This is a genomic window from Ornithinimicrobium cerasi (assembly GCF_003702705.1).
In the GTDB taxonomy this organism is placed as follows: Bacteria; Actinomycetota; Actinomycetes; order Actinomycetales; family Dermatophilaceae; genus Ornithinicoccus; species Ornithinicoccus cerasi.
The window spans coordinates 1-42601 of the sequence record NZ_QZMN01000016.1 but is presented as its reverse complement, the minus strand read 5'-3'; the positions used below and the strand labels follow the sequence as shown (position 1 = coordinate 42601).

The window sequence follows — 42601 nt, the reverse complement described above, 5'->3', positions numbered from 1 at the left end:
AGGGCAGCCGCCAGGCGAGGTCGGCCCTTGTCAGACCGGCGCCGTGAAGGGGTGTTCTGCGCGGGACACCCGGCGAGGGCAAACTCGCGGCTCGCGGCAGTTGCGTGCGTCCTTTGGGCGAGCACCTGGGGCAAATCGGGCGAAAGCCGCCGCTACCTCGGACTCAGGGACCCTGGCCCGCTGCCCGACTCAACATCGTGCCCACCACCAAACCCCGACATTGGAGTTGATGCCAGACCGCGCTAACGGGCTCAAAACCCCATTTCGATGGAGCGCGGCGCTCCACTGCTCCCCGCAACTTGACCGGGCTCGTCGCCAGTTGCAGATCACGCGCAGGGGTTATCAAGGCGCGCTCACCGCTTTTATTCTCGCGGGCTCTCGTTGGAGCCGGCAGCCTTTATCTGCAGCTCACGCCTAGAACTACCCGCGTGATTTTGCCATTACTCACGCTCACGCTCGCGCTTGGTCGACACGACGCCCCGGCCACGCCGAAGGTAACGGCGTCGACGACCGCTTTTGCCGCAGCTTTGATGCCATCCCAAAGCCGTCCCCAAAACCCGCTGGACTTGCTTATCGCTTCGGCCGAAGTCAAGCCCCGGATGGTTATGGAACCGAGATCAGTGCCCGTCCCGTTCGTCGGACGTATAGTTGTCTGGCCGGTGCGACCTATAGAGATGACAAGCGCATCTCCGCGTGGTGAAGTCGCCGGGACTCGACGGGTCCTTGTGGGCGATGTGGTGGGTGGAAGGTGCTGGGAATTCGTTGACATGGTTCGCCTCCAAGTCGAACATCAAGCGCTTCATGAAGCGGGGCAAGCGCGTTTGCCAAAGGCTCAAGTTCTAGCGGATCCCGATCACGTCATCGTGTGCCTCCGAATCTCAGTGGCAAATTGCAGCGCCCAAGCCGCTGCTCCTTCGTCGTTCGGGTGCATCGTTCCGTCGAAGTCGCCTTGGGTGAGGCAGCTGGACGTTGCCCCTTGCCATAGCGGCCGCTTCGAGGAGTAACCGCGCCTGCGGAACTCCGTGCTAGGCGGAACATAGTGCCAATTGAACTGCCCTGCCTTCCGCTTGATGAGATCGTTCAGTGCGCTGCCCGCGGCCAAGATCTCCCTGTAGTCGGCTGGGGTGATGCTCATGTCAGGTCCGGAGAAAATCCCATCGGCCTTGAATGAACCGTCGGAGTCCTCGAACAGCCAGACTGGGTAACCGGTGATGTAGACGGCTCGGGGGGCCAGGGCGTCAATCTTGGACTTGAGCAGGTCGAAGTCGTCCTCGATTTGCCCTCCGACCGCTAGCAGCGCCGTCAGACGCTTCTTCATGTCCCTTCTGGCGGCTGCGTCGTCACCGGCGTTTCCAATGCCGGTGACGGCTTGGAATAGCGCCTTGGACAAGCCAAGGGAAAAATAGCTGTCGCCCTTGACAAGGTCTTCGAGCACACCGGAGAAGCCAGCGTCGTTGCCCCCTATATTGATCATCAAGACGTCGATGGTACGTCCGTTCGCGGTTTCGACGAGCTCGTCAACCTGGCCATGGCCAACGAAGTCTGACGACGGTGGCTGAATCTGGGAGTGCAGCAACCCATCGATGATTTCTGCGCCGCTGCGCGCGACCGTCACGAACGTTACGGCGTCGACTCTGTGAATGCTGCCGCGTCGGCTTCTGGCATAGCGGCTGTCGAGCATCTGGGCTGCAATTGCGGGACCCGATGTGAGGGACCGGTGAGCCTCCTTCTCGAGCCATTCAACTCTATTGTTCATATTGACGCTCTTCTTGTCGATAATCTTTGAGATCGTGACTCCCTCGCAGAATGGGCGGCCTAAGATCGGGTGAGCAGTGCCGTCGCGCATCGGGTTACCCTCGCCAGAGGCGCTAGAATCGCCTATAGAGGCGATGAACCACTCCTTGATGGTCACCCTGTTGGTGCGTTCGAAGTACCGGTTATCAATAGTCACCGCTCGCAGCGAGATGTCGTACGTGCCTGGTCCGGGAATGGTAATGGCACCCAGTTCCATTGGCATTTTTCTGCGATCCACAATGTTGCGCGAATTGAAGCCAGAACCGCGGACCTCGTTGACCGTCCACACGAACGCGTGCAGCTCCGGAGGGTACAGCGGGGGACCGTCACCCGGCGGGGCGAGGTCACCGTTGCGCTCGTCCAGCCAACCCTCTACGTCACGGCCAAGGCGGGGCTTGGTGCGCCGTTTGACAGCTGCGATCCGTCGGTAGCGGTAGGCGATCAGCCCTTCACGCGCGTTCAGATGCAGTTCATAGCCTTTCGGATTAACGAACGAGTCTTTGTACTTGTGGGTTCTGGTTGAGTAGCCACCTCGCGTGCCGAGGTAGACGGGATCGCCAACTGTCACAAGAAAGTGCGTGAGACGCTCCAGGCCGGGGTCGTGAACCGGCGCTCCGCCTCCGCCGATCTGTCCGTCACCGCTATCGCGATGCCGGCGGCGCCCGACAGGTGGAGGAGGCGTTCGACGGGTGTTCTCACTCATGGTCCCTCCGATCGAAGATGCCCGCAGGGACGACGATCCTCCCACCCGGTGTGATCGTCAAGTAGTCCGTCAGCCCTCACGTTCGGTCCGTGAGGACGCTGCTCTGGTGCGCGAAACCGGAAGGCTACGCACGCTGGTTCCGGACACTGTTCCAAGTCTGACGCAGGCACGTGCACCGCATGGTCATTGCGGCTCAAACAGCCCCTGTCAAGGGACAGTGGGACTTCCCTGTAGGCGGACAGTAGATCTCCTCGGTGGCGGACAGCTCATCTCCCTGTCCGCGGTCAGCTGATCTCCCTCGGGCGGTCAGGTCAAGGGGATCACCCCGCGTCCGGTGGTGGCCTCGGCCAGGCGTAGCGAGGTGCCCTCGGTGATGATGACGTGGGCGTGGTGCAGGAGCCGGTCGACGGCGGCGGTGGCCAGCGTCTTGGGCATGATCGTGTCGTACCCCGAGGGGTGGATGTTGCTGGTGACCGCCAGGGAGCGGCGCTCGTAGGTGGCGTCGACGAGTCGGTAGAACGCCTCGGCAGCGGCCTGCCCCGAGGGCAGCATGCCGATGTCGTCAACCACGATCAGCTCGGCCCGGGTGATCCTGGCCAGGACCTTGCTGACCGTGCCGTCGACCGCCGCCCGCCCGATCGCGGCGGTGAGGGACTCCAGGGGTGAACCAGGACACCCGCATGCCCTCGTCGATGACCTTGTGCGCCAGGGCCTCCACGAAATGGTCTTGCCCGTGCCCGAGGGGCCGCTGATCGCGAGGTTCTCCGCGCGGTGGACCCACTCCAGGGCGGCGAGGGCGGACTGGGTCGGGGCCGGGATGGAGAAGTCCTGCTCACGCCAGGACGCGAACGTCTTCCCCGCGGGCAGCCCGGCGGCCTTGCGGCGCATGGCCCCGGTGGCCTCGTCACGGCCGCGGACCTCCTCATCGAGCAGCACGCGCAGCACCTCGGCCGGGTCCCACCGTTGCGCCTTCGCGGTGGCCAGGACATCGGGTGCGGCGGCGCGCAGGTAGGGCAGCCGCATCCGGCGCAGCACCTGCTCAAGGTCGGCCGGCAACGGTGGGGCCGTCCCCGGCCCGGTGGTGGTCGTCGTCCTCGTGCGCGTGCTCGTGCTGGTGGCGCTCATCGGGTGCTCCCGGTGGTGAACCCGGCCCAGCCGTTCGTGCCGGGCTGGGTGGTCGCGGTCTCGTCGGCGAGGACGAGGTCGGCGCCGCTGGTGCCGGTGGCGAGGTGGTCAACGATGCTGGCCAGGTCGGCCTCGGCGAACCTCCCGGCGGTCGCGGCGACGCCGAGCGCGGCGTCGACCCGCTCGGCCCCGACGAGGGCGGCGAGCTGGACCGCGTCGGCCATCCTGGCCCGGACCCGCACGGTCCCGGCGGCGGAGGCCTCGACCAGCCATGCCCTGGCGCCGTCCCCGAGGGCCAGGTCGGCCTCGGTCCGTGCCCGCGGCCGCAGTGGCCGTGGCGTCCCGTCGACCTCCTGCGGGTGGTGGGGGTAGTGGGACGGGTCGATCCGCGGCGTGCCCGGGGTCGAGGCCTGATGCCGGGCGGCCTCGACGAGGCCGACGACACCGCCGGCCCAGGCCGGCACGACCGGCAGGGTCGTGGTGTCGGCGACGATGATCACCTCGGACCCGACCACGCGGACCCGACCAGGCCGGGCGGGAGCGAGTAGCGCACCGAGCCGAACCGCACGGTCTGGTCGGTGGCCACGACCCGGGTCGTCCCGAGCGTCATCGTGTGCGGGCTCATCGGCAGGGTGTGCAACCGGGCCCGTTCGGTGGCCAGGGCCAGCTCGGGCACGCGGGCGGACTCGCGGTGCCTGCGCCCGTTGACCTTGGCCATGAACGCCTCGCACGCAACCCCGCAGCTGGTCGAAGGAGACGTACTCCTCGCCCAGGTTCGCCTGCGTCGGGACCAGGTCGGCCTTGGCGATCTTCACCGTAGCCTCGGTCCCGCCCTTGGACTGCGGGTCGTACGGCACGCACGTGTGGACCGTGGTGCCGTATTCACTGAACTGAAGGCGGGGGTCGGCCCGGCTCGTTTGCCGAGGGCCGGTCAGGGCCTCGGCGAAATGGTGGGGGTGGGTAGGTCAACGGTGCAACCGGGCCGCGCACATCGCCGTCGGCGTCGACATGGACGGCGTCAAGCACGTCCTGGGCATCTGGGTCCAGGCGGCCGAGGGCGCGAAGTTCTGGGCCGGCGTGTGCGCCGAGCTCGCCAACCGCGGCGTCAAGGACGTCCTCATCGTCTGCTGCGACGGGCTCACCGGTTTCCCCGAGGCGATCGAGGCGACGTGGTCCGGCGCGCTGGTCCAGACGTGCGTCGTGCACCTGATCCGGGCCTCGATGCGGTTCGTCTCCTACTCCGACCGCAAGGCCGTCGCCGCCATGCTGCGGCCGATCTACACCGCGGCGAACGAGGACGCCGCGCTGATGGCGCTGGCCACGTTCGCCGACTCCAACCTGGGCAAGAAGTACCCCGCGGCGGTCGCGTCCTGGGAGAACGCGTGGGACCGGTTCATCCCGTTCCTGGCGTTCGGGCCCGCGCTGCGCAAGGTCATCTACACGACCAACTCGATCGAGTCCCTGAACTACCAGCTGCGCAAGATCATCAAGAACCGCGGCCACTTCCCGAACGACGCCGCCGCGATCAAGCTGCTCTGGCTGGCCATCCGCAACATCGAGGACAAACGCGCCCGAGAACGCGCGAAAGAGGCCGGCCTGCCCAAGGGCACGCCCCGCAAGGCCCCCGGCAAGCTCGTCGAAGGCTCCGTCATCCAGGGCTGGAAAGCCGCCCTCGGCGAGCTCGCCCTCGTCTACCCTGACCGCATCAACGCCCACCTCTAAACCCATGTGACCCAATCACTTACACAGACATCTTGACAAGCTCGGGTCGGCAGCCCGCGCGGGACCGGGTTGGCCGGCACGTCACCGCGCACCGTCAAGAACGCGTACAGCCCGGTGATCGTGGACAGCCGGCGCCGGATCGTGCGCGTCGAGACCCCGGCCCAGTCCGCAGGCACGCCGGCGGTGACCAGGTGCGGGTCGGGCAGGCTGGCCAGTCCAGCCCGTTGCGCGGTGATGAAGCCCAGCACGTCGCACGGGGCGACCTCATCGACCGGCTTGGCGACCACCGTGGCGAAGACCTTCAGGTCGAACCACGTCGCCAGCACAGTGTTCGGGCGTGAACGCGCCGCCACGAACGCCACGTACGCATCCAACAAGGGGTCACCCAACGACCCCGGCGGTCCCGGCGTCCCCGCCTGGACCGATGGGATGACGCACGGCAACACAGCACTCATCGCAGGCTCCTCCTCGAGCGGATCGACGAGGCCAACGATGCCGCGCCGGTGACCCGGAAGATCACCTACATATCAAGCGCATGCGGTCGTGTGCGGGACCGGCTTGTCCGCCTCCGCGGCTCGATCTCAGCGCGGCGACGGCGGGAGTTCTGGCTACCGCTCGTGATGGGGCAACCCGGGCAGCCAGTAGGGCTGTCGAGCCGCAGCTCGGCGTCAAGAAGGCCTCCGCCAGCGGTGGTGCCCAACAGTTCGACAAGGGCGGGGCGATGGCCCTGGTTGCTAGAAGCGACCTGCGAGCGTTCGCGATAGTCCTGGGCACGCTGGTCGAAGTCCTCTCATGGGCTCTGCGCGCCATGACCGCCACAGAGCGCGTCCAGCCGCAAGCCTGCGACCAGCCCGCCGCAGGGCGCCTTCGGGCAGTCTGGGCGGCCTGCCCTCAGCCCCTATGGGAGCAACTAATCATATAGTCAGCGCATGCAGGAAGAACTGCGGCAACTCTGGGACTATGTGCTCACATGGAACACGCCTGGCACTCTAGGAGACGTCCTGCCCCTAGCGGTGGGGGCTTTAACTGGTGCGGTTGGAGTCCTGTACGGAGGCGCGAGGACCCGAGCAGCGCGCAAACGCGAACAGGCCCTCCAAGTCAGCGCCTGGATAGAGAGAACCGCCGACGGCACGTCCCTCATTCGTGTGCGCAACTCGTCCCGACAGCGGATTGACCAAGTACTCGTCGCCGTTTGCCCAACTCAACAAGAGCCCAAGCAGAGCAGCGCCGGGAACCGAGACGCTCAACTATTCACAGCGCAGACAGTGGGACCGGAGCGCAGTGTGGAATTTCCATTGCGGGCGACCTTCAAGAACCACATCGAGTACGAGCTCCAACTGCATTTCGTCGACCGTGACGGTCGAGGGTGGTTGATGGACGAGGCCGGCAAATTACGTCGTCAGCGTGAGCCCATCGGAATCGCGCCCTTCTCTGGCGTGACAACAGGTCAGCAGGGCGAAGTCATAGATCACAGCGCGGCAGTGTCGAGTAATGGCCAAGCCGTGGAATTGGCGGGTATGCCAATTGCTCGATTGGACTTCGATGCAGCCGACGGCAACAATGTCTCATCACTGTTTCTCCCCAAAGGGCAGACTATGCCCTCCGGCTCCATCGTTGAATTACGGCGCGATGATGGCTCAATGGCGGCGAGAGTTTTTCTTGACGAGCAGTTCAAGATTCTGAAAATAACGATATGCAATCTACCCAAAGACACCAGACACTTCGCGTTCCCGAGATACTATAGGACTGATGAGGCGTTCCATGTGTTGCTTGGGCGACAGGAGGATTCCCTGGATGAACTAGTCAATGGAAAGTATATCAAGGAGACCGAGATCTTAGGGGGAAAGCATGTCCCTGGGGGCGAACTGGCTCAGGTGGCGTACGACGACGTCGGGCATCTAGCTGCGATTTCTGTGAACAATAACAAGCTGGTGGCCGGGTTTCTGCAGGACTGATAAGTTGGGCAACCTCATGCGGCGGTGGCGGCGTCGACCGCGTTCGGCCTCGAACTGAGTGCAGCCGCCCGTCATCCCCACCCGATCGCGTCGTCCTAGGCACTCGGTTTCCAGTGTTTGAAGGACTCTCTCGTCTCGGGCAACGTCTTTCGCGTGACAGGCGAGGATCTGCTCAGCCAGTTCGGCGCATTTCTGTGGGTGCGGCGGCGTCGCCTGCGTACCCACCAACTCGTCTGCCTATCAGGCGTCTGGGCGTCCGACGCAACGCGCTGTACTCGGCGGTACAGCGATGTATCGACCGTGCGGTTCCGGGTTCTTGCGCTGGACTCTTTGGTCATCGCGACGGACCAGAGAGGTGGCGGGTGGCACCGTCATAGAGACGTTGACGGTCTGCCTGTCGTTGGCTGGCTCGGAGCCTGTCGCTGGCGGCGTCTGCGGTGGCCGTGGAGGAGACGGGTGACGGTACTGCCAGTCGGCGGATGAGCCGAGACTGGTGCCTGGCTGCCTGGGGTTCTTTGGTCGGCGGCCCCGTCGGGCTCGGCTCCGTGGGTGGGATGTCGTGGGCGGCGCGCCAGATGGCGAGGTCGCCCACGAGCTGGCCGTCGACGTGCGGGGGGAGTCTGCGTTGCCAGGGCACCCGGTCGGAGGTGCCCGCGCGCCGGGCTTCGTCGGCGACGCGGTCCTTGCGGTCGTCGATCCGCTGGGTGAGCCGGTCGAGGTAGTCGCTCGTGCCCGCGTCCTGCCGGAGCGCCGACGGGACGTCGGGCAGCCAGGGCAGGGGTGCGTCCCGGTGGGACGGCGGGGTGGTGCCCGCGACCCGCCAGGCGAGGGCGGCGGCGGGGTCGTCGGCCTCGGTGAGCGATTGGGTGCCGCGGTACCAGGTCGCCTCTTCGACCACCTGCTGCGGTGGTGTGCCGTCGACCCAGCGCAGCGCGAGCTGGCCCCGCAGGTGCGGGTAGGCCGGTTGCTCGGTGAGGCCGGGGATCCACCGCTCGAGGGCGTCGTCCAGCGCGGCCATGCGCTCGTGTCCGAGGTGCTGCTGGGCCAGGACCGGTAGGGCGTCCTGGTAGGCCAGCACCGCCTGCCGTAGCAGCTGAGCCGCGTCGCCACGCTCCACAGTCTGGCGGACAGGGCGCGGCCGTCGCGGGCGAGGATGTCGGTGAGCAGCTCCCGCGGCTCCACGACTGTGTCCTGTACCTCGGGCGCGACACCGTCCAACGAGGCAGTAGGCGCGGCGAGATAGAGATGGTTGGACTGACGCCCGCGGGAGAGCGCGACATAGAGGCCCTGCCGGGTCTCTACCCCGGTGAGGACGGTGTGGGTGGTGTCGACGGTCGCGCCCTGCGCGCCGTGGATGGTGCTGGCGTACCCGAGCTGCACATTCTCGGTCACGTACGCCGTCGGCAGGGTGACGTGAGGCCGCTTCCTGTCGCCATCGCGGTGGCGCTCCACCAAGAGGCTTCCGTCAGGATGGGCTTCCAGGACGTGCCATCGGTCGCCGTTCTTGACCCAGGACCCGTCGCCGGCGCGCAGACTGCGGTCGTTACGGCGGGTGATCACGGTGTCCCCGGCGCTGGCTCGGGTGCCGTCGCACAGGGTCACCTCGCGCCCGGGCGGCTGCCCGGTGGACTCGAGGCGGTCGGCCCGGGCGCGCTGGTTCAGCTCGCGCACGGTGTCGCGGGTCGCGGCCAGCAGCAGGCTGGACAGCCCTTCGCGTTGGTCGGCCGCCCAGGCGGCGTACGCCGCCTCGATCACGTCGCCGGTGTCGCCGGCGTGGATGCGGCCGTGGTCCAGGTAGTGATCCAGCGCGGCGGGGTCACCATCGCGGACGCCGAGGGTAGCGGCGCCTTCAGCGGGGTCGGTGAACCGGTGCAGCTCGGTCAGGGTCGCGGTGGTGCCGTGGGCTTGGCCCTGCTCCGCCAGGTCACGGAAGATCCCGCCGGCGGCCACGGCGGACAGCTGCTGGTCGTCCCCGACCAGCCGCACACTGCCGCCGGCGTCCACGACCTGACGTGCCACGGCCGCCAAGTCACGGGTGCCGGCCATGCCGGCCTCGTCGATCAGCACCAACGTCCCCGGGCCGACCACTCCGCCCTCGGTGGTCTGGTGGAGGTACTTGGCGAGGGTGTCGGCACGAATACCGGTGACGCGGCCCAGCTCCTCGGCCGCGACCGCGGTGGGCGCCAGACCCAGGACGGTGCCACCGGAAGCCTCCCAGGCCCGGGCCAGCACCCGCAGAGCGGCAGTCTTGCCCGCGCCGGCCGGGGCGAGGCAGACCTGGAGGCGGCACCCGCTGCTCGCGAGGGTGCGGACCATCGCCGTCTGTGACCGGTCCAGGCTCGGAGCGTCCGCGCTCTGGGCGGTCAGGACGGTCTCGACCACGTGCTCGGTGGCTTGACGTCCGTCGCGGTGCAGCCCCAGGGCGAGGAGTTCGTCCTCGGCTGCCAGGATCGCCTTGGACGTGTAGGCCTGGCTGCCGTGCACGATGTGGGCGGACTGTCCGTCCGGGCGGCGCAGCACCGCCGGTTCGCCCAGCTGCGGTGGCACCCCGACGGGCACCGAGAAGCCCTGCAGGACCCACCGCTCGACCTCACGCGCGTGCTCCTCGAACCGGGCCGGGGGCACCTGGGCGGTGCGGAGCTGGCGCAGCGTCTCTGCGCGCACGTGCCACACCTGCCACGTCGCCCGCGACCCCTCCAGCACCTTCACGACGCGGGCGGCGAGGAGCTGGGGGCGCACGCCCCCACCCCTGAGAGCAGGTATGCGTCCCTGGAACGTCTCCACCTCCTGACCTGCGACGATGCCCACGTCTTTGCTGGGCTCCCGGGTGCGTCTCCACCCCGCCCCTACCGCACTGGCGACCATCTCCTCCGGGCTGCGTCCGTCGCGGGCGAGCACTGACGTGGCCTGCGCCCGCCAGGTCTGGCGTTGTTCGCCCTCCGAGCGGGGTTCGTGCTTGTCCGGGCGGGTCTCCAGGTTGGCCTGCTGCGCCAGGGCGAGGGACTCGATGGTGGTGGGGGTACGGCCGTGGTCGGCCCGGAAGGTGGCGGCGAGCTCGTCCTGCCGGGTCTCGATCGCCTGCCGCCGCGACGACCACGCGGCCAGCAGCGCCGGGTCGACCCCCTCGATCTCCCGCACCGCCCGCTTGCCCTCCGGTGAAGGACGCTCGCTGAACCGGACACCGAGCCGCTCGACGAGCCCGGCTTCGAGGTGGGTGTTGTAGTGCTCAGACGCCATCACCTTGGCCTTGAAGAGCATCCGCCCGTCCAGCGTCAGCCACCGTCCGCCCTCCTCGGGCAGGGACTGGACCTTGTTGGAGACGACAACATGGGTGTGCAGATCCGGGTCCCCGGTGCGCGAGTCACGGTGGTCGAATGCCGCCGCGATGAGCCCGGTGACGTGTACCTGGCGGATGCCTCCCTTGCCGACCCGGGTGAACGCGACCTCACGCTCGAGCATCGCCAGCGTCGCGCGGACCGCGTCCCGGTGGGCGGCCTCCACCTGCGCGGCGACCTCGGCCGGCGCCAGGGCCCACAGTGCCGAGACCGACTTCACAGGCGAGAACGTCAGGTCGAACCCCGCCACCGGCACCTGCGCCGGCCGCGACGCCTTCGCGACGAACCTCGTCAGCTCGGCCTCGTCCACCGGTGCGCGGCCGTGCCGCTGCTCGAACAACTCCCGGGCGACCTGGGTGCGGATCGCCGCCCGCTGCTCCGCCAGGATCGGTGCGTTCCACGCCAACCCGCGGGAGGTGTTGTGCTCGCTGAAGGCCCGCGCCGTCACCTGCCGCAGGGTCGTGGCGTCGAAGGTCGAGAACGCCCGTCCCAAGGCACCCCACCCGCGCGCGATGGCCTCCGGCTCGGCGGAGCGGGGGTGGCGGCCCTGCCCGAACAGCAGCCGCATCTGCTCCTCGGTGACGACCTCGCCCGCGGCCAGGTCGAGCCCGGCGAGGCCGGTGCCGAGCCACCGACCTGGTGCCTCGCCTTCTCCTCGTAGTAGCTGGCGAGGCCGGCCTGCCGGCTCTCGGTGGCGTCGTGGGCAGCGACCTGCTTCGTCAGGTACGTGTACCCGCTGCCGGCGGCGAGCTTGTGCAACGTCATCACGTATACCAAAGGCGGCCGAACGAGCCTCAGGGTTTCACGAGTTTCGCCGAGTGCACTAGGTGTGTCCTTCTCGAGCGCAGCGAGGGCCGTGGTGACCGTCGGTGAAGGGGGCGCGACAAGGGGGTGCGCGTGACGGGACGGTGGGGGCAAGGAGCGTGGATCGGGGATGCGCTCGAGCGGGGCGTCGTGGTCGACTGACGTGGTGAGGGTGCTGACGCTTCAGCGGTCTGCGCCGGTCGGGGCGCATCATGGGGGCTGGGCGCGCTGCGCCGTCGACGGCCGGGGCCTGCCGGGCGACGGCGCTCGGGCCAGACGCCGGCGCGCAGGCCACCGGGTCCGGGGGGCCTCAGAGCTGCCTGGAGGACGAAATCTCCAGGCACGTTCAAGGCACGACCGCAAAATCAGAAGGGCCGTTGACCCCGCGTTTCCGCAGGTCAACGGCCCTTTCGTGCCATGGTCGGGGTGACAGGATTTGAAAAGATCACTCCGCCACGGTCACCGACCGGCTGACCTGCACCGCAAGCACCTGACCTGCGATGACGGGTACAGTAGCGCGGGACAGCTTCGGGCACAAGAGGACACGAGGTGACACCAGTTATGCCCCAGTTATGCCCAAGATCGCCCTCGCGGGGTTCACGCCCGGTACCCGCGTCGGGTGGGCGACACTCTCCCGGCCGGGCGTGAGCGGGCGCCGTCAGGGTGGACACGAGCGGAAACGAGATGACTCCTGTTGAGCCCAGGCGTGGCCGGTTCCACGACTCAGCGCCGGGGGAGGGGCCATGACACGCACCAAGCGTGACTTCGGGACGATCCGGCGCCGCTCGGGCGGGCGGTACCAGGCGTTCTACATGGGCCCGGACCAGGACTTCCACCGGGCCCCCTCGACGTTCCAGACCCGGGCCGACGCCGAGGCGTGGCTGGCTCACGAGCGTCGCCTGATCCAGGACGACACCTGGTCCCCGACCCGTTCGCGGCGGGCCAAGGTGGCCCGCACCGCCGAGGCGTTCGGACCCTACGCGGCCGCCTGGTTGTCCCAGCGCGACCTCAAGCCGCGCACCCGCGCTCTCTACCAACGGCTGCTGGAGCGGTTCCTGCTTCCCGAGTTCGAGCACGTGGCGCTGCGGGACATCACCCCGGCCGTGGTGCGGGTCTGGCACGCCGGCCTCGACCCGCACCGGCCCACCCAACGCGCCCACGCCTACGCCCTGCTCCGCTCGATCCTGGCCACCGCCGTGGCCGATGAGATCCTGGCCGCCAACCCCTGCCGGGTCCGCGGCGCCGGGGCCACCACCCGGGCCCGCCGGGTCGAACCGGCCACCCTGGACCAGCTCACCGTCCTGGTGGCGCACATGCCGGCCCGGTACCAGGCCCTGGTGCTGCTCGGTGCCTGGTGCGGGCTGCGGTTCGGGGAGATGGCCGAGCTGCGCCGCGCCGACCTGGACCTGGCCACCGGCGTGGTGCACGTGCGCCGGGGGGTGGTCCGCACCAACGGGCAGGTCTCCGTGGGCACCCCCAAGTCGGCCGCCGGCGTGCGGGACGTGGCCATCCCTCCCCACCTGCTGCCCGCCCTGGCCGATCACCTGGTGGAGCACGTCGCACCCCACCCGCAGGCCCTGGTGTTCCCCTCCGTCACCGACCCCGACGTTCAGGTCCACCCCAACACCCTCTACCGGCACTGGCACAAGGCCCGACAGGCCGCCGGCCGGCCCGACCTGCGCATCCACGACCTGCGCCACACCGGCGCCGTCCTGGCCGCCCGCACCGGAGCCACCCTCGCCGAGCTCATGGCCCGCATCGGCCACTCCACCCCCCAAGCCGCCCTCCGCTACCAGCACGCCGCCCTCGGCCGCGACGCCCACATCGCCACCCAACTCTCCCAACTCGCCCAGAACCAGCCGCACCCCTGAGCGCCAGGCACATCAGGAGCTCTCAGACGCCGGCACCCTCCGGGGTATCCCTGGGCCCGTCCGGCGACGGTGTCAGGTGTACGTGGTCTGCCGAGATCCGATGCGTTCAGGGAGCACCCCCAGGAGGCCGTGCAGGACGTGGAGCGCATGGCTGCGGAAGAGGGTGCCGCCCCACATTGCCGGGACGGGGACCGCCACCAGCATCTGGACACCTATCTTGATCGGGCGCAGGCATTGTGCGAGTCGCTCGGCGCGACACCCCACCAAGCCTCGCAGACCCCGCCTGCGCCTCAAGTCGACGGCGCTCGAAGTGTGAGCAGTACGGCGGGGCCGCCGACAGCGTTATGCTCAAGCACAGGTGCGGTCCTCCCGTGCGACAGCGTTGATCATCGCGGGAGGACCGCAGGCAGGGCGGGGTCATCCACTGGTCGAGAGGTCAACCCCCTCACGGACGCGCATTGAACGTGGCCGGGCCCAAGTTGGCGCATGCTGTCACCGTGAAACGGCGGCGGGCGTATGTCTGGCGGCCCGCTCGGTGCGATCCCACGCAGACATCGCCAACGACCTCTCCCGCCTCGCTGAACCGGCGTAGCAGCCTTACGTCGGAGGCCCACCCAACCGCGCAAGCCAACTCTTGTCCATCGACCCGTGTACGGCTGCCCATGTGGTCTTATCGGTGACCCTCAACTCATACATCGCGCCAAGGGTGGGCAGACCTTCTCAGCGTGTGCCAAGTCGGCCGTACCAGATGCTGCCGTAGACAGGAGCCCCGTAGGTGACGCCCGATCCGGCGTTGAGCGCCTCGACGACCATGCCGTTCCCGGCATACAGGCCTACGTGGTAGAAGTCGTTGGTGAAGACGAGATCGCCAGGCTGAGGGTTGGAGACCGGGGTCACCGCCGCCTTCTGACCTGCCACGGTGCGGGGGATGTCGATCCCGGCCTGCTGGTAGACCCACCAGGTGAAGCTTGAGCAGTCGAAGGTGGCGGGCGGGGTGCCGCCCAGGACGTAGGGGTATCCGACGTACTGCCGGGCGATGTCAACGACGCCACCACTGACGGGCGCGGGCTGCTGCAGTGGTGCGGCCGCCGGGGCCGGCGCAGTCTGAGGGGCAGGTGCGGGCTGCGGGGCAGGGGCAGCCGTCTGGACCGGCGGGGCGGTGCGTGCGGTGGAACGGCTGGCGCTGTTGACGTCGCGTTCTTCGAGCGCGGACGCGGCCGCCTCGTGCACGTGCGGCGCTGCCTCGACCGTGGTTGCCGCCGCGAACCCCGAGGTGCCGAAGGTGACTGAGGCGTCGGTGGGAGCCTTCGCCGCAACCGCAGGACGCTCGGCGGCGGAGACCTTCTCAGCGACGCGCATGAGCGCCAACGGCGCGTTGGCAACGCCATGTGCCTGGTCCGTCGGTGCAGGGGCGGCGGGGGCGGCAACGGACGCGCCGACTATGAGCCCAGTGGAGGTAGCGGCGACAGCCGCGGTCCGGGTCAGGGTGGTGCTGGTCGTGCCCAGGCGGCTCACCTTGCGGTGCCGGGCAATGTGGCGATGCGTCATGGCATGGTCCTCCAAGATGCCTGCGGGGTGAGCTGTCGGGCTGGGATGGACGTTCCCCGATCCTGTGTCGGATCGTTAGCCCCAAGGGGCCGGCTGGCTCCGTAAACCTGGGTCCCCCGCTCCTGTCAAGCGGTGCTCGTACGACTTCCGCGCGCCGACAGGACTAGGCATGCGCTCGGGATGACTCCTCCAGGGGAGAGGAGCAGTCGCCACCGTACAGGCACCGACTCCCAACGTCACAGTTCTGTACGGTCAACGTTGTCGTCCACTCGAGACCTTGGCCGGCTCGGTCCGGTTCTCATCTGCTCCGCTCCCACCCATGAGGTTGAATCGCGCGCTGGCTGTGACCGACCTCGCTGACCGGCCACCGCGACCACTCGACCCATTCAGCCATGGTGACCAACGCTTCGGCGACGGCGTCGCGAGCTTGTGGACCGTCTCGGACTTGACCCCGTTCGCAGCGTCGCAGCCGGGTGTCGCGGCGACCCGCGGCGCTGAGGTCATCCCGCAGGCGCGCCGGATGGACCCGCGCACGCTGCAGGGTTGCGGATCCGGTGGCGCGCATGCCGGCCCCGGTGGGAGGCGCTCGTGCTGCTGGGTGCGTGATTCACTCTCCCGGCTCGGGCCAGATGACCGAGCTGCACCGGGGCGACCTATACCTGCGGGACGTGCCTACCTCCCTATCCCCCCTTGCAGGCCATTGCCGCTCATGTGGGTCCCCGGGGCGGGGGTTGGTGTTGCCCTCCGTCACCAACCCCGGTGTGGAGGTCCGTCCCAGCCCCTCGCCCGCGCTGGCGCTGGGCCTGTCGAGGGTGCAGGTTCGGCCAACACTTTCCGAGTCGCGACTTACGCCACAGCGGTGCCGTCCTGGGCACCCGGACCGTGAGCACCTACAACGCGCACTGGACCCGCATCGGTCATTCCACCCCATGTCGCACTGCGATACCGTCACGAGGCTGGGCCGCGACGCCCCCATGGCCAACGAAGCCTTTCCGCCTCGTCCGAGCCACAGCTGCAACCTTGGCCACGCGTCTCAGCCGGGGGATCAGGACTCAATCGGAGAGGTGGTCGGTGGCTCTTACGACGCCTCAGTCGGTGGCAGGTCGTGGATGGCGGTGATCGAGCGCGCCAAGCGTGACAGTGACCAGTCGTTGGACTGCCGCCTTGGACCTGAGGTTCTGGGCCGCTCCCAGGGCGTGCACGAGGTACAGGGCCAGTTCCTCCACCGGGTTGTCGGCCCTCACGACACCTTTGGCCACCGCGTCGGCGAGCGTCTCCTCCACGAGCGCGACGAGCTGCTTCTCGGCCTCACTGACCCTGTCGGCCTGGTGCACAAGCGCGACGAGGTCGACGTTGCCGTGCCCGGTGCGGTGATGGCAGATCTGCGCGTACCCGGCTGCCACAGCTTCCAACCGTCGCTTCGGTCCTACGGCTGCGTCACGCAGTTGGCTCAGACGGGCCAGGTGCTCAACGACGTGGCGCTCATGGTAGGCGTGCAGGATCGACTCGACGTCCGGGAAGTACTTGTACAGCGTCGCCCGACCGATGCCCGCCTCCGTCGCCACCTGCGACATGGTGACCGACATCGGTCCGTGACGGGTCGCCAGTGACCACGCGGCCTCCGTGATCGTCCGGCGGACCTCCTCGCGGTGGCTCGCGACGGTGTTGGTCCACAATGGGGGCACACGAGCACCATACATCGCGACCGGCTGTGGACGGGTCGTCGTGGAGGTGACACCATGTATCGATGCCGCGAGGGAGGTGCTGCACGATGACCGATCTCCAGAGGGAGAACTGGGACGGTGCGGATCCCCGCCCGTCGCCCGGTCCACCCGGTGTTCCGAGGTGGCTCAAGGCGTTGGTCGGGGTCTTCGCGATTCTGGCGATGCTGGTGCTTCTCCTGGCGATGCTCGGAGGGGGACAGCATGGTCCTGGCCGGCATCAGGGCAGCGGCATCCTGGAGCGCAGCTCGTATGTCGCCGCAGGCACCGCTGACGCCTCGTTCGAGGGGCTGACCCGGGGGTGATGTCGCCGACCGTCCGACGGCTCGCACTGTCGATACACCTGACGTGCTCGGTCGGCTGGATCGGTGCGGTCATGGCTTATCTCGCCCTCGGCCTGACCGCGACGTTCAGCGGTAGCTCCACCTCGGTGCGCGGGGCGTGGGCGGCGATGGAGATCATCGGCTGGTACGTGCTGGTGCCGCTTGCCCTCGGATCCTGGGTCACCGGCCTGGTCATGTCGCTGGGCACCAGGTGGGGGTTGTTGAGGTACTACTGGGTGCTGGTCAGCTTCGCCCTGACCAGCCTCGCCGTGATCGTCCTGCTCGTGCACATGCCCGATGTCAGCGTCGTGGTGCAGGCGATCGCCACGACTGCCGACGACGAGCTGGGCCAGTACGGGGGTGACCTGTTCCACGCAGCCGCAGCTCTCGTCCTGCTGCTCCTCATCCAGGTGCTCAACGTCTACAAGCCACCCGGCATGACTCCTTACGGGTGGCGCAAGAGCAAGCGCACGCACTCGCAGGGAGATGGCACAGTCCTGGACCAGGAGACAGGGTGACTCTCGCCGGACGCGGCGCTGTCTCGCGTTGGAGCTGGCCGCTGTCAGTGCGTTGGCGACCGGAGAATGCGGATGAGTGGTGCTTTACCGATGGCGGTGCGGGGAATTCTCTCGACCTCCCGGACCGTGACCACCCGGGGTGCGACGCGGATCCGGTCGAGCTCGCGATGCAGTCTGGCAGCCACGTCCTGAGGCGCGACGCCTTGGCGAAGACCGACGACCAGGACGGTCAGTCCGTCGGTGTCCTGGATGATCTGCCACGCGGACAGGGGGACCGTGTCCATGACCCTGTGGAAGACGACCGGCTGCACCACGATGTCGGTGCCGGACGTGCCGGTCAGGCGGAGCGCTTCCTGCTCGCGGCCCTGGATGCCGTCGAGCCGGAGGAACGGCATGCCGCACGGGCACGGTTCGGCGGTGGACAGACGGACGCTGTCGCTCATCTCGTACCGGATCAGCGGCATGGTGCGCGATCCGAGCACGGTGACCAGGACCTTGGCGCCGAACTCGCCGGCGGGCACCGGGTGGTGGTTCTCGTCGACGACCTCGGTCACGACGAGGTCCTCGAAGAGGTGCAGGCCCGCGTGGTGCTCGCACTCGGCAGCGATCCCGGCCGTCTCGGTGGCGGCGTACACGTTGAACGGCTGATGCCCCCACGCGTGGTCGGTGCGGCGTCGCGTGGCCTCCGTCAGCACTTCCGACGCGCTGAAGATCGCGGTCGGCGAGATGTGCAGCTGCCCCTCGGCCTGGGCATCGGCCAGCAGTCGGAGGATGGAGGCGTAGCCGACGAGTACCTCTGGTTGGAAGGCGTCCAGGCTGGCGGTCAGGTCCTCCAGCGGTGTGCCGGCGTCCAGGCGGAGGGTCGGGACGATGCGGCTGTCGACGGTGGAGGCGACGAGCGCCGACTGGTGCCACGGTGTCCTCGAGCTCACGACGGCCATCCGGGTGCGTCTGGTCAGGCTCAGCGGCGCTCGTCCCCAGGCGTAGGGCCGGCTGTAGGAGGCGAGCACACCGGCCCACTCGTCCGGCGTCCACGCGAAGACTCCGGGCCGGCCGGTGGTCCCCCCGGTGGCGGCCACGTAGTACCGGTCGCGGTACAGCTCGCCGGGGTGCATGCCGGTCAGGAATGCCTGGACCTGGGGCAGGTGGAGGTCGCGGCTGGTCACGATGGAGTCGAAGTGCTCCATCAGCATCGTCTTCGTGAGCACGGGCAGCTCGGAGAGAGGCGCATCGTCCAGGCCCTCATGGAACCGCTGGTAGAACGGTGAGGTGGTCCGCGCATGCTCCCGAAGGGCAGCGACCGATCGCGCCTGGTGAGCGGCGAGCTGGGCCGCGGTCCAGGTCTCTCGTCGCCTGAGAAGGCGCCTCGCCCGCAGCACCTTGACCAGCAGGGACGTGCGCATGACGGCTCCCGCCCTAGCCCGTTGGGTTGACGCGGTCGCCGGGTGGCCGGGAGGCGTGCCGTTGGGGCGACGTCTGAACCGGGTCGGGAACGGGTAGGGGTGGGGGGCTCATCCATGACCTGTGGTTCTGGGGCACCGGGTCCACCGGGAAGCCGGAGGCGTCCGCTGTGGTCGGCGCGGTGTGCTGGCCGGGTCCTGAGCGGGTCACGACCATCCGCACGACGACGGCGACCAGCACCCAGAAGCCGACCGTGGCCAGGGCCATCAGCGCCCACATCCACCACGTCGCTGTCGCGCTCATCCCGTGGGTCCACATGGCTGCCTCCTTCGCCCGAGGGCGCCGTCGCACCCCCTATGGTCACGGCTTCAGGGTGCGGATCTCGCTGAGGCCTTATGAAGATCTGACGAAGATCTGCACGGGTGCGTGCGCAGGTTCCCCGCCAGATGCTGCGTCGGGAGAGACTCAGCGCTATGGACTCGACGCCGCACGCCGATGCGCAGCTGTTACGCACGAAGGTCCTCGTCGTGGATGACGAGCGGGCGATCGCCCAGATGGTGGGCACCTACCTGACCCGGGCCGGGTACGAGGTCTCGGTCGCGCACACCGGCCCTGCGGCCGTGGCCACCGCCCGCGCGGAGGGTCCTGAAGTTCTCGTCCTGGACCTGGGTCTGCCGGGCCTGGACGGGATCGAGGTGTGCCGACAGGTGCGCACGTTCTCCGACTGCTACATCCTCATGCTGACCGCCCGTGGCGACGAGATGGACCGCGTCATCGGCCTGTCCGTCGGTGCTGACGACTACATCACCAAGCCGTTCAGCGCCCGGGAGCTCGTCGCGCGGGTGCAGGCGGTGCTGCGCAGACCGCGCGGGCCGGCGGCCGGCCGGGGGCGCTCTGGTGCGGGCGTCGACGAGGACCCGCCGCGGGTGTTCGGCGATCTGACCGTGCAGCCCGGTGCGCGTCAGGCCCTGCTGGGGGACCAGGTGGTGCCGTTGACCCGGACGGAGTTCGACATCCTCGACGTGATGTCGCGCAGACCCAGCTTCGCGTTCTCCCGACGGACGCTGGTCGACCAGGTCTGGGACCCGGCGTGGGTCGGTGACGAGCACATCGTCGACGTGCACATCGCCCACCTGCGTCGCAAGCTCGGCGACGACCCGGCGGAGCCGCGTTTCATCGAGACGGTACGGGGCGTGGGCTACCGGATGGGCTCGGGATGAGCACCGGTGCCCGCCGACGGTACGGGCTGGCCACCAGGCTGCTGCTGGCGCAGGTCGTCGTCCTGCTCGCCAGCCTGCTCACCGCCGGGCTGGTCGCGCTTCTCCTGGGGCCGAGCCTCTTCCACGCCCACGTGCTCCAGGTGCGGCCCGTGTGGGACCCCGCAGAGCTCGAGCACATCGAGCAGGGCTTCCGGGACGCCTCCTTCGTCGCCCTCAGCGCCGGTCTGCTGATCTCGCTCGCATGTGCCGTCGGGGTCACCTGGTGGCTGACCAGGGGTATGCAGCGCACGCTCGACGCGCTCACCACGGCCGCGGCCGAGGTGTCCCGCGGTCACCTCTCGGCGCGTGTGGCGAGCGCGGGCGGGGGGGCCGAGCTAGACACGCTGGCGGGAGCCTTCAACCTGATGGCCGGCCAGCTGGAGCAGACCGAGGCCACGCGCCGACGACTGCTGTCCGACCTGGCGCACGAGCTGCGGACCCCGATCTCGACGATCCAGCTGTGCTGCGAGGGTCTCAGCGACGGGGTCCTGCAGTGGGACGAGGGCACCGAACGGATCCTGACCGAGCACACCGCCCGGCTGGCCCGCCTGGCAGGGGACATCGACGAGGTCTCCCGCGCGGAGGAAGGGCGCCTGGAGCTGAACCTGGCACCCGTGCGGGCGAAGGACCTCGTCAGCTCCGCGGTCCAGCGGCAGGCGGACGCGTTCGCCCGAGCGGGGGTCCGCCTCACGGGCGAGTACGGGTCGGCAGGCGACGCGATCGTCCAGGTGGACGCCGACCGGCTGGGTCAGGTGATGGACAACGTGCTGCGCAACGCGGTGCGCCACACCCCGCCGGGAGGCACGGTGGTGGTCTCCGCCGCGCGGGCGGGCGAGGAGGTGCACCTCATCGTCACCGACTCCGGCGACGGCATACCCGCCGAGCATCTTGGCCATGTGTTTGAGCGGTTCTACCGCGGTGACACCGCACGGGACCGGGACCACGGGGGTTCCGGTATCGGCCTGACCATCAGCCGTGCCATCGCGGACGCGCACGGCGGCAGCCTCACCGCCTCCAGCGCCGGCCCCGGACATGGGTCCACGTTCACCCTCCGGCTGCCGCTGCTCACACGGCAGCACTCCCTCCGGGAGGAGGGCGCCAGTCCCTCGTAGGGCCATCTGGGGAGGCCGGAGGTGTATGCCGCCCCGCTCGTGCGGGGGGGGGCCGGTTCAGTGCCCGTGCCCACCGGCGTCGCTGTCGACGTGGGGCATCGTCAGCTCGACGTCCCCCCGGGCAGCGACGGTGACGGGGGAGAAGCTGATGCCGTTGGGCATGTCCCCGACCGGCACCCTGGCGACCACGGCCAACTGCCCCAGGTCGATGACGGCCACGTCGTCGTCGTAGAGGTTCGTCACGTAGGCGAAGCGGCCCGTGGGCTCCACGACCACCCCGTGCGCGCCGCGGCCGGTCTCGATCGTCGCGACGACCTCCATGGCCGCGGCGTCGACGACCGACACGGTGGTGCCCGGTGCGTCCTCGGTGCCCTGGTTCGCGACCAGTACGTGCTTGCCGTCCGGGGTCACGTACGTCTGGATCGGCACGTCCCCGACCTGCACGGTGGCCACCAGCTCGCGCGATGCGACGTCCACCTTCGCGAGCGCCCCCTCACCGCTGAGGGAGGCATACACGAACCCACCGTCAGGGGAGAACGCGACCTGCGCCGGCGCCTCGCCGACCTCGACCGTGGCCACCCTCTCGTGCTCGCTGGTGTCGATGACGCTGAGCGTGGTCGAGCCGACGTTCGCGACATACACGCTGGACCCGTCCGGGCTGGGGCGCAGCCCGTGCGCCCCGTCACCGACGGGGATCGTCGCGACGACCTCCATGGTCGAGGTGTCGATCGCCGAGACGGTCCCGTCAGCGGAGCTGGTCGCGTAGGCGGTCCGTCCGTCGGGGGAGACCACGACGTGGGCCGGCGACCCGCCGGTGGCCGTCACCCCGTGCGAGGCCAGCGTGGATGCGTCCACCATGAGGGCAGCACCGTCGTGGCCGCTGACGGCCCAGAGGGAGCGGCCGTCGGGGGAGACCTGCACGTTGTGGGGCCCCTCGATCCCCGTGGCGGTCGTGACCACGTCGTAGGTGGTGGCGTCGATCGCGGTCAGGCTGCCCTGCGCCTCGTTGGCGACCCAGATGGTGCCCTGCACCCCTCCCGGTGCTTCGGCGGGCGCGGCGCTCGCTTGGGCCCTCGGTGCCGCGGTCGTGGTCGTGTCCGGAGCCGGTGGGGTCCTCACCGCGGTCGTGGGCTCGGCGTCGTCCTGGCTCAGCACGACCGCCGTCCCCGTCCCGGCACCCGCGACGAGCAGGGCCAGCGCCCCGACGGCGAGCAGGCGACCCCTTCTCAGTGGCGACGTGCCGTTCGCGTCCGGTCCGGCCATGAGGAGCTCCTTCGTGTTCGCCGGCCCCTGCGGGGCCGGTCCCGGGAGCAACTCTGGGTGCCCGGGACTGAGCGACGACGCAGGAACGATGAAGTTTCGATGAAGTGCAGGAAAGACTCAGCTGCGGAGGAGGCGTGCGATCGCGTCCGAGGCATCGTCGACGGCCTCCGCTCGGGTCGCCGGGGCGACGTCGACGAGGCATCGGCGCAGGTGCTCGTCCAGGAGCGCGAGGGCTGCACCCCGGAGGGCACCGCGGGCGGCTGCGATCTGCGTCAGCATGTCCACGCACGGCTCGCCGTTCTCGACCATCGCGGTGATGCCGTGGACCTGCCCCTCGATCCTGTGCAGGCGGTTGATCAGCTCTGCGGTAGCGGCGGGGCGGACAGGTGTCGGGCTGGATGCTCCGTTCATGCCCGGGTCCTTCCTTGGTAGATGGCTGGGCCGGTGGTGCCCGCCCGCGAGGGTGGGCACCACCGGTTGGCTCAGGCTCCCGTGGGGGCGTAGCGCGTCGGGTCCTGGGCGAAGGTGGCCGCGCAGTGGGCCGAGCAGAAGTGGTAGGTCAGACCCTCGTGCTGGGTGTGGTCGGCGGCCGTGTCGGGGTCGATGCTCATCCCGCAGACGGGGTCGGTGACGCGGTTCGGGGTCTGGGACATTGAGGTCTCCTTGCTCTTGTCCTGCTCAGGTCCATGCCCGACCTCGACCACCGGTTCGGTGGCGAGGGTCTGTGTGACCTCCGGGACGCCCCGCGGGGTGAACGTCCGCAGGCGGTTGGCGTTCGCCACCACCGACAGCGAGGACAACGCCATCGCGGCGGCGGCGATGATGGGGCTGAGCATCCAGCCCAGGGCCGGGTACAGCACGCCGGCGGCGACGGGGATGCCCAGGCCGTTGTAGAGGAACGCGAAGACCAGGTTTTGGCGGATGTTGCGCATCGTGGCCCGTGACAGGTCGACAGCGGTGACCAGCCCGGACAGGGACCCGGAGACCAGCGTGATGTCGGAGGACTCGATGGCGACGTCGGTGCCGGTGCCGATGGCCGAGCCGACGTCGGCCTGCGCCAGGGCGGGGGCGTCGTTGATGCCGTCGCCGACCATCCCCACGACACGGCCCTCGGCCTGCAGGCGCTGGACCTCGGCGGCCTTGTGCTCGGGCATGACCTCGGCCACGACCCGGCCGATGCCGACCTGGCGGGCGATCGCAGCCGCGGTGGCGGCGTTGTCTCCTGTCATCATGACGACGTCGATGCCCCGGGCCCGCAGCGCGGCGACCGCGGCCGCGGAACCGTCCTTGAGGGTGTCCGCGACACCGATGACGCCGGCGAAGCGGCCGTCGACGACGGCCAGCATGGGGGTCTTGCCGTCCGCGGCGAGCCGGTCGACGTCGGCGGGTGCGGCGTGGATGCCGGCTGTGGCGAGGAGGCGGTGGTTGCCGACGAGCACCTCGCGGCCCTCGACCAGCGCGCGCACGCCCTGCCCGGTCACCGAGTCGAACGCGGTGGCCTCCGGCAGCTCCAGCCCTTCCTCCTGGGCGCCGGCCACGATCGCGGTGGCCAGCGGGTGCTCCGAGGAGCGTTCGACGGCCGCGACGAGGCGCAGCAGTTCGTCTCTGCCCATGCCTTCGGCCGGGAGCACGTCGGTCAGGGCGGGGGCGCCCTTGGTGATGGTGCCGGTCTTGTCCAGGACGACGGTGTCGAGCTTGTGCGCGGTCTCCAGCGCCTCGGCGGAGCGGATGAGGATGCCGTGGGTGGCGCCCTTGCCGGTGCCGACGGTGATGGACATGGGTGTGGCCAGGCCGAGGGCGCACGGGCAGGCGATGATGAGCACCGACACGGCAGCCACGAGCGCGAGGACCGCTGCCGGTTGGGGGCCGAACAGGGCCCAGGCGACGAAGGTCCAGATTGCCACGCCGATCACGGCGGGGACGAAGTAGCTGGAGACCTTGTCCACCAGGCGTTGGATCGGTGCCCTGGACCCTTGGGCCTCCCGCACGAGCTTGATGATCTGGGCCAGCAGGGTCTCGGCGCCGACCCGGGTGGCGGTGTACCGGAAGGAGCCGGTCTGGTTGATGGTGGCCCCGATCACGCTGTCCCCTGAACTCTTGGTGACCGGGATCGGCTCGCCGGTGACCATGGACTCGTCCACGGCGGAGGTGCCGTCCTGCACCTGCCCGTCGACGGGCAGCTTCTCACCGGGGCGGACCACCAGGACGTCGCCGAGGACGACCGCCTCGACGGGGACCTCGAGCTCGGTCCCCTCGCGCACGACCCGGGCGGTGCGGGGTTGCAGCCCGATCAGCGCGCGGATCGCCTCACCGGTGCCGGCCTTCGCCTTCGTCTCCAGCAGCCGGCCGAGCAGGATCAGGGTGATGATCACCCCGACCGCCTCGTAGTAGACGGACCGCGCCTGCTCAGGCAGCAGCTGCGGCGTGAGCGTGACGAGCAGGCTGTACCCGAACGCGGCGATCGTGCCCAGCGTGATCAGGGAGTTCATGTCGGCGGTGCGGTGGGACAGCGCCAGCCATCCGGTCTTGTGGATGGGCCACCCGGTGAGGAGGAACACCGGGGTGATGAGCGCCAGCTGGACCCACGGGTTCATCAGGGCGTCCGGCATCCAGTGCAGGCCGAACACCTCCTCGAGCATGACCGCTGCGACGACCGGCAGCGACAGGACCGTGCCGAGCACCACGCGGCCGGTGAGGTCCTTGAGCTCCGCCGCCCGCTCGCGCGCCTCGGCATCGTCGCCCAGGCCGTTCACCGACGACGCAGTCTGCCAGGACCGGCCCCGGTCGGCCCGGTCGGTGTCGCTGCCGGGGAGGGGAGGGTCCGACTGCCCGTGACGGTGGCCTGCGGGTGGTTCGGCCGTCAGGGTGGCGGCCGGTACGGCGGCGGGGGGGGCCTCGGTGCGGCCGCCGACGACCCTGACCGTGCCGTTGACCATGTTCATGCCGCAGGCGAAGCGGTAGTCGCCCTCGGCCTCCGGGAGGAACTCCACGGCGGTCGTCTCGTGGGCGGGCAGCAGCTGGTTGATACGGAAGCCCGGGATCACCACCCGGGAGGTGCACTCCCCGGTCTCCTGACGGTCGAAGAGCATCCGGACCGGGACCCCGGCCCGGACCTCGACGAGGTCCGGGCTGTAGCCCCCCCTGACCCCCACCCGCACGACCTGCACCCCGTCCTCCAGGTCGGCCTGCCGGGACTTCTTCGGCCCGAAGAAGTACCAGCCGAGCAAAGCGGTCAGCACAGCAGCGACCAGGACGATCAGTCCATCGTTGACGGTCATGTGACCCCACCTCCATCGGTGCGCGGCCCGGCAGTTCCGGGTCGCCGCCATACCCTCGTGGGGTATGGCCTCTCGTGGTAGACAACACCGGCGATGTCCCGAACCAGGCCGGCACGGCGATGAAGATCTGACGGGATCGGTGAAGTTTCGATGAAGGTCGGGAGGTTTCCTCGTGACTAGGTGCCCGACCCCCTGGACAGGGGCGGCCGCTCTGCCCTCACCCACGCCTCGGGTCTAGTGATGCACCTCGTGGTCCTGCGTCACGGCAGGCTCGGCGGGTGGCGGGGTGTCGGCCTCGCCGCTGATCGCGGGCCCGACGACGAATGCCGACAGGGCGAACAAGGCGGTGAAGACCGCTACGCCGACCGCTGGGGCCCACCGCGAGCCGAACCTGGCCCGCAGCCTGCGCAGCAGAGGGATGCTGAACACCAGCCCCACGACGTAGAAGACCCCGTTCCCGACGGCGCCCGTCAGGACCGCGGCACCGGCCACCAGGCCCACGTGGTGCAGCAGGTGCGGCACCAGCCCGAGCGCGGCACCCAACCCGGCGCGGACACCGGCCCACACACCCGCGACGCGGCGAGGTAGCGGGACGCCGGGCGGGGCTGCTCCCACGGTCGGGGCTGGGATGTGGTCATGCAGGTGGTGTGACATGTCGGCCCCCGGTTCTGGTCGGCCTGAGGGTCGTCAACCAGGACTATCGCCGACCAGCCCGCTGGGTCCACCGAAGAAGGCATGAAGGTTTGATGCAGGTTGGGAACGGGTCACAGGACGGGTACCCCGTGGGCATCGGCTGCCGGAGGCGGGGGCCCAGGACGCGATGAGCCGGGCGCCGACGTGCGGCAGGCGTCGCTCCTGCCGGACGACGGCTGGTACCGCCGACATCGGGTGATCACGGGCGCCCGTCATCTGCCGGGGTGCGGGCGCCTGGTGATGTCGATGTCAGCGGCAGCCTGCTCGTCGAGGCACTCCTGCTCGACCTGCAGGGTGGAGAAGTACACGTCGAAGCCGGTGCGCAGCGCCTCCGTAGCCTCCTTAAGCACCCGGTCGCTCCCGGTTGTGTCGGCCACCCGCAGGTGCGCGGAGAAGACCGTCCGGCCGGATGTCAGGCTCCACGCGTGCACGTGGTGCAGGTCCTCCACCGCCTTGATGCTGGCCAGCGCCTCGACCGCGCCCTCGAGGTCGAACCCCTCCGGGGTGGCCTGTAGCAGGACCCGAAGAGAGGAGCGCAGGATGCTCCATGAGGCCCAGAGCAGCACGACGCCGAACGCCATCCCGAGCAGGGGGTCGATGGCCAGGAACCCGGTGAACCGGATGACGAGGGCGGAGACGACGATGATCAGGCTTCCGACGAACGTCTGCAGGATGTGCCAGAAGGCGCCCTTCATGTTCAGGTTGGTCTTCTGCCGCTGGTACATCAGCCAGAACGCCACGACCTCGGTCGCGATCCCACCGGCGGCGACCCACAGCATCACGGTGGTCGGCAGCTCGACCGGCTCGGACAGCCGCATCGCACCCATCCAGAAGACGTAGCCCGCCATCAGGACCAGGAACACCCCGTTGAACAGCGCGCCGAGGATCTCGGCCCGGCCCCACCCGAACGTCTCCCTCGCCGTCGCCGGCCGCTGACTGAGCCGCTGCGCGGCCAGGGCGATCAGCACCCCGCCGACGGCCGAGAAGGTGTGGAACGCGTCGGACAGCACCGCCACCGACCCCGACCAGAGCCCCACGACGAGCTCGACCACGAAGTAGCCACCGGTCAGCCAGCCTGAGATGACCAGTGCCCTGCGATCCCCCTCGGCCCCGGCGTGAGCACCGTGCGACATCGCCATCAGGGTGACCTCCCTTCGTCGGCGTCCCCACTGCCCACGGGCGACGTCCGACCTTGACCAAAACTTCATCATCCCCGTGCCGAAACGGCAACCCCTGCGCAGGAGCCTGTGAGGACCACCACGAGTCGAGGAGCCCGGAATGAACCAGTTCCCTCATGGTCCCGCGAGCGGACCGCGCGGCAGCATCAGCGGCCCCCCGCAACTGCCGACGGTGACGGCAGATCGCGAGGAACCTGCCCAGGCCCCCCGTGGGCACGGCGCGCACGGGTGGGCGATGTGGCTGATGTGCCTGCCCATGCTGCTCATCGTGGGCCTGCTGATCCTCAGCGGCTCGGCAGGTCTTGGCGCCACCGTCTACGCCCTGGCATGCCTGGGCATGATGGCCGTGATGATGCTGTTCATGCAGCACGGCACCCGCCGATGAGCCGCCTCACCGGCGCACGGGTGGGCGCCGCACCCGCCGCGGGCTCCACGCCCGTCCCGCGAGCCACCCTGCTCACCAGCTCGGCGTGCCACCTGTGCGAGGACGCGCACCAGGAGCTGAGCAGGCGGGCAGCGCGCGGCGAGCTGTACCTCGAGGTGGTGCCCGCAGAGACTGAGCAGGGGAGCAGGCTGATCGCCGAACACCGCCCCGCGATGTTCCCGCTGGTGCTGCTGGACGGTCGGGTCCTCGGGCACGGGCGTCTGTCCAGACGCCGGCTGGGCGCGGCGCTACGGTCAGCGAGGGTTGGCTGATGGGCACCGAGCTGCTGGCCACGGGCAGCATCCTGGCGGCCTTCTTCGCTGGCGCGGTCGCGCTCTTCGCCCCCTGCTGCATCGTCTTCCTCGCCCCGGCCTACCTCGCCGCGGCGGTCAAGAACAACAGGTGGCGCCTCCTCCCGCTCACCTTCGTCTTCGCCGCCGGACTCGCCGTCGTCCTGGTGCCCATCACCCTCGGCGTCAGCCTGGTCGCGGGAGCGATCGCGAAGTACCACGTGCAGCTGTACTGGGCCGGCGGTCTGCTCATGATCGCGCTCGGTCTCCTGGCGCTGTCCGGGCGCATGTGGTCGATGCCCTCGGTGCTGCGCGCCCCGGACACCGCCAGGGGCGACTCGGCCACGTTCTTCAGCCTCGGTGTGTTCTCCGGGATCGCCTCCAGCTGCTGCGCCCCGGTCCTGGCCGGCGTGATGACCCTCTCGGCGCTCTCGGGCAGCGCGCTCGGCGGAGCGCTGCTCGGTATGGCGTACGTCTTCGGCATGGTGATCCCGCTCTTCGTCATGGCCCTCGCCTGGGACGCGGCAGGTCTGGGCGAGCGGCGGTGGGGCAGGGCCAAGGCGCTGCGGTGGAGCGTCGGTGGGCGGACGTTGCACACCAACACCGTGAACGTGGCCGTCGCGGTCGCCTTCGTCGCGATGGGGATCGCCGTGATCTCCCTGGCTGGGTCGACGACCATGACCGGCAACGCCACCTGGTTCCAGCGTGTCGCCAGCGACGGGGTCACGCGCACCGCGGAGCAGGTCCTCGGCTGGGTGGCCCCGGTGCCGGAACCGCTGCTCGGTCTGGGCCTGCTCGCCCTCGCGGCGTCGTTCGTGTGGTTCACGCTTCGCGACCGGACACGCAGGACGACCGCGGCGGCGGACGATGCACCCACGCACCCGTGCCACGAGCACACGGGCGCACCACGGTAAGGAGTGGAAACCATGACTGCTACACAGCAGGCGCGTCGCCAGGCGCACGTCGCCCAGATCCGGCTCGAGAAGGAGCGCCAGACCCGCGTGCGGCAGCGCCGACGGCTCCTGGGTCTGGCTGTGCTGCTCGCGCTAGTGGCGGTGGTCGCCTTCGGTCTGTGGCAGGCCCGGCCGACGACGAACGAGGCAGGCGGCGGGGCAGCGCCCGCCTTCACGCTCCCGAGCACCACCGGGCAGACCGTGTCCCTGGCCGACTACCGCGGCTCGCCCGTGCTCCTCTACTTCAACGAGGGTGCCGGGTGCGCGTCGTGCACCCAGCAGATGGCCGAAATCGAGAAGAACCCCGGCTTCGCCGACGCCGGCATCGTCGTCCTGCCGATCGTGATGAACACCGCGGCCCAGATCCAGGTCGACCTGGACGCGTTCGGCGTGAGCACCCCGTACCTCCTCGACGACGGGGCCGTGTCCCAGGCCTACGGGACGCTCGGCAAGGGCATGCACGCCGGGCTCCCGGGCCACGGGTTCGTCCTCGTCGACGCAGAAGGGATGCAGCGGTGGCAGGGCAACTACCCCTCGATGTGGCTCGACCCCGACGACCTACTGCGCGAGGCCACCGCCCGGCTCTGACCCCCCCGGCGCCACGCGGGACGAAGGTCCGACGTCGGTTCGATGAAGGTTTCCTGAAAGGCCCCCTCTCAGGTGGAACCGCACCGTGCGACAACGTTTACTCGTTGAGCACCGTCCCCGACCCCTGGAGCTGTCCCCGATGATGATCATCACCCCCCGCCTGCGCCTCGCGACCGCCGCCCTGGCCGTCACCGCCTTCCTCGCCGCCTGCGGCGACTCGACCGAACCCGCAGGCGGCGGCGGCTCGACCGCTACCACCACGACGGATGCCGAGCAGGCGGCGCAGGAGCACAACGAGGCCGACACGATGTTCGCACAGATGATGATCGTCCACCACGAGGGCGCAGTCGAGATGGCGCAGCTGGCGCAGGAGGAGGCGGTCACGCCCGAGGTGCAGGAGCTGGCCGGGCAGATCGAGCAGGCCCAGGGCCCTGAGATCGAGCTCATGCAGTCCTGGCTGCAGCAGTGGGGCGAGCCGACCGCGGCCGACGACGACATGGCTGGCATGGACCACGGGGACTCCGGCGGTATGGAGATGGACGGGATGTCCCAGGAGGAGGCCATGGCAGAGCTCGAGGGGCTGTCGGGTGAGGCGTTCGACGCCCGGTTCCTGGAGCTGATGATTGAGCACCACCGCGGCGCCGTCACCATGGCGCAGACCGCCCTGGACGAGGGGCAGCACCCGGACGTGCAGGAGCTTGCCGAGCAGGTCGTCACAGACCAGGAGGCCGAGATCGAGCGCATGGAGCAGCTGCACGAGGCGCTGTGAGGCAGTCTTTCGACTAGCGTCTCGCCCCCGGAAGGCTGAACCCGCAGGAGTACGAGCAGCGGGGTTCCGTCCGGGCCAAGTCCGAGGATGAGTGGTGAGGCCGGTCGGCCGCCGCACGGCCCGCGCGACGGGTGGTCGCCTTGTTGGCACCGTCGTGGGCGGGAGGGTCCTGTGGCGAGAGCTGACCATCCGTGCGGCTCCCGGCAGGCTGGGCGCCGGCTGGTGGAGCCGGGGGTGCGGCCGGGCAGCGGCGGGAGCCTGGACGTGCGGTGGTGGGCATGCACGAGGTCGCGTGCGTCGGCCCGACGCTGGATTACAGCGGCGCCGTCCCGCGCCTGCGGCCCCGGGGGGGTCTCGCGGATCGAGCCGGACACACCTGGAGGAGGTGCGTCGGGCATAACGCGCGTGCAAACCTGGCCTCGCCTGGCCGCTTGTGTCAACACCTGACTTGAGCCGCAGTTATGCCCGAGACGACAGTTTCACGCGAATTGGCGACCGAAAACTGACAAAACCGCAGGTCAGAGACCTGCGGCTTCTGGTCGGGGTGACAGGATTTGAAAAGATCACTCCGCCACGGTCACCGATTGGCTGACCTGCGTCGCAAGCATCTGACCTGCGATGACAGGTACAGTAGCGCGTGAAAGGTTCGGGCACAAGAGGACACGAGATGACACCAGTTATGCCCCAGTTATGCCCACCTGCCGGCGAACAGGAGGGTCGTGACTCGGTCCAAGCGTGACTTCGGCACCATCCGCCGCCGGTCGGGCGGGCGGTACCAGGCGTTCTACATGGGGCCGGACCAGGACTTCCACCGGGCCCCTTCCACGTTCCAGACCCGCGCCGACGCCGAGGCGTGGCTGGCCCACGAACGCCGCCTGATCCAGGACGACACCTGGTCCCCGACACGTTCGCGGCGGGCAAAGGTGGCCCGCACCGCCGAGGCGTTCGGCCCCTACGCGGCCGCCTGGTTGTCCCAGCGCGACCTCAAGCCCCGCACCCGCGCCCTCTACCAGCGCCTGCTGGAACGGTTCCTGCTGCCCGAGTTCGAGCACGTGGCGCTGCGGGACATCACCCCGGCCGTGGTGCGGGTCTGGCACGCCGGCCTGGACCCGCACCGGCCCACCCAGCGCGCCCACGCCTACGCCCTGCTCCGCTCGATCCTGGCCACCGCCGTGGCCGATGAGATCCTGGCCGCGAACCCCTGCCGGGTCCGCGGCGGCGGGACCACCACCCGCGCCCGCCGGGTCGAACCAGCCACCCTGGACCAGCTCACGATCCTGGTGGCGCACATGCCGGACCGGTACCAGGCCCTGGTCCTGCTGGGTGCCTGGTGCGGTCTGCGGTTCGGGGAGATGGCCGAGCTGCGCCGCGCCGACCTGGACCTGGCCACCGGCGTGGTCCACGTACGCCGCGGAGTGGTCCGCACCAACGGGCAGGTCACCGTCGGCACCCCCAAGTCGGCCGCCGGCGTGCGGGACGTGGCCATCCCACCCCACCTGCTCCCCACCCTGGCCGGCCACCTGGCCACCCACGTCGGACCCGCGCCCGAGGCGCTGGTCTTTCCCTCGGTCACCGACCCCGAGGTCCAGGTCCACCCCAACACCCTCTACCGGCACTGGCACAAGGCGCGAGAGGCCGCCGGCCGGCCAGACCTGCGCATTCACGACCTGCGCCACACCGGCGCCGTCCTAGCCGCCCGCACCGGAGCCACCCTCGCCGAACTCATGGCCCGCATCGGCCACTCCACCCCCCAAGCCGCCCTCCGCTACCAACACGCCGCCCTCGGCCGCGACGCCCACATCGCCGAGCAACTCTCCCGCCTCGCCCAAGCCCAGCAACCCAGCTGACTCAAGGTACGAAGGCGTCCGTCGTCGAGGTGCTTGACAGACCGGATCCGCCGATGAGCGCGCACTCATCCGGGATATGTCGGTGTCGGCCACGCGCGAGGGTCGGACATCGCTCACACACCGAGTACAGCGCCCCTCAGCGGCTGCGTCCGCCTTGCTGCGCCGCCCACGACGAGGAACCCGTCGGCGCCGCGACTCCGCATACCCGAGCTTGCAGGTGAGGGAGCCTGTACGGTGTTGCCAAGTATGGCAACACCGCGTATTCTGATCTGATGACGTCGACCCCGACGACCGCCAACCTCCTAAGAAGCCTACGCCGCGAGCAGGGACGCTCCCTGCGTAGCGCCGCGGCGGACATTGGCGTGGCCCCCTCGCAGCTGTCGCGAGTAGAACGTGGTCAACGGGGTCTAGGGCCTGAACTGTCCGAGCGGCTCTCGGCCTACTACGGAGTCTCTGCCGACGTCATGACGCTCGCCCAGGGTGGCGTTCCCGTAGACATTATTCGAATTCTCAAAGAACACCCCGAAGAACTCGATCGTCTTAGACGACGTTATGGCGGCGGGGCTAGGGAGTGACGGCCGGCCCCTGGGTCGGAGCCCTCTCGGGCCAGGTAATTGGTGACTACAGACTCGATGCCTGCGTTGGCGAGGGTCACTTTGGCTTGGTCTTTGAGGCGGTGCACTTAGGCACCGGTAGCCGGTACGCAATGAAGGTCTTGACGCCCGGTAACGACGCCCAAGCAGCTACCGAGTTCGACGGTGAGGGGGAGTTGTTGTGTAAACTTTCCGGGTGCACCAGCGTCATCAATTGGATTGAGTCAGGCAGCGAGTCGTTGTCCGTATCGGTGAATGGCGTTGCCGTTCCCCTTCCCTTCAAGTATCACATTCTCGCCATGGCGTCAGGCGCACTAGAAGAGTTGATTGTTGATCCGACGCGACGACAAGCCCTGCCTTGGGGGGAACGTCTGAACCACTGGAGGGGAGCAGTAAAGGGCGTTCACCAAATGCACCTGAATATGGTAGCACATAGAGACCTCAAGAGCAGTAATTGTCTGCTCATGGTACAGAAAGGTAACAGTGAAGTCCGCCTCGCGGATCTCGGGCGTTCAAAGGACTTTGCGAATCCTCCCTCCCTGCCGGAAATCGAATATATCTCCGGGCGCGGAGATCTTCGCTATGCACCCCCTGAGCATCTGTGGTTTCAAGGTGGCAGTACAGCCGCTGACTTTCGCAACGCAGATTTGTACGGGCTTGGCTCTCTGTTGGTTGAACTAGCGACGGGTCACCCCATGACCGCGTTGGCTGTCGGTTCGTGGCAGGATGCCCGGTCCGAGGGCCAGCGCGACTTCTTAAGTGGCCACAGGCGCGACCTGGGAACTTTGCGGCCGCGATTTTCGCGGGCCATCGAAGAGCTCGGTGGCGAATTGCCACCAGTAATTCGCCACGAGTCAATTGCGCTGCTGAAACAGCTTTGCGACCCCGTACCGGCCCAACGTCAACCACGCCCACCCCATGGTAAGCGTGTGGCTCCTGATCCTGGGCTGGCCTGGTTGTTGAGAAGGGCCGACATTCTTGGCCGCCGCCTTAATGTCAGTTCTCGGCGGCCAATATATCGCTCGAACAAGAACGCCCATAGGAGCGCATCGTGAGTGGTCTAGGAGTACTCGAAGAGATCCGACCCGTCGATCAGAAGACTCCGGAGCTAGTGAGCCCGTGGCGTGCCGGCAGCCACCCCATGCATAGAACTGCCGAGAGGGCCTTTGGCATCTCGGCTCACGAGTCGCTTGCTGCCTTGCGCCGCGTAGACGCAGAGCGGTCACGGGATCGGGCGCTGCGCCTGGTGGAAGGCTGCCGCACCTCCACGACGCTTGCCGCCTTGGCACAAACACAGATCGCACTCGACGAAGTCGACGCGGCCGTCGCCGCCGCCCGGGAGGCTCTGGACTTGAGCCTGCAACGCCGTCACGGAGACACGGATCCTTCGGACGCAGCTTCAGCACGAATCGCCGCAGAGGTTCTGCTCCGCTGCGGACATGCGGAGTATGCCTACGACGCACTTCGCGGAGCGCGCCTGAGCGATGCTCTTTCCGTCACTTTTGCGCTCCTGGCTAGCAGCATGGGTGAGATCGCGGAGGCCGAGGATGCTCTGGTCGGCCGCAGTGGTCCCCTTGTGGCGTCCTTCCGAGGGTACCTACATGCACAGTCCGGAAACTGGCAGAGCGCCGTTGGCGACCTGCGGCACGCTGTGAATGAAGCGCCAGAGGACGTGGACTCCTTGTTCAATCTTTCCATCTCTTTGTGGCACCTTGGGGCAAAGAAGAAGGCGACGCGCGCGGCGCTACGGGCGACGCGCACCGCCCCTGGGCGGAAAGACATATCGCTGCACTACTTGGAGCTGCTCCTGGCACAGGGGGATATCGCGAGGGCAACGGCAGAGATGGCGTCTCTGGACGCGTCGGGTGTCGTAGAAGACGGATCCCTCCTTGAGATGCGGGCTCGCATTGCTCTAGCCGCGGGCGAGAAAGCGAGAGCGGTCTCCCTTCTTGAGCAGGCCGCTACAGCGGCACGGAGGGAAGGTGACGAGGCCTTGGAGGGAACGGTGCAAGCTAATTTGTCTGTCCTGAAGTATGAAATGGGCAGGATCAGTCGGGGGGTGGCACTAGACCGTTTGTCCGGTCTACTTTCCAAAATCACAGACAATGATGCCATTGTGCTTAGTTATGCGCAAGTTGCACAACTTCGATCCGAGGCCCCGAAACTGCGTCAAGCGGTGTCACGACTAGGCGATAACACAACGCCGCCTCGCCGCGCATACTTCAAGCATCGAATCGCTGTCCTTGAGGGCGAGAACGATGCAGCTGGCTATGCTGCCGAAGAGTGGTTTGAACTTGAGCCTGAGAATGTCATGTCTGCCGCTGCGGCCGTTGTCTCCATCGGAATCGGTCAGGAGCGATGGGACGACGCGGTCAAAGTAGCTGAATACGCCCTGTCCCACTTCCCGCATGATAGTCTTCTCCTAAACAACTCTGCTTACGTGCTTGCGATGAGTGGACGCGCTGAGGAGGCTATTCGATTATTGGAACCAGCCGTGGAGGGCAACCACGTGTTGAGCGCAACGCTAGGACTGGCCTATCTAGCCCATGGCGATCTTCATCGCGGAATGCGACTATATCGTGAGGCGGCAGACAAGGCAGAAAAGGTCGATCCTGCAAGTCGCAGTTTAATGACGGCTTACCAGGCCTTGATCGTGCGTGAGCTCGGTATCGACAAGACCCATCCCGCTGAAATCGTTTCTGCGCTTGCGCTGGTGCCCGTTGATCTTCCAGAAGACTGGAACGAGCGTTCCGATTTCTTGCGCATCTACAACGTCTGCCGAAAGCACAACTACAAGTGGCCCTTGTCCCTTTGAGTCCTCGTCAGGCAATAGGCGACAGAAACGACACGTAACATACTTCCCGGACACCATGTGCAGTGATGGATGGGTATGTAAGCCGAGCGCGCCCTCCCGGGTCGGTCGTGCACGACTTTTCCGCTGGTCGCTCTCGATTCCAGCTCGATTGGAAGGCGTCGTCCCTGGGTTCCTTAAGGCTCATCCTAGTAGCCGCATCCAGTGACGGACCTGGCGCTGCCGAGGGACAGCGCCGGGCCGGTGACGCACCGTGCCGCCAGGCGGGTCGACGGATCAGGGGGTGTGTTCCCCGCGTTACCTAGCCCGGCAGCAGCCCCGCAGTTTGTGCTCTTCACACCGTCGGCACGCGAACCATCAAGCGATCTACGTCCTCGGGGTTCACCCGGAGGACTCGCTGCCCTGCTCTGTAGGCAGGCAAGCGTCCTTCAGCGATCCTGCGGCGAAGTGTGCGGGTGCTCAGGCCGGTCCGTCTGGCCGCTTCGGTAAGCGACTCGAATTGAAGGCGTCGGCGGGGGGTCGATTCAGGTCTGCCTGGAGTGCTCATGCCTCCAAAAGCGGCAGGTTGCTGCTCAGGGTCTCAGCAGATCTGCAGGATGCTGGGGCTCATCGCCCTCTGGCCACAGCCAATGTCGCCTGACAATCGGAGCCTATAGTGCAGCGCGTGGACGTCGTGGCCGCCGAGAGCTCTGCTGCGTACGCGAGAGTGCCGGTGAGCGCCGCGCGTCTGCGCGATCTGCGACTCAGCAACGGTTGGACGCAGCAGGCGCTCTCCATGATGGTTGGCGTCAGGGGCGCTGCTGCGGTCTCGGCATGGGAGAGGGGTCTCGCGGTGCCGAGGCCGGCCACACTGCTGCGCATAGCGCGGGCCTTCGGGGTGGAACCCGTCGACCTGCTGCAGCGAGACGGTTTCGAGGCCCTGGCTCTACGAGAGTTGCGAGTCGTCCGAGGGATGAGCCTGAGAGAGCTCGCCGCTGCGGCCAGCACGTCGACGTCCACCCTGAGGAGGTGGGAAGGCGGCAGCTACGTCAGGGCACCAGGCGCGGATGTTGTTCGCGCCCTAGCTCGGGCCCTGGATGTCCAGCCCGCACGGGTGGAAGAGGCGTTGGTGAATGCTCGCGATGCCGCGAGCCGGCGGCCCTGATTCTCGCGGGATTACGTTGACAGACCTTGGTAAAGGTTTGGCAAGAACCCTCGGCGGGGACAGGCCTGGGCTCTAGGCTCGCCTGGGACAAGGTCAGGAGGGGGTCGCCGGTGCGTTGCTGCACGTTATCCACAGCCTCCGGAAGACGACGGTTGCCCGCGTCGGACTAGCGGTAATGTGCCAAGTTGTCGGCGGGGTGAGACCCAGACCGCAGATCGGCCGCTTTGGTAGGCATGGAAGGAAACAAGACATGTCGAGTACTCGGGTGAGACTGGCGAGTCTGATCGCAGCGGGGGTGTTGAGCCTCACTGGCTGTGCCGATGGCCCCGATGACGAGGACACGACGCCGGCACCGACCACGGCGACGCCCTCAACATCGAAACCTGCTGCGACGACCGAAGCGCCGGCCGACGCCGCCGAGACCACCACTGCGCGCCCGGAGCTGTCGGCCGAGGAGCAGGACGAGGCCGACATTGAGGAGACGCTGCTGGCCTACGTCGATGCACTGAACGAGGCCTATGCGGGAAAAGACATCGAGGGCATCTACCCCTGGTCCCGAGACGCGGCGCGGGAGCAGTGGGTGACCCAATTGATGTCGTATGAGGCACAGGGGTTGACCTTCGAGGGTGGGCGGGAGCTTGCCGTACTGGAGGTCGATGTGGACGACGATCAAGCGACGGTCTTGGGGTGCGTGGATTACTCCGACACCGCAGTCTTCGATGACGACGGAAACGAGATCACCCCGGAGCGGGAAGAGGGAGACCTGATCCTGAACGACTTCGTCCTCGAGCGGGAGGGCTCCACGGAGTACGGGTGGGTGGTCGTCCAGGACAGCAGTAGGAGTGAAGCGTGCGAGTCCTAGGCTTCCTCCTCACCATTGGATGGGCCATGACCCTCCTGTGGGTCGGTCCCGCACAAGCAGAACCTCAGTGCGACAAGAAGGACGACTTCACGGGACAGTGCCTCATCTACGTGCAGCCTCCGCCGCCGGACTACCCAACTCCGCCGAGAGACGGACCAGGAGGTGGCGGGGGCGGTGAAGACCCTGTGTGCGCGGACCCGCTGTTCGACCGCGAGGTCGCCTGCATAGTCCATGACTGGTACTGGTCGTATGACTGGGGCTGCTACACGAAGTACGCCGAGCCGCAGCCATCCTGGGCGGACCCGGTGTGGAGCGGGCGCACGGACGGAGCGATCTTCTGGTGCTCCCGGGGCGTTACTCTGACTGACCCTCTGCCGCCCGACACGATCCCGCGGTGGGCACCCAGCCCGCCGTGGGGTGCGCCGCCCGACCCGGAGGAGCTCGCGCGGGCGGCGGTGGAGTCGATGCACCTGAGGGCTATCGAGATCGGGATCGTTCCGGAGCAAGGGCCCGGCCGGGTCGGGCTGGTGGGGTTGCCGACATGGATGTGGGTGCAGGACCTAGAGGGGTCGACGTGGGGGCCGATCACCAGGACCGCGACCAGCGGGCCGTGGTCGGTGACCGCGACAGCCCTGGTGGACCGCGTCGAGTGGCACATGGGGGATGGGACCACGGTGGTCTGCACCACCCCGGGCACCCCGTACGAGGACCGGTTCGGTGACATGGACAGCCCGGACTGCGGCCACCGGTACGAGCAGCAGGGGCACTACCCGGTCTCCGCCACCTCGTACTGGGTCATCACCTGGGCCGGGCTCGGCCGGTCGGGAACCATCGAGATGGACCTGGTCCGGGACGGGCAGATCGTCATGGGGGAGGCCCAGGTGCTGAGCCAGTAGGAGCAAGAGCGTTCGGGGAGGGGCCTCAAGCAAACAGCGCAGAGACGGGGAGACGCACATGGCGAAGAAGTTCGACACCACGGAGGGCCCGGGCGGCACCGGCGGGTCCTTGCCGCCCGGCACCGCCCCACCGACGGTGGAGACGGCCGGCGTGGCCGCGCCGCCGAAGCTGCGCCGTCGGCCGCTGCTGGCCCTGGCAGGGCTCGGGCTGGTGGTGATGGGTGCCCTGCTGGCCGTGTGGGTGTTTCTGTCCAACACCGATGCCACGAGTGCGGTGGCGGTGCGGGACACGGTGATGCGTGGCGAGACGATCACCGTGGCGGACCTGATGACGGTCCAGGTGACCCCGGACCCGGCCCTGCAGCTCGTCCCGGCCGGCGACCTGGACTCCTTCGTCGGCCAGCGTGCCGCCTTGGGACCTGTCCGCCGGCACCCTGCTGACCCCCGACGCGACGACCGAGCACGTGGTGCCGGGAAGGGGTGAATCAGTCGTGGGTCTGGCGCTGACGTCCGGGCTGATGCCCGGCGAACCCCTGATGGTTGGGGACCGGGTGCGGGTAGTGGCCACACCCGGCCAGGCCGGAGACCCCGCAGCGTTCGAGTCCGCAGACACCGTCTTCGGGGCCGAGGTGGTCGGAGTGACCGCCTCGGTCGAGTCGCCGCACACGGTGGTGTCGGTCCTGGTCCCGGAGCAGAACGCGGCGCAGATCGCGCAGTGGGCCTCCGCGGGTCGGGCCGCGCTGGTGCTGGACAGCCGGGAGGGCGACTGAGATGGCCGTCATCACGTTGACGTCGGCCTCCGGGTCCCCGGGGGTGACGACGACCGCCCTGGGATGGGCGCTGTCGCGTGGGCGGCCCACCGTGCTGGTGGACGCCGACCCCACGGGCGGTGCGTCCATGCTGGCCGGCTACCTGCGCGGGCAGATGGTGCCGCCGGACGCGTTGCTGGAGCTGTGGACCGCCCAGCAGCAGGGCCGGCTGCGGGCGGCGCTGCCGTCGCTGACCATGTCTCTGCCCGACTCCCAGGTGGGGCTTCTGCCCGGCACCCGTTCGCACGGTCAGGCCCGGGGGCTGGTCGGCCTGTGGGAGCCGTTGCTGGCGGCGCTGAAGGCGTTGGAGGGCACCGGGCAGGACGTTCTCGTCGACGTGGGGCGTCTGGGCTTGGCCGGGGCGCCGACGCCGTTGCTGCACGGGGCGGACCTGGCCCTGGTGGCGTGCCGGGCGGACCTGGTGTCGTTGTCGGCCCTGCGGTCGTGGCTGGCCACCCTGCACACCGAGCTCGAGGAGGTCGGTGGGGCCTCGTCGCTGGGCGTGGTGCTCATCGGCCCCGGTCGGCCCTACAGCGAGGCCGAGGTCGGCAGGGTCCTGGCCCCGGTGTGCGGCGGGCGGTCCCCGGTCCTGGCGTCCTTGGCCTGGGACCCCAAGGCGGCTGCCGCGTTCTCCGCCGGGGCGCAGGTGCGCCGACTGGACTCCAGCAAGCTCGTGTACTGCCTGCGGCACCTCGACGACGCCGCGCGGAAACAGATCGCGAGCAACACCAACGACCTGAGCGAGGCGCGGGCATGAGCATCGAGAACTACGCCGAGCAGCCCGAGGGCACAGCCAGCTCCGACCCCGCTGGCCAGGCCTGCCGCGGCGATGGGCCCGGTGGCGACCAGCACCAGCAGGGCACCGGCCCGGGTCAGCATCACCAGCAGGAACCCGATCGCAGCCAGCCACAGGAACATGCCCATGAACCCCAGGACGGTGGCCAGCAGCGTGTCGGTGACGTCCTCGGTGGCGATGACGAAGACCTCGGAGGGTTCCCAGTGGGCGAACAGCTCCACCCCGAACATGGCCCGCATCAGGGACCGGGTCAGACCCTGCGCCGCAGCCAGGATCATCACGCAGTACCCGATCCAGCCGGCGAAGACGACCACGAACTGCGCGACCCCGATGCCGGCCTGGGCGAGGTCTGCGCCGTCCCTGCGCCACGCGGCCAGGCCCAGCTGGGCCATCGCCAGGATGAGGACCAGGGCCAGGGCCAGCCAGAACGTGGTCCGGTACACCTGTACTGCCACAACTGCGACCTGCTCGTGGGCCTGGAGGGCCTGCACGTGACCGCCGTGCGGCGGGAACCGGACCTGCTCACCGTGACGGTCGAGTCAGGCCCGGTCCCGACCGGGTGCCCGACCTGCGGGACGGTGGCCGAGGCGCACAGCCGACGCGTGGTGCGCCTGGTCGACGCACCCTGCTTCGACACCCCGGTCGTGCTCATCTGGCGCAAGCGCCGCTACCGGTGCCGCGAGGGCGCCTGCGAGATGGCCACGTTCACCGAGCAGCTGCCCGACCTGGTCCGACCGCGCGGGCTGCTGACCACGAGGGCGGCGCGGTGGGCGATCGGTCAGATCCGCTCCGAGCACGCCTCCGTGCAGGGCGTGGCCCGCCAGCTCGGCGTGCGGTGGCGCACCGTGTGGTCGGCGATCAAGCCGATCCTGACCGCTTCGGCCGCCGACGAGACCCGCTTCGCCGGCGTGGCCACCTTGGGAGTAGATGAACATGTGTGGCACCACGTCTCCACCAAGCCCGTCGCCGACGGTGGCCGCGGCCCGAAGGAGCTGACCGGCATGGTCGACCTGAGCACGGACGAGAACGGGCAGGTCAGGGCACGTCTGCTCGACCTCGTCCAGGGTCGCACCCGGGCCGCCTACGCCGACTGGCTGCAGGCCCGCGGGGAGCAGTTCAGAGCAGCCGTCGACGTCGCGACCCTGGATCCGTTCCAGGGGTACAAGTCCGCGATCGATGAGGAGCTGGCCGACGCGACCGCGGTGCTCGATGCGTTCCACGTCGTCGCTCTCGGCACCAGATGCGTCGATGAGGTGAGGCGTCGGGTGCAGCAGGCCACCACCGGGCACCGCGGCCGCAAGGGCGACCCGCTGTACGGGATCCAGACCATCCTGCGCGCCGGACAGGAGAACCTCACCGACAAGCAGCGTGCCCGGATCGAGCGGGCCTTTGCCGTCCGCGAGGAGCACGACGCCGTCGACCTCACCTGGCAGTAAGCCCAACAGCTGCGCTCCGCGTACAAGCAGACCGACAAGAGCGAGGGCCGCAAGATCGCCGAGCGCATCGTCGCCTCGTTCCCCTCCTGCCCGATCCCCGAGGTCGCCCGCCTGGGTCGGACCCTGCGCAGGTGGAAGGAAGCGTTCCTGGCCTACTTCACCACCGGCGCCACCAACGGCGGCACCGAGGCCATCAACGGCCTCATCGAGCTCCACCGGCGGATCGCGCGAGGACTGACGAACTTCGAGAACTACCGCCTCCGCATGCTCCTCATCGGCGGAGGGCTGAACCTATGACCCCACCCTCAAAGACGAAGAGCCAGATTAGCGTCGGGGAACTGTCGCACTCGCCGGATAGCCGGCGGCGCTGAGCGCAAGAGCGGATGGGAGACTTCGGGCGTGGACGTTCCAGAACCGGTTGTCTTGACTGTCGATGGTGAGACCTTCCGCGCGCAAGCCGACACCCAGCAGCCAGGAGCGTGGCACGTGACTTGGGTGAGCGGCCCCAGCGCGGGATACGGATTCACGACGCGGCGTTCCGATCAACAGTGGGAGTCGCATGGGGAGCTGGAGAAGGCCGTCCGGTCATTCCTCGCCGAAATCGACCCCACCACCGGGTACCTGAGCGACTAGGACGGACGGATCCAGCAGGCGGCAATAGCGTGCGCGCTCCTGGCGGCAAAGTCGGACGAGCGTAGCCGTCCTCCACGCGGCAGAGTCGGATGGTTCAGGCTCGTGGGCGGCTTGCTCCTCCGAAACTGCGTTTGCCACGCCACATT

Annotated in this window: 37 protein-coding genes, 2 pseudogenes and 1 riboswitch; of the genes and pseudogenes, 23 read left to right on the top strand and 16 right to left on the bottom strand. The window is 68.6% G+C overall.

Annotated features, from left to right (window positions below):
- Window positions 1-853 precede the first annotated feature (853 nt).
- From D4B81_RS16240 to D4B81_RS16225, 4 genes are all read right to left on the bottom strand, one after another.
- Window positions 854-2497: an SGNH/GDSL hydrolase family protein gene (locus tag D4B81_RS16240; RefSeq protein WP_122263728.1), complete on the bottom strand. Its 1644-nt coding sequence runs from the start codon at window positions 2495-2497 to the stop codon at window positions 854-856.
- 306 nt (window positions 2498-2803) lie between these two features.
- Window positions 2804-3622 (bottom strand): ATP-binding protein, encoded by an 819-nt coding sequence (locus D4B81_RS16235; RefSeq protein ID WP_122263727.1) that lies wholly within the window; start codon window positions 3620-3622, stop codon window positions 2804-2806.
- Window positions 3619-4137 (bottom strand): hypothetical protein, encoded by a 519-nt coding sequence (locus D4B81_RS16230; RefSeq protein WP_122263726.1) that lies wholly within the window; start codon window positions 4135-4137, stop codon window positions 3619-3621. The genes D4B81_RS16235 and D4B81_RS16230 overlap by 4 nt, the downstream gene beginning before the upstream one ends.
- Entirely contained in the window at window positions 4119-4340 is a 222-nt protein-coding gene (locus tag D4B81_RS16225) for a hypothetical protein (protein ID WP_122263725.1), read from the bottom strand. Before D4B81_RS16225 ends, D4B81_RS16230 begins: the two co-directional genes overlap by 19 nt.
- A gap of 248 nt (window positions 4341-4588) precedes the next feature.
- On the opposite strand from D4B81_RS16225, the pseudogene D4B81_RS16220 reads away from it, so the two are divergent.
- Window positions 4589-5344, top strand: a pseudogene (locus tag D4B81_RS16220) (IS256 family transposase); the annotation flags it as partial.
- On the opposite strand, the gene D4B81_RS16215 reads toward D4B81_RS16220, so the two are convergent.
- The gene (locus D4B81_RS16215; RefSeq protein WP_122263724.1) at window positions 5341-5799 is read right to left on the bottom strand and encodes a site-specific integrase; all 459 of its coding nucleotides are present in this window, start codon (window positions 5797-5799) and stop codon (window positions 5341-5343) included. The pseudogene D4B81_RS16220 and the gene D4B81_RS16215 overlap by 4 nt on opposite strands.
- A 474-nt stretch (window positions 5800-6273) precedes the next feature.
- Between D4B81_RS16215 and D4B81_RS18265 the strand changes: the two genes are divergently transcribed.
- Window positions 6274-7299, top strand: coding sequence for a hypothetical protein (locus D4B81_RS18265; protein WP_161965224.1), 1026 nt, complete (start codon window positions 6274-6276; stop codon window positions 7297-7299).
- Between the two features lie 240 nt (window positions 7300-7539).
- Here D4B81_RS18265 and mobF read toward each other — a convergent pair whose 3' ends face one another.
- Window positions 7540-11406 (bottom strand): MobF family relaxase, encoded by a 3867-nt coding sequence (mobF, locus tag D4B81_RS16205; RefSeq protein ID WP_272914078.1) that lies wholly within the window; start codon window positions 11404-11406, stop codon window positions 7540-7542.
- A gap of 775 nt (window positions 11407-12181) precedes the next feature.
- Here mobF and D4B81_RS19200 point away from each other — a divergent pair.
- Window positions 12182-13309 (top strand): tyrosine-type recombinase/integrase, encoded by a 1128-nt coding sequence (locus D4B81_RS19200; protein WP_122263721.1) that lies wholly within the window; start codon window positions 12182-12184, stop codon window positions 13307-13309.
- Between the two features lie 720 nt (window positions 13310-14029).
- Here D4B81_RS19200 and D4B81_RS16195 read toward each other — a convergent pair.
- On the bottom strand, window positions 14030-14668 hold the full coding sequence (locus D4B81_RS16195; RefSeq protein WP_161965223.1) for a C40 family peptidase: 639 nt from the start codon (window positions 14666-14668) through the stop codon (window positions 14030-14032).
- A gap of 191 nt (window positions 14669-14859) precedes the next feature.
- Window positions 14860-14999: riboswitch (cyclic di-AMP (ydaO/yuaA leader) on the bottom strand.
- A gap of 946 nt (window positions 15000-15945) precedes the next feature.
- Entirely contained in the window at window positions 15946-16557 is a 612-nt protein-coding gene (locus tag D4B81_RS16190; protein WP_272914077.1) for a TetR/AcrR family transcriptional regulator, read from the bottom strand.
- 71 nt (window positions 16558-16628) lie between these two features.
- Between D4B81_RS16190 and D4B81_RS18575 the strand changes: the two genes are divergently transcribed.
- On the top strand, window positions 16629-16883 hold the full coding sequence (locus D4B81_RS18575; RefSeq protein ID WP_122263718.1) for a hypothetical protein: 255 nt from the start codon (window positions 16629-16631) through the stop codon (window positions 16881-16883).
- Between the two features lie 71 nt (window positions 16884-16954).
- Window positions 16955-17419: a hypothetical protein gene (locus tag D4B81_RS16180; RefSeq protein ID WP_202613730.1), complete on the top strand. Its 465-nt coding sequence runs from the start codon at window positions 16955-16957 to the stop codon at window positions 17417-17419.
- Between the two features lie 44 nt (window positions 17420-17463).
- Here D4B81_RS16180 and D4B81_RS16175 read toward each other — a convergent pair whose 3' ends face one another.
- The gene (locus tag D4B81_RS16175) at window positions 17464-18822 is read right to left on the bottom strand and encodes a phenylacetate--CoA ligase family protein (protein WP_122263717.1); all 1359 of its coding nucleotides are present in this window, start codon (window positions 18820-18822) and stop codon (window positions 17464-17466) included.
- Between the two features lie 13 nt (window positions 18823-18835).
- Window positions 18836-19138, bottom strand: a complete 303-nt coding sequence (locus tag D4B81_RS16170) for a hypothetical protein (RefSeq protein WP_122263716.1) — start codon at window positions 19136-19138, stop codon at window positions 18836-18838.
- A 155-nt stretch (window positions 19139-19293) separates the two neighbouring features.
- Between D4B81_RS16170 and D4B81_RS16165 the strand changes: the two genes are divergently transcribed.
- Window positions 19294-20040, top strand: coding sequence for a response regulator transcription factor (locus D4B81_RS16165; RefSeq protein WP_122263715.1), 747 nt, complete (start codon window positions 19294-19296; stop codon window positions 20038-20040).
- Window positions 20037-21191 (top strand): HAMP domain-containing sensor histidine kinase, encoded by a 1155-nt coding sequence (locus D4B81_RS16160; protein WP_122263714.1) that lies wholly within the window; start codon window positions 20037-20039, stop codon window positions 21189-21191. Before D4B81_RS16165 ends, D4B81_RS16160 begins: the two co-directional genes overlap by 4 nt.
- 57 nt (window positions 21192-21248) lie before the next feature.
- Here the strand turns inward: D4B81_RS16160 and D4B81_RS16155 are convergent, their stop codons facing one another.
- The 5 genes from D4B81_RS16155 to D4B81_RS16135 all read right to left on the bottom strand — a co-directional run bounded on the left by D4B81_RS16155 (window position 21249) and on the right by D4B81_RS16135 (window position 27558).
- Window positions 21249-22454 carry a YVTN family beta-propeller repeat protein gene (locus D4B81_RS16155; protein ID WP_122263713.1) on the bottom strand — a complete coding sequence of 402 codons (1206 nt, stop codon included), beginning with the start codon at window positions 22452-22454 and terminating at the stop codon, window positions 21249-21251.
- 117 nt (window positions 22455-22571) lie between these two features.
- Window positions 22572-22865, bottom strand: coding sequence for a metal-sensitive transcriptional regulator (locus tag D4B81_RS16150; protein ID WP_122263712.1), 294 nt, complete (start codon window positions 22863-22865; stop codon window positions 22572-22574).
- A gap of 71 nt (window positions 22866-22936) precedes the next feature.
- Window positions 22937-25732, bottom strand: a complete 2796-nt coding sequence (locus D4B81_RS16145) for a heavy metal translocating P-type ATPase (RefSeq protein WP_122263711.1) — start codon at window positions 25730-25732, stop codon at window positions 22937-22939.
- Window positions 25733-25966: 234 nt separating this feature from the next.
- Window positions 25967-26347 carry a hypothetical protein gene (locus D4B81_RS16140; RefSeq protein WP_202613729.1) on the bottom strand — a complete coding sequence of 127 codons (381 nt, stop codon included), beginning with the start codon at window positions 26345-26347 and terminating at the stop codon, window positions 25967-25969.
- Window positions 26348-26637: 290 nt separating this feature from the next.
- The gene (locus D4B81_RS16135) at window positions 26638-27558 is read right to left on the bottom strand and encodes a cation diffusion facilitator family transporter (RefSeq protein ID WP_237566059.1); all 921 of its coding nucleotides are present in this window, start codon (window positions 27556-27558) and stop codon (window positions 26638-26640) included.
- 145 nt (window positions 27559-27703) lie between these two features.
- Between D4B81_RS16135 and D4B81_RS18570 the strand changes: the two genes are divergently transcribed.
- The 9 genes from D4B81_RS18570 to D4B81_RS16090 all read left to right on the top strand — a co-directional run bounded on the left by D4B81_RS18570 (window position 27704) and on the right by D4B81_RS16090 (window position 35882).
- Window positions 27704-27988: a hypothetical protein gene (locus tag D4B81_RS18570; RefSeq protein ID WP_122263709.1), complete on the top strand. Its 285-nt coding sequence runs from the start codon at window positions 27704-27706 to the stop codon at window positions 27986-27988.
- On the top strand, window positions 27985-28299 hold the full coding sequence (locus D4B81_RS16125; protein WP_202613728.1) for a thioredoxin domain-containing protein: 315 nt from the start codon (window positions 27985-27987) through the stop codon (window positions 28297-28299). The genes D4B81_RS18570 and D4B81_RS16125 overlap by 4 nt, the downstream gene beginning before the upstream one ends.
- Window positions 28299-29231: a cytochrome c biogenesis CcdA family protein gene (locus D4B81_RS16120; protein ID WP_122263708.1), complete on the top strand. Its 933-nt coding sequence runs from the start codon at window positions 28299-28301 to the stop codon at window positions 29229-29231. Before D4B81_RS16125 ends, D4B81_RS16120 begins: the two co-directional genes overlap by 1 nt.
- Before the next feature lie 12 nt (window positions 29232-29243).
- A complete protein-coding gene (locus tag D4B81_RS16115) occupies window positions 29244-29858 on the top strand; it encodes a peroxiredoxin family protein (protein WP_122263707.1) in 615 nt (204 codons plus the stop codon).
- Window positions 29859-29997: 139 nt separating this feature from the next.
- Complete coding sequence (locus D4B81_RS16110; protein ID WP_237566058.1) at window positions 29998-30627, top strand: DUF305 domain-containing protein; 630 nt, start codon at window positions 29998-30000, stop codon at window positions 30625-30627.
- Between the two features lie 719 nt (window positions 30628-31346).
- Entirely contained in the window at window positions 31347-32474 is a 1128-nt protein-coding gene (locus D4B81_RS16105; RefSeq protein WP_202613727.1) for a tyrosine-type recombinase/integrase, read from the top strand.
- Window positions 32475-32746: 272 nt separating this feature from the next.
- A complete protein-coding gene (locus D4B81_RS19345; RefSeq protein ID WP_122263706.1) occupies window positions 32747-33049 on the top strand; it encodes a helix-turn-helix domain-containing protein in 303 nt (100 codons plus the stop codon).
- Complete coding sequence (locus D4B81_RS16095) at window positions 33046-34122, top strand: protein kinase domain-containing protein (RefSeq protein ID WP_122263705.1); 1077 nt, start codon at window positions 33046-33048, stop codon at window positions 34120-34122. Before D4B81_RS19345 ends, D4B81_RS16095 begins: the two co-directional genes overlap by 4 nt.
- A gap of 191 nt (window positions 34123-34313) precedes the next feature.
- Window positions 34314-35882 (top strand): tetratricopeptide repeat protein, encoded by a 1569-nt coding sequence (locus D4B81_RS16090; RefSeq protein WP_161965222.1) that lies wholly within the window; start codon window positions 34314-34316, stop codon window positions 35880-35882.
- 331 nt (window positions 35883-36213) lie between these two features.
- Here the strand turns inward: D4B81_RS16090 and D4B81_RS16085 are convergent, their stop codons facing one another.
- Window positions 36214-36426, bottom strand: a complete 213-nt coding sequence (locus D4B81_RS16085; protein ID WP_122263703.1) for a helix-turn-helix domain-containing protein — start codon at window positions 36424-36426, stop codon at window positions 36214-36216.
- A 117-nt stretch (window positions 36427-36543) separates the two neighbouring features.
- Between D4B81_RS16085 and D4B81_RS16080 the strand changes: the two genes are divergently transcribed.
- From D4B81_RS16080 to D4B81_RS16050, 7 genes and pseudogenes are all read left to right on the top strand, one after another.
- Window positions 36544-37023, top strand: coding sequence for a helix-turn-helix transcriptional regulator (locus tag D4B81_RS16080; protein WP_161965221.1), 480 nt, complete (start codon window positions 36544-36546; stop codon window positions 37021-37023).
- A 265-nt stretch (window positions 37024-37288) separates the two neighbouring features.
- Window positions 37289-37885, top strand: coding sequence for a Tim44 domain-containing protein (locus D4B81_RS16075; RefSeq protein WP_161965220.1), 597 nt, complete (start codon window positions 37289-37291; stop codon window positions 37883-37885).
- Between the two features lie 551 nt (window positions 37886-38436).
- Window positions 38437-38781 (top strand): hypothetical protein, encoded by a 345-nt coding sequence (locus D4B81_RS18985; protein ID WP_237566057.1) that lies wholly within the window; start codon window positions 38437-38439, stop codon window positions 38779-38781.
- Window positions 38782-38839: 58 nt separating this feature from the next.
- Window positions 38840-39265, top strand: coding sequence for a hypothetical protein (locus D4B81_RS18260; protein WP_161965219.1), 426 nt, complete (start codon window positions 38840-38842; stop codon window positions 39263-39265).
- 7 nt (window positions 39266-39272) lie between these two features.
- Complete coding sequence (locus D4B81_RS16060) at window positions 39273-39551, top strand: hypothetical protein (RefSeq protein ID WP_122263700.1); 279 nt, start codon at window positions 39273-39275, stop codon at window positions 39549-39551.
- 1 nt (window position 39552) lies between these two features.
- Complete coding sequence (locus D4B81_RS16055; RefSeq protein ID WP_122263699.1) at window positions 39553-40347, top strand: CpaE/TadZ family protein; 795 nt, start codon at window positions 39553-39555, stop codon at window positions 40345-40347.
- 482 nt (window positions 40348-40829) lie between these two features.
- A pseudogene (locus D4B81_RS16050) lies at window positions 40830-42119 on the top strand (ISL3 family transposase).
- Window positions 42120-42601: the final 482 nt, after the last annotated feature.

Coding starts and splice junctions, on each gene's coding strand:
- D4B81_RS16215 (WP_122263724.1), bottom strand. CDS start 5,799: ATGAGTGCTGTGTTGCCGTGCGTCATCCCATCGGTCCAGGCGGGGACG.
- D4B81_RS18260 (WP_161965219.1), top strand. CDS start 38,840: ATGGCGAAGAAGTTCGACACCACGGAGGGCCCGGGCGGCACCGGCGGG.
- D4B81_RS16120 (WP_122263708.1), top strand. CDS start 28,299: ATGGGCACCGAGCTGCTGGCCACGGGCAGCATCCTGGCGGCCTTCTTC.
- D4B81_RS16155 (WP_122263713.1), bottom strand. CDS start 22,454: ATGGCCGGACCGGACGCGAACGGCACGTCGCCACTGAGAAGGGGTCGC.
- D4B81_RS16150 (WP_122263712.1), bottom strand. CDS start 22,865: ATGAACGGAGCATCCAGCCCGACACCTGTCCGCCCCGCCGCTACCGCA.
- D4B81_RS18265 (WP_161965224.1), top strand. CDS start 6,274: ATGCAGGAAGAACTGCGGCAACTCTGGGACTATGTGCTCACATGGAAC.
- D4B81_RS16195 (WP_161965223.1), bottom strand. CDS start 14,668: ATGCGCGTCGCTGAGAAGGTCTCCGCCGCCGAGCGTCCTGCGGTTGCG.
- D4B81_RS16115 (WP_122263707.1), top strand. CDS start 29,244: ATGACTGCTACACAGCAGGCGCGTCGCCAGGCGCACGTCGCCCAGATC.
- D4B81_RS16190 (WP_272914077.1), bottom strand. CDS start 16,557: ATGTATGGTGCTCGTGTGCCCCCATTGTGGACCAACACCGTCGCGAGC.
- D4B81_RS16145 (WP_122263711.1), bottom strand. CDS start 25,732: ATGACCGTCAACGATGGACTGATCGTCCTGGTCGCTGCTGTGCTGACC.
- D4B81_RS16225 (WP_122263725.1), bottom strand. CDS start 4,340: ATGGCCAAGGTCAACGGGCGCAGGCACCGCGAGTCCGCCCGCGTGCCC.
- D4B81_RS16160 (WP_122263714.1), top strand. CDS start 20,037: ATGAGCACCGGTGCCCGCCGACGGTACGGGCTGGCCACCAGGCTGCTG.
- D4B81_RS16135 (WP_237566059.1), bottom strand. CDS start 27,558: ATGTCGCACGGTGCTCACGCCGGGGCCGAGGGGGATCGCAGGGCACTG.
- D4B81_RS16125 (WP_202613728.1), top strand. CDS start 27,985: ATGAGCCGCCTCACCGGCGCACGGGTGGGCGCCGCACCCGCCGCGGGC.
- D4B81_RS18570 (WP_122263709.1), top strand. CDS start 27,704: ATGAACCAGTTCCCTCATGGTCCCGCGAGCGGACCGCGCGGCAGCATC.
- D4B81_RS19345 (WP_122263706.1), top strand. CDS start 32,747: ATGACGTCGACCCCGACGACCGCCAACCTCCTAAGAAGCCTACGCCGC.
- D4B81_RS16165 (WP_122263715.1), top strand. CDS start 19,294: ATGGACTCGACGCCGCACGCCGATGCGCAGCTGTTACGCACGAAGGTC.
- D4B81_RS16110 (WP_237566058.1), top strand. CDS start 29,998: ATGATGATCATCACCCCCCGCCTGCGCCTCGCGACCGCCGCCCTGGCC.
- D4B81_RS16085 (WP_122263703.1), bottom strand. CDS start 36,426: ATGAGCACTCCAGGCAGACCTGAATCGACCCCCCGCCGACGCCTTCAA.
- D4B81_RS16180 (WP_202613730.1), top strand. CDS start 16,955: ATGGCTTATCTCGCCCTCGGCCTGACCGCGACGTTCAGCGGTAGCTCC.
- D4B81_RS16170 (WP_122263716.1), bottom strand. CDS start 19,138: ATGTGGACCCACGGGATGAGCGCGACAGCGACGTGGTGGATGTGGGCG.
- D4B81_RS19200 (WP_122263721.1), top strand. CDS start 12,182: ATGACACGCACCAAGCGTGACTTCGGGACGATCCGGCGCCGCTCGGGC.
- D4B81_RS16175 (WP_122263717.1), bottom strand. CDS start 18,822: ATGCGCACGTCCCTGCTGGTCAAGGTGCTGCGGGCGAGGCGCCTTCTC.
- D4B81_RS16240 (WP_122263728.1), bottom strand. CDS start 2,497: ATGAGTGAGAACACCCGTCGAACGCCTCCTCCACCTGTCGGGCGCCGC.
- D4B81_RS16055 (WP_122263699.1), top strand. CDS start 39,553: ATGGCCGTCATCACGTTGACGTCGGCCTCCGGGTCCCCGGGGGTGACG.
- D4B81_RS16235 (WP_122263727.1), bottom strand. CDS start 3,622: ATGAGCGCCACCAGCACGAGCACGCGCACGAGGACGACGACCACCACC.
- D4B81_RS18575 (WP_122263718.1), top strand. CDS start 16,629: ATGACCGATCTCCAGAGGGAGAACTGGGACGGTGCGGATCCCCGCCCG.